Source organism: Arthrobacter sp. NA-172, from assembly GCF_043952055.1.
GTDB lineage: Bacteria > Actinomycetota > Actinomycetes > Actinomycetales > Micrococcaceae > Arthrobacter.
In genome coordinates, this window is sequence record NZ_JBINOT010000003.1 from 1136853 (window position 1) to 1191923 (window position 55071).

The following is a 55071-nucleotide window of genomic DNA, read 5'->3' on the forward strand; positions in this document are numbered from 1 at the left end:
TGGAGGCTGAGGCTCAGCCGGGATGATTACCGGAGGCTGCGGCGGGTATGACTGGGCGGGATAGTTCTGCGGCGGATACGGTTGCCCGGGGGAGTGCTGGTCGCTGTACTGGCTCGGGTCGTAGGGCCTCGGATCGTAGCGTCCGGGCGGGTATTGGCCTGGGTTGTATGGGCCTGGCGGGTTTCCCGGGTAGTTCCCGTCATCGCCGTTTTTGATCTGGCGCTGGCGCGATCGGTTGTACATGCGGATACCCATGGGAATCAGCCAGGAGCAGACGATGATCCAGAAGATCAGATTGTTCATGGTGCGGGCCTCCCTGTCTCCTTCAGCTTAGTCCCGCTCCCTGAGAGAGGCGGGTCCGTCAGCCCCGCGGCAGGATGGTGTCTGCCGGACCGAAGACGGGACCCGGCGTCGGGCGTTTTGGCAAGATTCCGTCGCCAGAGGATTGGTGCCGGACCCGGCGGATGACCCACGGGACAAAATATGCCCGTGCCCAGACAAGGTCGCTGGACCGTGCTTGGCGCCAACTGCGCTGCGGTAGTGGCTTGGGGAAGAGCGGCTCGAGGCTATGCGGAACGTTGAGTGAATCGAGGACCATCGCGGCGATGGTGTGATGGCCAAGCGGCGAAAAATGAAGGCGGTCTTCGTCCCACATCTGGGAGTTGGAAAGCTGGCGTAAGGACCACATATCCGCCACCACGGCATCGTGACGGGCGGCCACGGTGCGCAGGTTCTCGTTGTAGATGGCTACTTTCCCGCGGATCCGGCCGAGTACCGATGACGAGGTATCCGGGCCATTGAACAGGACAACGGTGGCGCCTTCGGAACTCAAGGTCTGGACGGCGGAATCGAGTTTCTCGGCAAGCACATCGGGATCGCCACCGGGACGGATGAGGTCGTTGCCGCCTGCGGAGATGCTCACGAGATCCGGCTTGAGGTCCATGCACGGACCAAGCTGCTCGTCCAGGATTTGCTGCAGCAGGCGGCCCCGGATGGCCAGGTTGGCGTAGGCGAAATCCCGGTGCCCGCGGCTCAATTCCTCCGCCACGCGGTCTGCCCAGCCGCGATGGCCGCCGGGGCTGTTGGGCTCGGGGTCCCCGATGCCTTCCGTAAACGAATCACCCAATGCGACGTAGCGGGTCCAAGGATGTATCGGTCCATCCGAACTTGGCTGCTCTGCGGAACCAGCGTCAATCACGTTCATGTCCTGCCTCTTGGTGCAAGCTACGCGCCCGTACCTTGTTACCCGTGGGTAACTGTAAGAATAGTCCCATGAGTCAAGCTTCCTCCGTTCCTGCTCCCGGCTTTCCCGACCACGTCGTGTTGTGGTCCCACGAAGAAGAGGAACGGGCTGGAAAGCCCTTGCTGGTGCTATTGCACGGTTACGGGTCCAACGAGCAAGACCTTTTCAGCCTTGCCGGCCTGCTGCCCGCGGAATTCGCTGTCGCCTCGCTCCGTGCGCCGATCGCCACGGGGCCAGGCTTCACGTGGTTCCCGCTCACGGCGTCCATCGACTACTCGCTCGACGCCGTCAAGGCCGCGGCGGAGTATGTGTTCTCCTGGTTGGATTCGCTCAAGGCCAACCACAGCTCGGTGACGCTCCTCGGCTTCTCCATGGGCATGGCCATGGCCACATCGTTGCTCCGCCAGCGGCCGGCGGACTTTGACGCCGTCGTCGGGCTCTCAGGCTTCGCGGTCGACGCCGATGCCGATCCGAGCTTCCGGGACGCCGAACTGGACGGTTCCGTGCCGTTCTTCTGGGGGCGGGACCAGCAGGATCCTGTCATTACCCCGGACAAGATCGAATTCACCATGGAGTGGGTACGAAAGCATACGGACCTCACCAAGGTGCTCTATACGGGGATGTGGCACGGCATCAACCAGCAGGAAATCGGCCACGTGGGCGAATTCCTGGAACACAAGGTCCTCAAGTCCGTCTGAAGCCAACGCGGGGTCACTTACGGCCCATTAAGTGCCTCAGAATGGGCCGTAAGTGACCCCGCGTTGGCTAGGAATCCTGGGTGACCCGCACGGTCTGTCCGTTGACGGTCACGGTGTCGCCTACATGGAGTTGACGGCCGCGTCGATCGTCGATCTCACCGTTGACTTTGACCAGGCCGTTCTTGATGAGTTCCGTGGCTTCCACGCCGTCCTCCACCAGATTGGCGAGCTTCAGGAGCTGGCCAAGACGGATCATGTCGTCGCGGATGGGGACCTCTTCGAATTCCGGGTTGCTCATACAAGCAATGATGCCTGAAGTAAGGTGGTGAAAATGCCGCAGTCGTCCCGCCCCGTGCCTGGAAATCCCTCCCGTACTCCGTTGCCCTTGCTCACCGGACTGTTGCTTGCCGTGGCCACTGGACTCGTGATTCCGCTTCAGGGCCGGATCAACGGTGCGCTGGGGGCCACGCTCGACGACGGCATCGCGGCCGCCGTCGTGAGCTTCACCACCGGGCTGGTACTGATCGCCGCGATCGGCCTGGCGCTGCCGAAAGGCCGGGCTGCTTTGCGACGGATTGTGCCCGCCCTCAAGGAGCGGAGCTTCCCGCGGTTCTATGTCCTGGCCGGTGGCATCGGCGCCCTTTTCGTGTTTGCCCAATCGTTCACCGTTGGCCTTCTGGGGGTGGCGCTGTTCACGGTCGCCGCGGTGACCGGGCAGACGCTCAGCGGGCTGCTGGTGGACCGGCTCGGGATCGGGCCCGGCGGCAAACGCTCCATCACAGGATTGCGGATCCTCGGCAGTGTCCTGACGATTGCCGCCGTCGTATGGGCCGTCTCTCCGCGCCTGGGTGCCGCAGCCGACGTCGGATCCTTGCTTCTCCCGATCCTGCTTCCTGTCGTGGCGGGCTGCTTGATGAGTTTCCAGCAAGCCATGAACGGAACCGCCACGGTGCACTATGGCAGCCCCATTGCCGCTACGCTGGTGAATTTCGTGGCAGGCACGGTCATCCTTTGGATCGCCTGGCTCATCAAACTGCTGCTGGCTGGCCCCGGCCACGGCCTGCCCAGCGAATGGTGGTACTCCCTGGGCGGCCCCATGGGTTGCGTCTTCATTGGCCTGGCTGCCTTGCTGGTCCGGAGCCTCGGTGTGCTGGTGACCGGTCTGGGGATGATTGCCGGGCAGTTGCTCGGTTCGCTCGCCCTGGACCTGGTGCTGCCCGGGCCCGGAACGGTCATCGCCGTGCCCACGGTCCTTGGCACCTTGTTGACGCTGTCCGCCATTATCGTGGCCACCTTGCCTTGGCCGAAGGGTGCTCTCGCGTCGCGTCGTTCCCAAGGCAAGCAGGGCAGCACCGGAGGCAGGACCGTCAAAGGCCGGTAGGCTAGGACACGCAGCTTCCTGCACAGCGTTTCCCCTGATGACTTTTCCCCTGCTGACTTTTCCCTCAGCAGCACAACCGCGGACCGCACCCAGCGGCCCTGTAGACATTGGAGTACCCATGGCAGCAAAATCCGTCCTCGATCAGGTCATTTCCCTCTCCAAGCGGAGGGGCTTCGTGTTCCAGGCCGGTGAAATCTACGGGGGCTCGCGCTCTGCGTGGGATTACGGCCCCTGGGTGCCGAGTTGAAGGAAAACATCAAGCGCCAGTGGTGGCAGAGCGTGGTCCGCGGCCGCGAGGACGTGGTTGGCCTGGACTCCTCCGTGATCCTGCCCCGCCAGGTGGATGGGAAGCTTCGGGACACGTCGAGGTTTTCTCGGACCCGCTGGTCGAGTGCCTTTCCTGCCACAAGCGCTACCGCGCCGACCACCTCCTGGAAGAATTCGAGGAGAAGAAGGGCCGTCCCGCTGAGAACGGCCTCAAGGACATCGCCTGTGCCAACTGCGGCACCCGTGGTGAATGGACCGAGCCGCAGGAATTTTCCGGCCTGCTCAAGACCTTCCTCGGCCCCGTTGCCAGTGAAGAAGGCCTCCACTACCTCCGCCCGGAAACCGCTCAGGGCATCTTCGTCAACTTCGGCAACGTGCTGACTACCTCGCGCAAGAAGCCGCCGTTCGGCATCGGCCAGATCGGCAAGTCCTTCCGCAACGAGATCACCCCGGGCAACTTCATCTTCCGGACCCGCGAGTTCGAGCAGATGGAAATGGAGTTCTTCGTCGAGCCGGGCACGGATGAAGAGTGGCACCAGTACTGGATGAAGGAACGCATGTCCTGGTACACGGACCTGGGCATCAAGGAAGAGAACCTGCGCTTCTTCGAGCACCCGTTGGACAAGCTCAGCCACTACTCCAAGGGCACCACGGACATCGAATACCGCTTCGGTTTCCAGGGTTCCGAGTGGGGCGAGCTCGAAGGCATCGCCAACCGCACCGACTTTGACTTGTCCACCCACGCCAAGGCATCGGGTACGGACCTGAGTTACTTCAACCAGGCCACCAACGAGCGCTACACCCCCTACGTGATTGAGCCCGCGGCCGGCCTGACCCGCTCCTTCATGGCGTTCCTGATCGACGCGTACACCGAGGACGAGGCGCCCAACGCCAAGGGCGGCGTCGACGTCCGCACTGTCTTGAAGCTGGACCCGCGCCTGGCCCCGGTCAAGGCGGCTGTGCTGCCTCTGAGCCGCAACGAGGACCTGTCCCCGAAGGCAAAGGCCCTGGGCGCCCAGTTGCGGAAGAACTGGAACATCGATTTCGACGACGCCGGTGCCATTGGCCGCCGCTACCGTCGCCAGGACGAGATCGGCACGCCGTTCTGCATCACCGTGGACTTCGACACCCTCGACGACCACGCCGTCACCATCCGTGAGCGCGACTCCATGAGCCAGGAACGCGTCTCCCTCGACAAGGTTGAGGGCTACCTCGCCGCGCGCCTGATCGGCGCCTAGGGATGTCCATCGAGTACCGCGAATGGCGTGAGGGCGATGATCTCGCGCTTCCTGGAAATGTGGGGCGGGCCGGAGACCCTGCCGGCCCAGCAGTTCCGCTCTGCGCTGGCGCCGTCGAGCAACGGCGGTCAGGGCCAGCCCTGGCGTCGGTGCATTGTGGCGGAAGACGTCGTTGACGGCATCGGTATCCCGGTTGCTGCGGGCGTAGTCCACGAGGCGTCCTTGCACGCTGAACGGCTCTGGGCCTACATCGAGGTTGCCAAGGATCACCGCCGGAGCGGGATTGGGGCCACGCTCCTGACCATGCTGCGGAACGAAGCCGGCCAGTCGCCGTCGGGCGTCAACAAGCTGCGCAGCAAGGTGGAGCCCGGCACGCCGGGTGCCGCTTTCGCCGAGTGGGCAGGACTTGCTCCGATCCAGCGCTCGCAGCTCGTAGTGGTGGATCCCGAGCCGCTGAGGCTCCCGGTGTTCGGCGATGGTTCCGAGGAAGCTGCGTCCGAGCAACTGGAGGACCTTGCCACGGGATCCGTGGAACTGAGCGACGTCGTCGGCCGGTATTACACGGCCGTGCACCACTGGGACACCCCGGGCGAACTGGGCATCCCCGCGGTGCAGCGGTTGTTCCTCGACGATCTGACCGGCGCGCACGGTGCGCTGGTGCTGCGTGCGCCGAAGGCCAGCGCTTTCGGCTCGGGCGTTCCCGCTACACGCAAGGGCAAGCTGCAGGCCTTCGCCATCAGCTATGCCCAAGGCAGCTCCGAGGAGCCTTCGGAAGTGTTCCTGGGCCACGAACCGCGTTTGACGGATGACGAGGCCCGCGAGGCCGTTCGGGATCTGCTCGCGCTCATTGCCTACCAACACCCGGTGCTCCTTGAAGTGGATGATTCCATGACGGCCGTGCGCGCCGTCGTCGATCCGTTGCTTCAGGTAGGCAAGGCGAAGCTCAGGGGCGCGGACACTCTGGTAGTCAGCGACTAACGTAGAACTCTTGACGACGCCGCGGCCTGGGTGTAGGCCTAACGACGTAAGCCCCGGCCGTTGGACTGGTGGGGCAGCGGCGGGTGGAGAATCCGGTCTCATTAAGAGAATCGGCGGTAGCCCCATGAATGGAACAGCGCTCGACGGACTGCGCGAGCAACTCCGCGGGCAACTCGTCACTCCAAATGACCCTGACTACGATTCCGCCCGCGCCGTCTATAACGGGATGATCGACAAACATCCGGCAGGCGTGGTCCGTGTGGCCCAGGTGGCGGACGTCATCGCTAGCGTGAACTTTGCCCGCGACAATTCCCTTCCCTTGGCCATACGCGGCGGCGGCCACAGCGCCCTGGCTTCGGGCCCTGGGACGACGCCCTCGTCATAGATTTCGTCAACCGCACCGGAGTCCGGGTTGACCCCGAAGCGAGGACGGCCCGCGCCGAGGCTGGAACAACGTGGGCGGACTTCAACCACGCCACCCACGCATTCGGGTTGGCGACGACCGGCGGCATTGTGGGATCCACCGGCATCGCCGGCCTGACCCTTGGGGGCGGGATCGGCTACCTTAGCCGCAAGTACGGCCTGTCCTGTGACAATTTGATCTCCGCTGACGTGGTGACGGCAGACGGCAAGTTCCTGACTGCCAGCGAAACCCAAAACGAGGATCTTTTCTGGGCGTTGCGGGGAGGCGGAGGCAATTTCGGGGTGGTGACGTCGCTGGAATTCAAGCTGCACCCAGTCGACATGGTCCACGTGGCGATCATCATCTACGGCATGGAGCATGCTGACACCGTGGCGAAGTTCTACCGCGACTACATGGACACTGCCCCCGAGGAATTCGGTGCCTTCGTGGGCTTCCACCAGGGGCCACCCGTACCGTTCCTGCCGGAGGAATGGCACGGCAAACCAGTCTGCGTGGTCATCGGCATGTGGACCGGTGATCCTTCCGAAGGACCAGCCCGCTGGCAGCCGTTCCTGGATGTTGCACCCGTGGCGGGTTCGCTGGTGGGGCCCTTGCCGTACCCGGCACTCAACTCGGCATTCGACCCGCTGCTTCCGAAAGGGATGCAGGCCTACTGGAAAGCGGATTTCCTTTCCGAACTCAACGATGGCGCAATTGCGGCCCATCTTGAGTACGGCAGCAAAGTGCCCAGCGTGCAGACGTCTGTCCATGTCTATCCGATCGACGGTGCTGTGCAGCGCGTGGGGCAGACGGACACTGCATTCGTCAACCGCGGGGTCAAATTCTCTCCAGTGATCGCGTGCATGTGGAACGACCCCGCAGACAACGAAGCGAATATCGACTGGGTCCGCAGTTATGCCGCGGCATTGCGCCCGCATTCCTCGCCGGGAGGCTATATCGGCTTCATGGACGGTGACGACCAGGGCAGGATCAGTGAGAACTACGGGGTCAACTACGGGAGGCTGCAAACCATCAAGAGCAAGTACGATCCCGGGAACCTCTTCCACGTGAACCAAAACATCAAACCCGCCTGAACGCCGGTACGGGCCGTGGTCTGCACGCCGCCGCGCCGATCGCACGCGGCCGCGCTACCCCACGTAGGGTTGTAGGCATGAGGTTTTGCAGCTGATGGGTCACGGTCACTCACACGGTCACACGGAGCACTCCGAGCCAAGCCCGCGGGCGCTTGCCGCGCGCAAGCGGGCCAACTGGATCCTGGTGGCGGTGTTGGCACCGATCGCTGTGCTCACGATCATCGCCATGCTCGTCTTGTGGCCTTCCGGGAGCAAGGATGGCATAAAGTTCGCGAGCCCCTACGCAGCGGCTCCGGGAGTCACTTTCGATACCGGCAAGATCCAAGCCGTCACCAGGAAAGCTGCACGCAGGGGACCCAGGCTCCCGGCACGAACCAAAGCAGCGGCACGCAGCAGGGTTCCCAGTGCACCTTCGCGTCCACGCAGCCGGACAACGGCGGTAGTCCCGTCAAAGTGGTCATCAACCCGGACGTCGCCAAATCCCACGGCGTCAAGGTGGGGGACAGCATCCGCTACCTGAACCTCTCCGGAGTGCAGGGTGCCGCGGCAGGCAACGGCTCGCCGTCGTACGTTTTCCTCGACTTTGTGCGCACCGTTCCCATGGCCCTTCTGGCGATCCTGTACGCGGTGGTGGTCATCGCTGTGGCCCGCTGGCGCGGCTTCAGGGCCCTGCTTGGCCTTGCCGGCGCCTATGTGGTGCTGGTCAGCTTCATGCTGCCGGGACTTGTGGAGGGCAAGCCGCCGCTGCTCGTGGCCTTGGTGGGCTCGACGGCGATCATGATGGGGGTGCTCTACTTCGCCCATGGATTCTCGGCAAGGACCTCCACTGCGTTGCTGGGCACCATCTTCGGGCTCAGTATCACCGCGCTCCTGGCGGCCTGGGCCACGGACGCGGCCAACCTGACCGGGATCGCAAGCAGCGAGGGCGCCACGCTGGTGAATATGTCGGACAAGATCTCCCTCTCCGGGATCATCCTCTGCGGGCTCATCATCTCCGGGCTCGGCGTCCTGAACGATGTCACCATTACCCAGTCCGCGGCCGTGTGGGAACTTTACGAACTCGCGCCGGACACGAATGCCCGCACGCTGTTCACCTCAGCCATGAGGATCGGCCGCGACCACATCGCCTCCACGGTTTACACCATCGCCTTCGCCTACGCCGGGGCCGCATTGCCCATCCTGATCATTGTCATGCTCTATGACCGCCCGCTGGTTGATGCCCTGACCAGCGCGGAGTTGTCCGAGGAGGTCATCCGCACGCTGGTGGGCTCCATCGGCTTGGTACTCGCCATTCCGGTGACCACGTTGATCGCCGTGCTGGTGGTCAAGGCGACGGGGTCCCGGCGGCTCGCAGCCAGCGCCGCAGAATCAAGGCCAGCCGACGACGACGGCCACCTTCGCGAGCTTGAATCGTCGCCTGAGTCGCTGGACGCCTTCGGGTCGTTGGACACCGGTGAGCTTGCCGCCGTCGTGATGACCAGGAGGGCACGCAGGGAAGCTGAGCGCCGGTAGTCACGGAGGCGCATGACATTTGTCATCCCGCATTGGTGACACCCGCCCCAAGCACTGGACCTGAATCAAGGCTTAGATGGGTAGTGGAGCAAACCAACGCCAAGGAGCGAGCATGACAACAACCAGTGTGCCGGCGGTCCACGCCGCCGGACTGCACAAGAGTTTCGGGAAGGTGCACGCCGTCCGCGGCCTGGACTTGACCGTGCAGCCGGGGGAGGTGGTGGCGTTCCTCGGGCCCAACGGCGCCGGCAAGACCACCACAATCGACATGATCCTCGGATTGAGCGCCCCGACCAGGGAAGCGTTTCCATTTTCGGCCGCACTCCCCGCGGAGCGATCGCCCGCGGCCAGGTGGCAGCCGTCATGCAGACGGGCGGCTTACTGCGGGACATTAGCGTCCGCGAGACCGTGCAGCTCAACGCCGCCATGTTCGATTCCTCCCGCCCTGTGGACGAAGTCCTGGCCCGGGCCGGGTAGCCTGGAGATCGCCGACCGCAAAGTGGAGAAGTGCTCCGGCGGCCAGCAGCAGCGCCTCCGCTTCGCCATGGCGCTCGTCTCCGACCCCGGGCTGCTCATCGCTGGACGAGCCCACCACCGGTATGGACGTCGCCGGACGCCGGGACTTCTGGAGCGCCATCCGGGCCGATGCCATGCGCGGACGGACCGTCATCTTCGCCACCCACTACCTCGAAGAGGCAGACGCCTACGCTGACCGGATTGTCGCTCGTCCGCCAGGGCAGCATCGTCGCCGACGGCACGGCAGCCCAAATCAAGAACCTTGCTTCCGGCCGTACCGTCAAGGCCTCGCTTCCGGCGACTGAGCGCGGGCTGCTGGCCGGGATGCCGCCCGCCGAAAGCGTCGAGTACGACGGCGGCCGCCTCACCGTCCGCACGGGCGACTCGGACGCCGTCGTCCGATACCTGCTGAACAACACCGGAGCCCACGACGTCGAGGTGGCGGCCAACAACCTCGAGGAAGCGTTCGTGGCCCTCACCGGAGACGATGCCGTGCCGGAATCCGCGAGCATCACTCTTGAAGGAGACCTCGTATGAGCACGGCAACAGTCGTCCAGGACCGGAAGCCGTCCACCGGCGGGGTCAACCGCACGTTCCTCTGGATCGAGATCAAGCGGATGCTCCGGAACCGCCGGACCATCATGTTCACGGTGTTCATGCCGGCCATCTTCTTTTTCATTTTCGGCTTGTCCAACAAGGACAAGCTCCTGCCGAATGGACACACGTACGGCCAGTACATCCTCATCAGCCTCACGGTCTATGCCGCGATGACTGCTGCTACCGGGGCCGGCAGCCAAGTCGCGGTGGAACGTGCGCAGGGCTGGAGCCGGCAGCTTCGCCTTACGCCCCTCCTGCCAGGTGCGTATATCGCGGTGAAAGCCATGGCAGCGTTGACGCTGTCCCTCGTTGCGGTCGTGGCCCAGTTCGTCATCGGTGCCTTGGCAGGCGTCACGATGGACGCCCAGACCTGGCTGACAGCCGGGTTGGTGGCTTGGCTGGGTTCCCTGGTCTTCGCTGCCCTCGGCTTGTTCGTCGGATACCTGATGCCGAGCCAGAACGTCATGCAGATCCTCGGCCCGGCACTCGCCATCCTTGCCATGCTCGGTGGATTGTTCATGCCGATCGAGATCATGGGTGAGACCTTCGGGAACATCGCCAAGTTCACGCCTGCGTACGGGATCGGGCAATTGGCCCGGAGTCCCATCACCGGCGAGTTCGACTGGGCGTGGATCGTCAATGTGCTCACCTGGCTCGCGATCTTCGTGGCCGGGGCCGCTATGGCGTTCCGCCGCGATACCAAACGTGTCTGAACAGCCCCCTAGGGTAGGCACCATGACGAGCAACGCAGGCGGAGCCTCCTTCCGGGATGTGCTCACTGGCAGCGTGTTCCGCAGTCCCATGTTCCGCGGTCCCGTGTTCCGCGGTCCTGTGGCCACGGGGCTGGTTCATCGGTGCGGGGCTCTCCATCCTGCTCTGGGCCTGGCCGACGTGGAACATCGTGTGGTCCGTGGACGAGCCGCTGGCCTGGAAAGTGGCGGCGTCGGCGTCCCTGATCGTGTTTTTCGCCGCGTACGTCTTCCTTCCCCAGATCAGCTGGCGGCTGGGCGTCAAGGCCGGCATCGTATCCGTCTGCATCCTGCTCGCGCTGAACGGGCTGATGATCCTCATCATCGGACGGGACGCCTTGTGGCCCTGGACGTTCCTCGCCTGCGCCATCGCCATGACGTCCCTTCCGCCGCGCACGGACTTCTTCCTCATCGTCGCCTTGTCCGTGGCCTCCTTCTCCACCCAGTTGGTGACGGGCAACGGGGAGCAGGCCTTGCTCCAGGCCGGGATCATCTTGTCCCTCGGCCTCATGATGTCCGCCTTCGCGCGGCTGATCCGGCAGACCGCAAGGCTCCGGGAAGCGCAAACTGAACTGGCCGACGCGGCCGTCGCCGCCGAGCGCAGCCGCGTCGCCCGGGACATGCATGACATCCTGGGGCACTCCCTGACGGTCATCGCCGTGAAAGCCGAGCTGGCCGGCAGGCTGCTGGACACCGTCCCCGGCGACTACCCTGCCCGGGACCGGGCCGCTGCCGAGATCGCCGCAGTCCAGGACTTGGCCCGCGGAGCGCTCGCCGACGTCCGGGCCACGGTGGCGGGCTACCGCGGCGTCAACGTCCTGGCCGAGCTTGCAGTGGCCCGGACGGCCCTGGAATCGGCCGGAATCGACGCCGAATTGCCGGGAACCGTCGAGCAGGTTCCGGCGCGGCACCGGGAGCTCTTCGGTTGGGTACTGCGCGAAGGCATCACCAATGTGGTGCGGCACTCCGGTGCGGCGCACTGCCGCGTCCGGCTGAGCGCGTCGAGCGTTTTGGTGGAGGACGACGGCGTCGGGCCGGCATCCGGGGGCGGCTCCGGGAACGGGCTGGCCGGGATCCGTGAACGGGTGGGGGCCGCCGGCGGAACGGTCAGTATCGGACCGAGTGACCTGGGAGGGTTCAGATTGGCGGTTGAAGTATGAGCATTCGATTGGTGATCGCAGACGATCAGGCGCTGGTGCGAGGAGCGCTGGCAGCATTGCTGGGGCTGGAGCCGGACATCGAGGTGGTCGCGGAACTGGCCGACGGGACCGGGGTGGCGGCCGCCGTCGTCGAGCATTCCGCCGACGTGGCGATGCTCGACGTCGAGATGCCCGGCCTGGCACGGGATCAGCGCGGCTGCCGCAGTGCGGAAGGCGGCTCCGTCATGCCGGGTCCTCATGGTCACTACCTTCGGGCGCCCCGGCTATCTCAAGCGCGCCATGCAGGCGGGTGCTTCCGGGTTCGTCGTCAAGGACACCCCCGCGCGGCAACTCGCCGAAGCCGTCCGGAAGGTCCACCAGGGCCTCCGCGTGGTGGACCCTGTGCTCGCCGCAGAATCATTGACCGCGGGAGACAGCCCGTTGACCGAACGGGAGGGCGACGTGCTTAAAGCGGCGTCCGACGGCGGAACGGTCGCCGATATCGCGAAGTTGGCGTTGCTTTCCGAAGGGACCGTGCGGAATTACCTGTCCGCGGCCATGGCGAAGACCGGCGGCCGGACGCGTGCCGAGGCCGTGCGGATCGCCGAAGACAACGGGTGGTTGCTCTAAGCCCGGCCGGCACGTCGATTTGCCGTTTTGAGTCAATTTGCCTCGCTTTGAGACAATGGACGGGTGACTGTAGTAGCAACGCCCCCTTCTCCCAAGCTCGAGCTGCCCCCGCTGCAGCTTGGCCGGATCACCGTGGACACCCCCGTGATCCTGGCCCCGATGGCTGGAATCACCAACTCGGCTTTCCGTCGGCTGTGCCGTGAGTACGGCGGCGGTCTGTATGTCGCCGAGATGGTGACCTCCCGTGCCTTGGTGGAGCGCACCCCGGAATCGCTGCGCATCATTTCGCACGACGACGACGAAAAGGTCCGGTCCGTGCAGCTGTACGGCGTTGATCCGGTCACCGTGGGCCAGGCCGTGCGCATGCTCGTCGAAGAGGACCGCGCAGACCACATCGACCTCAACTTCGGCTGCCCCGTGCCGAAGGTGACCCGTCGCGGCGGCGGTTCTGCCCTGCCTTGGAAGATCGACCTCTTCACCTCCATCGTCCAGACCGCGGTCAAGGAAGCCTCCAAGGGCGATATTCCTTTGACCATCAAGATGCGCAAGGGCATCGACGAGGACCACCTCACGTACCTCGACGCCGGCCGGATCGCGCGCGATTCCGGTGTTGCCGCCGTCGCGCTCCACGGCCGTACAGCCGCGCAGTTCTACTCAGGCCAGGCCGACTGGTCCGCCATCGCCCGCTTGCGTGAGGCCCTTCCGGACATTCCCGTCCTGGGCAACGGTGACATCTGGTCAGCCGAGGACGCAGTCCGCATGGTGCGCGAAACCGGGATCGACGGCGTCGTGGTGGGCCGTGGCTGCCAGTGCCGCCCGTGGCTCTTCGGCGACCTCCAGGGCAGCGTTTGAGGGCAGCGATCAGCGCCACCGTCCAGGCTTGCGCGAGGTGGCCGACGGCGTCTACCGCCACGCCGAGCTCATGATCGAGACTTTTGGCAACGACGAATACAAGGCGCTGCGCGAAATCCGCAAGCACATGGCGTGGTACTTCAAGGGCTACGTCGTAGGTGGGGAACTGCGCGCGAAACTGGCCACGGTGCCGACTCTTGAGGTCCTGCGCGAGCTGCTCAACGAGCTTGATATGGACCTGCCTTATCCGGGCATCGACTCCGAGGGTCCGCGCGGCCGTGCAGGTTCGCCCAAGAAGCCGGCGTTGCCCAAGGATTGGCTGCTCAGCCGGCAAATGGATGCGGATCAGACCCGGGACATCGCCGCTGCAGAACTGGACGTTTCAGGCGGCTAGCCTCCGTACGTGGAAGACTGGCTGCAGGAACACCAATGAATGGGTTTCGGCGGACGGCAAGCGGAGGAGGCAGATATCTATGGGAACTGAAGCAATGTCTGCAGCACGCCCTGCCGAAAATGCGGTGAGCATTCCAGGCTACGCGGAGGCCGATTCGGCGCGTTGGGTCCAGGAGCGTCGGAAGAATACGTACCGTTCGGACTTCGAACGCGACCGGGCGAGGGTGCTGCATTCTTCGGCCCTCCGGCGGCTCGGGGCGAAAACCCAAGTGGTGGCCCCGGATACAGACGACTTCGTCCGCACCCGTCTCACGCACAGCCTTGAGGTGGCCCAAGTAGGCCGCGAACTGGGCCGCGCGCTGGGTTGCGATCCTGACGTTGTGGACACGGCGTGTTTGAGCCACGATCTTGGACACCCGCCCTTCGGCCACAACGGAGAGTCCGCCCTCAACGAGGTAGCCCATGCAATCGGCGGCTTCGAAGGCAACGCCCAGACCCTGCGGCTCCTGACCCGTCTTGAGCCCAAAGTTCTCACGGTCGACGGACAGCCTGCGGGTCTGAACCTGACCCGCGCCAGCCTTGACGCCGCCGCCAAATACCCGTGGTCCGCCGTCGATGCCCCTGTGATCCACGGGCAGCGGAGCAGCAAGTTCGGCGCCTATGAAGACGATCTGCCGGTGTTTACCTGGCTGCGTGACGGGGCGCCCGGCAGCCGCTCCTGCATCGAAGCCCAAGTGATGGACCTGGCCGATGACATTTCTTACTCAGTGCACGACGTGGAGGATGCGATCGTGGCCGGCCATTTTCAGCTGAAGTGGCTGGACAATCCGGATCACCGCGCCCGCGTGGTGGGGTACACCAAGCAGTGGTACCTGCCCCATAGCGATCCCGCCGAAATCGACGCCGCCTTGGCCCGCCTCGAAGCCACGAACGTGTGGGTTCGCGAGGCCGATGGCAGCCGGAAGTCCATGGCTGCGCTGAAGGATATGACCAGCCAGTTGATCGGCCGTTTTTGCCAGAGCGCCTTGGAGACCACGCGGGACCGCTTCGGCCCGGACCACCTCACGCGATACAGCGCAGCGCTCATGGTGCCGGAGGAAACCGTCACGGAGATTGCCGCCATGAAGGGCCTTGCCACCACGTTCGTGATCTCCACGGACCATCGCCAGCCCGTCTATGAGCGCCAGCGCGAAGTCCTGCACGCGCTGGTTGGTGTCCTCAACGCCAGCGGAGACAGGCATCTGGAACCGATGTTCGCCGCGGACTGGCGGGACGCCCCCGACGACGCCGCACGGCTTCGCGTCGTCATCGACCAGGTAGCGTCCCTCACGGACGCATCGGCACTCGCAATGTACGAGCGCCTCGTGGGCAGTTTGCCATCGCTCTGGTAGCCACTCGGCTGCCCGGGGCCGGTCCCGCTGAGCGACTAGGATGGTGACGTGGCTGGCCTGATCAAACGTGAAGATATCGATGAAGTACGCCAGCGCACCGATATCAAAGAGGTGGTGGACGGCTACGTCACCCTCAAAGGTGCAGGCCTGGGCACTTTCAAGGGCCTCTGTCCCTTCCACGACGAGCGCTCGCCGTCGTTCACGGTCCGCCCGCAAGTAGGCAGGTACCACTGTTTCGGCTGCGGTGAAGACGGCGACGCCATCTCCTTCGTCCAGAAAATGGACCACAGCTCCTTCCACGAAGCCGTGGAGAAACTCGCCGCAAGGATCGGCTACGAGCTGCGCTACGAAGACGGCGGCACCGGCCCCAACCGCGAAGAGGTCGGCAAACGCCAACGGCTGCTGGATGCCCACAAGATCGCCGACGAGTTCTTCCGCGCCCAACTGCTCACTGCGGGTGCCGCAGAGGGTCGCAACTTCCTCCATGGCCGCGGTTTCGACAGGACTGCTGCCGAAACGTTCGGCGTCGGCTACGCGCCCCAGGGCTGGGATTCGCTCCTGAAACACCTTCGAGGGCGCGGTTTCACGGACGCTGAATTGAAGCTCACCGGCATGTTTTCCGAAGGCAATAGGGGAATCTACGACCGCTTCCGCGGCAGGCTCATCTGGCCCATCCGTGACATTGCGGGTGACACCATCGGCTTCGGTGCCCGCAAGCTGTACGAGGACGACCAAGGCCCCAAGTACCTGAACACCCCGGAGACTATCCTCTACAAGAAATCGCAGGTCCTCTACGGCATCGACCTCGCCAAGCGGAACATCGCCAAGGACCGTCAGCTGGTGGTGGTGGAAGGCTACACGGACGTCATGGCCTGCCACCTGGCCGGCGTCGGTACCGCCGTGGCCACCTGCGGTACAGCCTTCGGCACGGATCACATCAAGATCGCCCGCCGTCTGCTGTCCGACGACGGCACCGGGGGAGAGGTCATCTTCACCTTCGACGGAGACGCCGCCGGGCAGAAAGCGGCCTTGCGCGCCTTTGAGGAGGACCAGCGTTTCGTTGCCCAGACTTACGTGGCCGTGGAACCCACCGGAGCCGATCCCTGTGATCTGCGCCAACTCAAGGGCGATGCCGCTGTACGCGACTTGATCGGCACCCGCAGGCCATTGTTCGAATTCGCGATCCGAGCCTCCCTCAAGCGCCACAACCTGGACACGGTGGAGGGCCGCGTCGCCGCATTGCGGGAGTCGGCCCCGGTGGTGGCACAGATCCGCGATTCCGGCATCCGCCCGGCATATGTCCGCGAGCTGGCAGGTTGGCTCGGCATGCCCATTGAGGAAGTCAGCCGGGCAGTGGGATCGGCCGCCAAACGCGCTGCGGCCTCCGCAACGGGGCCCGCAGGATCTCCGGGGGCGGGACACGGCACAGAGCCGGGCCGCTCCGGACAGCCGGCGGCAGCACCGCCGTCGGACGCTGGCATCGCCTTCATGCGCCCCGATCCGCGGGATCCCGTCGCTGCCATGGAACGGCAGGCACTCGAAGTGGTGATTCAGAACGCGACCGTCCTCGGCGGCGGAGCGTGGGAACGTTTTGAGGCGTCGCACTTCACGACGCCGGCCTACGCCGCCGTGCACACCGCCGTCCGGGCCACTGGTCTCGCCCATGCGGAGGATCCGGTTGCTTGGGTGGAGGGGATCCGGCAAGAGGTGCCGGAACCGCTCCGGGGGCTGGTCTCCGAACTTGCCGTCGTACCCCTCCCGGCCAGCACCCCCGAAGCGCTCCAGCGGTACTGCCGCGACATCTTGGCCCGGCTGTTCGAACTTCAGATCACCAGGGTCAAGGCGGACAAGATGGGCCAATTGCAGCGACTGGATGCTTCAGCCCAGCCGGAGGAATTCCAGCGCCTCAACCGGGAGCTCATGGAGTTGGAAATGCAGCGCCGTTCCCTCCGCATGGACAGCTAGCGGCCATCCACGGCGTCGATTTCGTTTCCCGCCGGGCCTTTGTTAGGCTTGTACACGCTTCATTCCTCCGTAGCTCAATTGGCAGAGCATTCGACTGTTAATCGAAGGGTTACTGGTTCAAGTCCAGTCGGAGGAGCTTCACAAAAAATCCCCGTCCTCAGTGTGAGGGCGGGGATTTTTTGGCGTCTGATCCATTCAGCCGTTGGTGAGGGTGACGTCGTCGAGGTACATCCAGGTGTCATCTGCCGGGCTGGAGCCGTCGAGGTGGACGTTGAACCAGAGGGTGATGGTCTGGCCCTTGTAGGCCGAGAGATCGGCGCTGAGTTGGGTCCAGGTGCCGTTGTCGTTGCAGAGTTTGAGCAGGCTGCCCAGGACCGTGCCGCTGGTGGAGCGGACTTGGGCTTCCATCCAGTCGTACTGGCATGCAGTGCCGCTGCAGGGGTCCTCCGCGGAGTGTGGTTGGTACCAGAAGGAGAGTGTGGTGGTTCCGGTGGCGGGGACGGTGATGGTCTGGGACAGGCTGCTGTCACCCAGAGGCTCGGCCCCCGAGGCCAGGCCCAGCAGGGCGGAGCCGGTGCCGGTGTGGGCAACGTTGGAGGCCACGGGTGCCTTGACGCCGCCGGTGATCCAAGACGTGAGCCCGGATTCGAAGCCGCCGTTGGTGATGGTCGAGGTCGTTGATCCGGTCGGGGTGACCGGTGCCGATGCCGCCGACGCCGGGGAGGTGCCGATGGCGTTGGTGGCCGTGACAGTGAAGGTGTAGGCGGTGCCGTTAGTCAGTCCGGTGATGTTCGCCGTCGTGGCGGGCGGGTTCCCGGTGACGGTGACCGAGGCCAGGGTCGTGGTTCCTGCGTGCGGGGTGACGGCGTAGGAGGTGATCGCGGAGCCGCCGTTTGCCGGCGCCGTCCAGGACACCGTCGCTGAGGCGTTGCCCGCCGTCGCGGTGACACCTGTCGGGGCCGCGGGCGCCGTCGCGGTTGCTGCGGGCGTGACCGGGACAGACGCTGCGGACGCCGGTGAGGTGCCGATGGCGTTGGTGGCCGTGACCGTGAAGGTGTAGGCCGTGCCGTTGCTCAGCCCCGTGATGTTCGCCGTCGTGGCGGGCGGGTTCCCCGTGACGGTGACCGGGGCCAGGGTCGTGGTTCCTGCGTGCGGGGTGACGGCGTAGGAGGTGATCGCGGATCCGCCGTTGGCCGGGGCGGTCCAGGACACGGTGGCCGAGGCGTTGCCCGCCGTCGCGGTGACACCTGTTGGTGCGGAAGGGGCCGTCGCGGTCGTTTGGCTGTTGGCCAAGGCGACATCGTCGAGGTACATCCAGGTGTCGTCTGCCGGGCTGGAGCCATCCAGGTGGACGTTGAACCAGAGTGCGATGGTCTGGCCTTTGTAGGCGGACAGATCGGCGCTGAGCTGGGTCCAGGTGCCGGAGTTGCTGCTGAGTTTGAACAGGCTGGCGAGGGTGGTGCCGCTCGTGCTGCGGACTTGTGCTTCCATCCAGTCGTATCGGCAGGTGGTGCCGCTGCAGGTGTCGTCCGCGGTGTGTGGCTGGTACCAGAAGGACAGGGTGGAGGTCCCGGTTGCTGGGACGGTGATGGTTTGGGACAGGCTGCTGTCGCCGAGGGGTTCATTGCCGGAGGCCAGGCCCAGGAGTGCTGATCCGGTGCCGGTGTGGGCGGTGGTGGAGGCGACCGGTGCCCTGACGCCCCCGGTAGTCCACGCCGTCAGACCGGATTCGAAGCCGCCGTTGGTGAAACCGGGAACCGGCGCTGTTGGAGTGACGGGAGGTGACGCTGCGGACGGCGGCGAGGTGCCGACGGCGTTGGTGGCCGTTACCGTGAACGTGTAAGCCGTGCCGTTGCTCAATCCGGTGACGGTCGCCGTCGTCGAGGGCGGATTTCCGGAAACCGTCACCGGAGCCAAAGCTGTACCACCAGACGAAGGCGTCACGGTGTAGGAGGTGATCGCGGAACCACCGTTCGCAGGCGCCGTCCAGGACACCACAGCGGACGCATTCCCCGCCGTCGCCGTCACGCCGGTAGGAGCGGAAGGCGCCGTGGGCGCCGTCGGCGTGACGGGAGCCGAAGACGTAGACGCCGTGGATGTCCCGACGGCGTTGGTGGCCGTTACCGTGAACGTGTAAGCGGTGCCGTTGCTGAGACCAGTCACGGTGGTGTTGGTGGCGGGGGGTGCGCCGGTGACGGTAACCGGGGTCAGGGTGGTCGCTCCGGCGTGCGGCGTCACCGCGTATGAGGTGATTGCGGACCCGCCGTTGTTAGGGGCCGTCCAGGACACGGTTGCCTGGGCGTTGCCCGCCGTTGCCGCGACGCCTGTCGGTGGGGAAGGCGCCGTCGCCGCGGCTGTTACCGTCACCCCATGGGTGACGCTCCCTGTCAAGCCTGAGTTATCCGTGACGGTCAGCTTGACTTGGTAAGTTCCCGTTGCGCCATAAGAGTGCGACGGCTTCACGCCGGTGCCGGCGGGGGACCCGTCGCCGAAGTCCCAGCTGTAGGAGGAAACGGTTCCGTTCGGATCTGACGATGCTGAACCGTCAAACGTCGCTGACAGGCCCGACGTCGTGGACGTGAAGGCGGCGACGGGTGGCTGCTGGGTGGGCGCGTTGCCGAGGGCTTGGGCGACCGTTTGAACGGAGGTTGTCCCGTTGGCCGTTCTAGCCGCCAGCCAGGTGATGAAGGTGCTGTAGAGATTGGGATCGATGGTCAACGTGGGGTCTGTCCCGACGGCGATGTGGTGGAAGGTGAATTGGACCCAACCCCCTCCCGGTTCCGCGTTGGTCACCAGGTCCTCTAGGTTCTGCAGGGTCCAGGTGCTGTCGACTTCATCGGGCGCTGCCGTGTTGTAGGGGTTGGCCGGCGGCAGGGTCTCTGCGAAGGGGCAACCCGAACAACTTGCTGGCGAACGGATGTCACCCAGGCTGCGGGCGCTGGCGAACCCGCAATTCTTGACGATTTGCTGGACCGCAGAGTTTTGTGCGGCGAAGGGGTAGGCAAAATTGGTGGTGTTGAACCCCCAGCTCGCGAGCGTGGTCCGTCCGCCGCAAACTTCGGAGCTTGCTGCCGAGGAGGACAGGGTAGTGAGGTCCGGGTGGGTGATGGTGTGCCCCGCGATTTCGTTGCCGTCCGCCGCGATGCTGTTCAGGTTGGCCCGCGTAAGCCAGCTCGGAGAATCGATCCAGCTGGTCGTAATGAAGAATGTCCCGTGCAAGCCGTGCGATTTCAGTACCTGTTCGGCCGCGAGCTGATCGGCATTGCCGTCGTCGAACGTCAGGCTGATGATTGTCTTCGGGAGCGCCGCGTGAGCCGGTGTTGCGACGTAGGCGAGCGAATAGCCAATCAACAAGAGGGCGGACGCGGCCGTAACCCAGCGGAACCACGCGCCAGGAGCGCCCGGTTCCTTCATGCTCCACGGTGAGTTCCGCGCGTTCCGCCTTTGGTGCCGCCACGAAAATACGCTCAGGAGCCGCATGGGGTCCCCCTTCGTCTGAACAGAATGGGTTAGGTGCCCAGTCCGGATCGTAAGGGGCGGACAATCTGCGGCTTAAGAGTGCGTGGTACCTGTTTTTGGACCGTATCGTGCCGTAATTACATGGGCTTCCTCACCGACGGAGCTAGCCGGAGAAGATGGCCCTCCCGGCCGGGAGGGCCATCTTCTGTTTGCTCAATGAGGGCTACGCGGCGACCGTTGCTTGGGGGACTGTCGCCTCTTTGTTGCGACGCAGAACGGCTCCCAACGCGACACAGCAGCCCGCGGAAACCACCAATGGAATCGCAAACAGGTAGAAAATGGTGACTGGTGGCATCCCGGCGTCGATCAGGTATCCCACCATGATCGGGGCGATGATCGAGATCAAGCGTCCAACTCCGATCATCCAGCCGAAGCCGGATGCGCGGGCCTTCGCAGAATAGAGTGGCGGCACGATCGTGTAGTAGCCGGCCACGCCCGAGTTGGTGAGCATGCCGAGAAGCACGGCCATACCCAGCGCGACGCCGATGGTGCCGAAGGAGCTGGCGAAGGCAAGGTAGGCGACCGCGGAGAGCAACAGGCAGATGGTGTTCAACCTACGGCTCTTTACCCATGTGGAGACGATGCCGAATCCGATGGACCCGACGATGCCGCCGGTACTGACGAGGACACCTGCGGTGACGCCGATCTGGTTGTCTCCCGTGGCGGACGCCAAGATCTTGGGTATCCAGGTGTTGGCGAAGTAGAAAGCGGCGATCAGGAAGGCATAGCCCAGCCACATCAGCAGGGTCTGTGCGAGCATCTTGCGGCCGAACACCTCCTTGAAGACGCTATCCGTTGTCCGGCCCGGGGGCGCTTCCGGCAGTTCCGTCAGTGGTGCGCGGCCCATTCGGGCCAAGATCCGGTTCATGTGGGGAAGTGAAGACGCCTGGCGTTTCTCCGCGAGGTATTCCAAGGATTCAGGCAAGGTCAACCAGCTGACGATAAGCATGGCAACACTGATTGCCGCGCCGAAAGTGAATGCGGCGCGCCACCCGTACCCGGCAATGAGGGCGCCCGCGACGATGCCGCCGACGGTGCCGCCAATGGGATAACCGGCGGTGTAGATTCCCATGGCCAGACCGCGGCGTTTGTCCGATGAATACTCGGAGACGATAACGCTGAGGTTGGCGATCATTCCGCCGATCCCCAAGCCCGTAAACACACGGCATGCGATCAGCTGGCCGACGTCCATGGTCATAATCGACAGGATCATGCCCAACGAGATGATTGCCAGGCACAGCAACGTCAGCCGGCGCCGGCCGATCCTGTCCGCCAGGGGCGTAAGAAAGACGGAGCCGATCGCCATCCCGAACAAGCCCGCGCTGAACAGATAACCCAATTGGACGGGCGGGACGTGCCACTCGGCGGAGAGCGCCGGCGCGGCGAAGGACATGACCAACACGTCGAAGCCGTCAATCATGATCAGGACCAGGCAGACCGCCACGGCCGTGACTTGGAACCGACTCATCGGTGAGTTTCGGATCTCGCTCTTGATATCCATACGGTACCTTTCGAAGGGAACGCAGCGAATTAACTATATGGATAGATAGTTTGTGAGGTGGAGCACCATCTGTCAATGGTTGGTTTTGCCGGGCCCCTCGTGATTGATCAAGACGCGTCGTCGAAAGAGTCGATGAGCTTTATGCCGTTTCGTGCCCAATCGATCTCCGCCTGGGCCTTTGCTACCAAGCCTTCATAGGTGAAGATCTTGTACGCCGTAATGCGCCTATGGTCGCGCTTGGGCATCGCCGCGAGCCGTTTGTTCAACATGGCATTGGTGCCGGTCTGCAGCTCGTGGATCTTCTCCTCCCACTGCCCGCGACACGTAGTGAAGTAGGCGATGTGCGCCAGCATCTGGGCTCGCGCCGCTGTGGGATCAGCCCATTCCAGGTACGCAGCCTTCAGGTGGGCCGGGTCGCGTTCGCGGGAGTACTCCAGCGGGCTGTTCATCCACTCCCGGAATGCGGACGTTCCGTCGTCGGTGATCCGGTACTGCGTCTTCTTGCCGCGCTGACCCCAGGGAATCTCTTCTCCCGCAAGAAGCCCGTCTTTCTCCATGCGACGCAGTTCGGGGTAGATCTGCGAATCGGGCGCGTGCCAGACGTAGCCCACCGAGGAGCCGAATTGCTTGGAGAGTTCGTAGCCGGTCATCGGTTCCACTGAAAGCAGCGCCAATAGTGCATATCGAAGGCTCACGGCCATCCCTCTTTCTTCGTTTGCTCTTGCCAAGTCACTATATCGATAGCTAATCTGTGATCCAACGCACTAACTATGGCCATAGCTATCTGGAAGGGACGAATCGTGACTGAAGTCCAGACACAAAGCTCCACCACCAACAAGGTCCTCGGGTACCCGCTCAACGTTTGGTACGTCGCGGCCTGGGATAAGGAAGTGACACGCAAGCCAGTATCGCGCAGGGTGGCGGGGCGCCCGCTGGCGCTTTATCGCACGGAGGACGGCAACGCCGTCGCCCTCGCTGATGCTTGCTGGCACCGGCTTGCTCCCTTGTCCATGGGAAAGACCCTTGGCAAGGACCAGATCCAATGCCCCTACCATGGGATCGTCTACAACTCCGCGGGGCGCTGCGTCTCCATGCCGGCGCAGGAGACCATCAACCCGAGCGCTACTGTGCCGTCCTTCCCTGTGGTGGAGCGGCATCGCTATGTCTGGGTGTGGCTTGGCGACCCTACGAAGGCCGACCCGGAACTCGTGCCGGACATGCATCAGCTGGACTCGGAGGAGTGGGCCGGCGACGGCGAAACCATCCACGCCCCCTGCAATTTCCAGCTCGTTCTGGACAACCTCATGGACCTGACCCACGAGGAATTCATCCATTCCTCGTCGATCGGCCAGGAAGAGCTCAGCGAGTCCGACTTCACAGTGACGCACGACGACGGTACAGTCACGGTTGCCCGCTGGATGTTCAACATCGACGCGCCGCCGTTCTGGCTCAAAAACATGCGGGACAAGTTCCCCGGGTTCGAAGGGAAAGTGGACCGCTGGCAGATCATCACCTTCCGCTCGCCGTCGGTCATTAACATCGACGTAGGAGTCGCCAAAGCGGGAACCGGCGCTTTCGAAGGTGATCGCAGCCAGGGCGTCAACGGCTTCGTGATGAACGCGATTACCCCCGAAAGTGACAAGTCCTGCCACTATTTTTGGGCCTTCATGCGGAATTATCGCCTGGACAGCCAACTCATTACTACCCAGCTGCGCGAGAGCGTGCACGGTGTTTTCGGGGAGGACGAGGCCATGCTTGCCGCGCAGCAGGCCGCCATCGATGCCAACCCGGACTACGAGTTCTACAACCTGAACATCGACGCCGGCGGCATGTGGGTGCGGCGCCTGATCGAGCGTCAACTCGAGTCCGAGGGCCGCTTGGTTCCGGTTGCGCAGTAATGGCAGCGACAAATATCGAGGTTTGGCAGCTCGGAACAGTTATAGAGGTGCAAACGATCGCGACAGACATCCAGCGGGTCGTGGTGGAGCCTTCGTTGCCAAGGAAGGCCGAACCGGGTTCGCATATCGACGTGATGGTGACGATTGACGGGAACAAAGACAGGCGCTCCTACTCGATCGTGGAATCGAACGCCGACGGCACCCGGCTGGTCATCAGCGTGCTGAAAGCCCCGCTGACACGGGGTGGCTCCCTCTTCATCCATGGCCTGCAGCCGGGGGACCGGATGGAGATCACCCAGCCACTGCAGAACTTCCCGCTCCGGATTGGCGCGAAACGGTATATCCTCCTCGCCGGAGGCATCGGCATAACGGCCATGATCAACATGGCCAGGGTCTTGCGGAACCTGCGCGCGGACTACACCCTCGTTTACGCGGGGCGCAGCCGTGGCGCCATGGCCTACCTCGACGAGCTGCAGGAGCTCCATGACGCGAACATGTTGGTCCACATCGACGACGAAGGAACGCCCCTTGACGTGGGTAACCTCGTCGACGGCGCCACCGAAGATACGGAACTGTATATGTGCGGTCCAATCCGGCTCATGGACGCCGTCCGGCGTGCCTGGACGGAACGTGAGCTCAGCTACCCGAATCTTCGCTACGAGACGTTCGGCAACAGCGGTTGGTATGACCCGGAGGAATTCATCGTCAAAGTCCCGAGGTTGGGGCTGGAAGTTCCAGTGGGGCGGGGGCGCTCCATGCTTGAGGCCCTCGAGGACGCTGGTGCCGACATGATGTTCGACTGCCGCAAAGGCGAGTGCGGGCTCTGCGAGGTCAAGATCCTCTCGCTAGAGGGCGCCCTCGACCATCGCGACGTGTTCTACAGCACCCGGCAGAAGAACGCTACGGAGAAAATGGCGTGCTGCGTCTCCCGGGCCGTTACTTCGAAGACCGGGCTGGCGGCCGAAGCCTCAGTTACCGGTCCCGCGGTGGTGACGATCGAGGTTCCTTGACGACCGCCGCGTTTCCTCAGCCCCTAGCCGAACGGCGGGTAATCGCCCCGCGAAACCAGCCCGCCGCCGTCGAGCTCCCTCATCATTGGCCCATGGCCAGGCAGGATGATCTCGGCGCCAAGCTGCTTGAGGACTTCCACGCTGGCCGGGACCTGGGCGGCGTGTTGATGGAAGACGGCTGGCAGAAGCTGCGGTCCGGTGACAGGACTGATGGCGTGGCCGGTGACGAGCGCGTCTCCTGTGATGAGGACCTTGGCTGAAGGGATGAAGAAGGACACGTGCCCGCTTGTGTGGCCGCCCGTGGAAACGATTTGGGGACCACCGGGAAGCGTGTTCAAAATGTCCTGCGTCATTTCCGCCACCTGCGGGACGGCGACGTCGGTCAAGCCGCCGGATCGGATGGCATGTACGGCCCACGCCCCGACTCGCGGGCTCAGGATGCGCCAGCCGAGATCCTTGACGCTGACCTGTTCGAGGACCTCCCTGCGGATGTTTGGGAGCTCCGAGTGAAAGCCAAATACCGGGATGCCCATTGCGGAAATTCTCGCGGCATTGCCGATGTGATCGGAGTGTCCGTGGGTCAAGAGAACTGCCGCTGCATTATCAATAGCCAGCCCCAGGAAATTGATGCTTGATTGAAGCAACGGCCAGTTCCCCGGATAACCCGTGTCAATAAGGGTGAATTCCTTGTCCTGCTTCAGGATGCTCCAGTTGACGGCGGGGCCCTGGACGAAAAAGACGTCTTCGGCAACTTCGGTCACGTTGTCCACGGGGGACCAGTTCTTCGGCATGCTTCCTTCCGTTGGCGGTACCGGACCATCGTATCGATGGAAAGGAACAGGACGTATCTGCGGAGTCCGGTGGGGTTTGATGCGGGAGCAGTTCACCGGATAATCGTCCCTATGACTCTTGCTTCGCTCGCTGCCTTCGCAGGTTTGTGCCTCATCCTGTCGTTGACGCCTGGTCCGGACACGTTCCTTGTCCTGCGTATCGCGTTGAACCGACCCAGTGCCGGCATTGCGGCTGCGGCCGGCTCGGCGGTGGCTGCGATCGCATGGGCGGCGCTTGTCGGCGTCGGGCTGGCGGCCATTCTGGAGCAGTCCGCCGAAATCTTCCGCTGGCTGAAGATCGCGGGAGGGCTTTATCTGCTCTATCTTGGCATTTCGTCGTTCCTGAAAACCCGTAAAGGCGCAAAAGAGGGCGTGGCGGGCGGCGGCGATGGAGGGGCGCTCCGTTACAGCAGGCTTGCAGGGCTAGGGGCCGGGGCGCTGTCCACACTGCTCAACCCCAAAGTCGGCCTGTTCTACTTGGCGATCGTTCCGCAGTTCATCCCGCAGGGCGGCGACACCATGGGCACTGCGATGATCGCTGGGGTCGGTCGAAGCAGTCATAGCGTTTGCCTACCTAGCCGTCGTCGCCCTCATCGCCTATAAGGCGATGGGGTGGCTGCGCCGCCCCAAGGTGAACACCGGCGTCGAGCGGGTCAGCAGCGGCATCATTGCCGCCCTTGGTGCCGGCGTCGTCGCTTCCGGAGTGAGCAATTAACGGCGGTCGGGGCTGATTTCACTTGCGACAAAACCTTTGCTAAAGTCATAACCGCTTCATTCCTCCGTAGCTCAATTGGCAGAGCATTCGACTGTTAATCGAAGGGTTACTGGTTCAAGTCCAGTCGGAGGAGCGGGAAGGCCCCGTACCGGTTTTGATCGGTGCGGGGCCTGTTTTTTTGCTTCAAACGAAGTCCATCTCCACTTGCAGAAACCTGGCCGCCTCGGCCACGGCGTCCCGAAATGCCTCCTCCTCGGTGGGCGGCGTCCTCGGTTCGCGCGGGTGCCATTCATGGGCCGCGGAGTGGACCCGGGTGAATCCGCCGCCAGGGGGTGCATAGAAGATGCCGAAACGCTGGACAGGCCATTCGGGAGAGGTCTCAGGAGCCACAAGCAGGGCCGCGCCATTTGTCGGATTGAACCATTGCGCAATCGGACGGCGGCGGTCTTCCGTGAAGAGTCCAGCCGCGTAGAGGGCCGCAGATTGTGGGCTTGTTACGGTGCACAGACGGTCCCACCACAGCGGCAGGATGCCATCATCCTTGCGCTGCCATGGGGCTGGTATGGGCTGCAGTTCCTGCCAACGGGGCACATCTCAACTTTATCGCCGGGGCATGGGCAGCAACAGGCCTCGACTCAACGGACGGACTGCTTAGTCCCGCTTCCACGGCCCGGGGTTGATCCGGTAGAGCATTGCGGAGCCGACGACGGCGCCAAGCAGGGCCCCGAACAAGGGGTTTCCGGCTCCGCGGCCCAACATGAAGCCGACGACGGCGCCGAGCACCGCCCCGAGGAAGAGGCCCCGGCCGTTGCGGTGCGGTTTGCGAGTCATGGTTCGAGCCTACTTGCCCGCGGGAAATCGGGGGCCGGTTGCATCAGTGGATGGATGGCACGGAGCGTGGCCGGACGACGAGCCACAAAGCTGCCACGGCGCATGCGAGGCATACCGCCTGGACGGCGCCCATAGGCACAGCGGACCCGACGCCCAGCCAGCCAACCACCGGGGGAATGATGCCGGCCATCAGGAAGTTCGACGCGCCGAGCAGGGAGGCTGCGGTTCCGGCCTGCGCCCCATGGTTGGCCAGGGCGATCACTTGAACGCAAGGAAACATGAACCCGGTGGCAAGGATGTAGAACCAGAGGGGGACCATGACCCCCCACAGGCCGAAGTGCAAGAGATCGAATACCACGATCAACACGGCCATCAGCAGCATCCAGGCTGTGGCGAACGCCATGATCCATTGGGGCGGCACGCGCTTGATAACCCTGGCACTGATCTGGACCCCTGCAACGATTCCGAGGGAGTTGACGCCGAACAGCAGGCCATATTCCTGCGGGGAGAAGTCATAGACCTGTTGGAACAGGAAAGTCGACGCCGACAGGTATGCAAACAGTCCGCCGAAATTGAACCCGCCCACGAGCAACATCCCGACGAAGATCCGGTCCGCGAAAACGGCCCTGTAGCGCTGGCTCGCCGTCGACGTCGTTTGCCGCCGAAGTTCTGCAGGATACGTTTCCCGGATAAGGAATATCGCCGCGATGATCACCAGGATTCCGTAACTCGACAGGAAGTAGAAGATCCCGGGCCACGGCATCACCAAGAGCAGTTGCGAACCGATGATCGGGGCAAGAATAGGCGCAAGGCCATTAACCAGCGACATCCGGGAGAACATCCGCACCATCGCGTAGCCAGCGAAGAGGTCCCGGACCATCGCCATGGCCACCACGCCGCCACCGGCCGCACCAACCCCCATCAGAACGCGAAAGAGTGCAAGGGTGCTGATGTCAGTGGACAGTGCGGCGCCGAGCGAGGAGCCGATGTGCAGGGCAGTTGCCAGAATCAAGGGCATGCGACGACCGAATTTGTCGCTGAATGGCCCCACCACCAATTGCCCGAGCGAAAAGCCCACGGTTGTTCCGGTCAGTGTGAGTTGGATCGCAGCAGCTGACACGTCGAAATGGCGCTCCAAAGCAGGGAACGCCGGCAGATAGAGATCTACGGTAAAGGGACCCAAGGCGGTCAGTGCGCCAAGAAGCAGGATGTAAAGGAGTTTTTCGCGTCGGCTCAGGGAATCGCCCGGTACAGGGGGAGTGCTCACGATTATCAATCCTAAGTGTCACAGATCATATTTATCAGGGGATCTTAGGGCGCGCCGCGGAACGCCTCGGAAGTTGAGGCTGAAGCTGAATGGTAGTTTTGTGGACAGGTGCGCGTGGTCGGTTGCATTCGGCCCCGCACCAAACCGGGTAGGAGCAAGAAGGAAGCAGTGAGGCGGAACCGATGAGTGGACGTCACAGCGGCCGGGCCGGCCAACGCCCGGGCATTTCGGCATTGCCGAATACCCTCAAACTTGCGGCCAGGCTTGCGCCGCGGCAGATCAACGACGAAATCAGCATGGCCAGGCTCGAACTCAAGGGCAAGGGAAAGCACCTCGGGGTCGCGGGTGCCTTTGCCGGCGTCGTGCTGGTCTTTTTCTCTTTGCTTGTCATCGCCCTGGTCGTGGCTGCCATCATGGGCTTGGCTACGGTCATGCCTGCGTGGCTCGCTGCACTCATTGTTTCGGCGGCGTTCCTGGTGATCATCCTCATCGGAGCCTTGATCGCCTTCCGCGCGTTCAAGAGCGCCATGCCATTTGTGCCGGAGAAGACCATGCGCGGGATCAAATACGATCTCGGCATCATCAAAGCAGGGACGGCGTTCGACGCCAGCGTCCTGGACCCGTCGTCGGAGGCGTACAAGGTTGCAGAGGCAGCGAAGGCCGCCGCAGCCGAAAAGGCCAAGGCAGAGAAAGCCGCCAAGGCAGAAGCACACAAAGCCGAGCACCCCCCTGCGCCCGGCGAGGCCGAGCTGCTTCGCCGTCTGGAGCAGCGCCGCGAACACCTCGCCGACGTTCGCGATCAGCTCGGTGTAGAGCTGGACGCCAAGACCCAAGGAAAGGCCCTGCTGAACGCGGCCGGGCACAAACTCGACGACGGACGCCAGTTTGCTGCTGACAAGCTCGCCGATCTGAGTGAAAAGGTTCCGGCCGGGCTGCCGGAGCGGCTCGCCACTCGCTGGAAAGAGTTGTTGCTCTTTGCCGCGTCAGCCACGGTGGCTGCGGTGGGGCTACGGAAGCTGTTCAAGAAGTAACCGCGACGGCAAGCAAACACATCAGCCGCGGACTACGGAAAGGGGGCAGATGAAGTTCATCGGTGCAGGGGCCCGCCCGGGCCAGCCCCAGATCGATCACGATCTCATCGTCACGGTCCCCAATTTCCTCACCGTACTGCGTTTCATGGGCGTTCCGCTGTTCGTTTGGCTCGTGTTGTGGGAGCGGGAGTACGGCTTCGCTGTATTGGTCCTTGCCGTCATGGGCGGCACGGACTGGGTAGATGGTTATGTCGCGCGGCGCTTCAACCAGGCCACCAAGCTTGGCCGCATTATGGATCCCTTGGCGGACCGGCTGGCGCTGATCGCGGTCGCGGTCACCCTCGCCATCGCCGGGGTGGTCGACTGGTGGTACCTCGCCGCCCTGGTGGTGCCCGACGTCGTTCTCGCAACAGCCTCGCTGTTCTATTTCCATAGCCACCCTGACCTCCCCGTGAGCAGGATCGGCAAGATCCGCACGGCCTTCCTGCTGTTGGGGACGCCCCTTCTGGTTCTGTCCAAGCTCGCGATCCCCTTCACGGGTGTCTACTTCGTGATCGCCTGGATCTGCCTCGGGTTGGGCCTGATGGGCCATTGGGTCGCGGCCTACAACTACTTCTGGGCCATTCTTCGCAAAGGCAAAGAACTCAAAGCCAACGACGGCGGTCGTCACTGATGGTCTGGTTTGCAGTTCTCCTTGCGGTGCTTGGCGCCTTTTGCCTTGCCATTGGTGCACAGCGCCAGGGCAGCGCGGTCAAAGCCGATACCGGTGGCCTCGCCCTGAGTTCCCAGGGCTTCCTGAGGCTCCTCAGGAATCCGCGATGGATGTTTGGCCTGCTGCTGCTGGCCTTGGGCATGGGTATGAACGCCATCGCCCTTGTGTCGGCGCCATTGACGGTGGTCCAGCCGATCGGTGCCATTGCCTTGGTGATCACCACGGTGGTCAACGCCAAGGACCAAGGCCTAAACATCAATCGCGGCACGGTGGTGGCGATATCTGCTTGTGTGACCGGCTCGGCGTTGTTCGTCTTGCTGGCGGTCAACGTAACCCAGGAAAATCACCACGTCAGCGGTTCGGACGAAATAACCATCGTGCTCCTGCTGGCACTCGCTGTCGGGCTTTTCGGGACGTTGGCTGTCATGTTCCGGCATCGCTTGGGCGCCTTTGTGTACATCCTGGGTGCCGGGGTGTTGTTCGGCTTCGTCGCGGTCCTGACTCGCATCATCGGCAGGCACCTGCTGGATCCCAACGGGCACTTTCTGCTCAACGTGCAGTGGTACACCGTGGTGGCCATCGCCGCTGCCGGCGGGCTCGGTTCGTGGTTCGTGCAGAGTGCCTACTCCGGTGGGCCGCCGGATTTGGTGATCGCGGGTCTGACCGTGGTCGACCCCATCGTCGGGATCGCCATCGGGATCGCCATTTTGGGTGAGCTTCGCCCCGATGTCCACGCCGTGCTCGCAATCGGCATGGCTGTGGCCGCTTCCCTTGCTATCGTGGGGGTTATTGCCCTGAGCCGGCACCATCCTGAGGTCACCAAGCGAAAACGTGACGCGAAGGCGGCAGCAAGCCGGAAGGCCTAGGGCAAAGTTCGACAACCGTGCCCCGCACACCCGCGGCAGGCAACCGGCGAAGACACCGCAGGGCCAGGCGTTTTGCGATGTTCGCACCGTGACCATCAGGAGTTCTCCACGTGACCGTTCCCGAAACCAACAAACCCCTCACCATCCTGATTGCGGCGGAGACCTACCGCCCGCAGGTCAACGGTGCTGCTCAGTTCGGGTACCGGCTTGCCAAAGGAATGAAAGCGCGGGGGCACAACGTCCATGTGCTGGCCTGCCGGGCGGACAACGGCAAGAGCTTCACGGAGGCGTTCGCGGACGAAGGCACCGTGCACCGCCTGAAGTCCCACGGCGTCTTTACGCACGAGTACTTTCGCATTTGCTACCCGTGGGAAATCAAAAACGACATTCGACTGCTCTTCGACAAGGTGCAGCCCGACGTCGTTCACATCCAAAGCCATTACATGATCGGCGAACACGTTCTCTACGAGGCCAAGAAGCGCGGCATCCGGATCATAGCCACCAACCACTTCATGCCCGAAAACCTGAACCCGTTCCTGCCGTTCCCGCAGTGGTTCAAGGACATCATCGGGCGCGTCTCGTGGAAGGACATGGGCAAGGTCATGGGCCTGGCCGACGTCGTCACCACGCCCACGCCGCTTGCTGCGAAGGCCATGCACCAGCACGCTTTCCTTCGCAAGGTCCTGCCGCTGTCCAACGGAATTGACGCGGCCGCTTACGAACCGCTGCCCGGCGAAGAGATCGAGCGAAACGCGAACCCCACTGTCCTCTTCGTTGGCCGCCTTGCCGAAGAAAAGCACGTGAACGTGTTGATCGACGCGATCTCCAAGACGCCCGCCGAACTCAAGGTGCACTTGGAGATCGTGGGCGGCGGCGAGGTCAAGGCTGCGCTTGAGGCCCAAGCCAAACGGCTGGGCCTGGGGGAGCGGGTCAAGTTCCTGGGTCTGGCGAGCGACGCGGACCTGAGGAAGGCGTACATTCGCGCTGACCTGTTCTGCATGCCGGGAACTGCCGAACTGCAGTCGCTCGTGACACTTGAGGCGATGTCGGCGTCGACGCCGGTACTTCTCGCCAATGCGATGGCGCTCCCGCACCTCGTCCGCGAAGGCGAGAACGGACACCTGTTCACCCCCGGCGACAGCGATGAACTGGCAGCCCGGATCACCGAACTTTTGCGTTTGCCGTCAGACGAACTCGAAGCCATGGGCAAGGCAAGCCGCGCGATGGTGGAACCGCACAGCATTCAGGGCACCCTGCAGACATTTGAGGACCTCTATCGGGGTGCATCTTACGAAGACAAGGTGGTCTAGGAGCCTTCTGACTTACCGTTTGGCTTTGGCGGCCGAATTGTTTTGCTAGAGTGTTTTGGCCGGGCAGGACGCTGGAATCAGCGGCCTCCGGCCGACTCGGGGCTATAGCTCAGCTGGTTAGAGCGCGGGACTCATAATCCTAAGGTCCTCGGTTCAAGTCCGAGTAGCCCTACAAGAAAAGTGCCCCTGATCTGCGGAAACGCGGTGAAGGGGCACTTTCATTTTGGATTGCCGAAGGGCTATTTGGCCTGCAGTTCCGGCTAAGCCTGGACCACATGGCGCTGATTGTCGCCGTCTCTGGTACCACCCATGGGCAAAGCGGTCTGGAGGCGTGCTGTCCTTTGTGCCGTGTTGGCCGGGCAGCACGCCTCCGTGTGGGTCCGTGTGGATCAGGTGGGCTGGATCCTGTCCTTGGCTGCTGTGGTGCTGTCTGTTACGTCGGAGACGGCGGTCTGGGATTCTTCCTTGACGTTTCCGACTGCTTCAGTGGCGGCGGTCTTCACGTTGGCGAGCGCTTCCTGGGCCGGTTCCTGGAGATCCTGGGCGATGTCCTGGGCGGCCGCGGCGAGTTCGGTGGTCAAGGGTTCGGCGGCTTCCTTCAGGGCCGCGGCTGCTTCCTTTTCCTTCTCGCTGGCCGGGATCAGGGAGGCCACCAGGAGCCCGGCCCCGAAGGCTATGAGCCCGGCTGCCAGCGGGGTGCCTTGGGCTTTGCGGGCGAGGCGGTGGGGCGCGTCGCCGATCGCCTCACCGGCGTCGTCGATCGCTGACCGTGCGCCGTCCGCGAGGTCATCGGCGGTGCCCATGACGGTCTCCTTCATGCCGAACACGGCGTCTTTGACTTTCTCGGTTTGGCGTCGGACTACGTGGGAGGGCGTGACCTTGTCCGCCACTGCGTCAACGTTGGTGCCGAGGCGCCGGCGGGTTTCTTCGATCTCGGAACGGATATCGTCCGGATTTTCACTCATCGTTGCTCCTCGCGTGGTTTGAGTGTTTCTGGGATTTCCTGGATTGTTGCCGCCGTCTGGGGCAGGCCTTTGACGGTTTTGAGTTCCTTGCGGCCTCTGGATGCCAGGACAGCGGCCACGATCGCCCAGAGAACAGCCACGACGACGGCGGACCAGCCCAGGCCCATCAGCTCGCCCAGGGCGTACCACAGGGCGAGGGAGAGGAAGAGCAGGACGAAGTGCCCGGCAACGCCGGCTCCTGCCAGCATTCCGGCGCCCTTGCCTGCCTGCGCCGCGGACTGCCTCAGTTCAGCTTTGGCCAGCTCCACTTCCTGGCGCATCAGCACGGAAATGTCCCGCGTGACCTCGCCCAGAAGGTCTCCCAGCGATGTCGAGTCCGCTTTGGCGTGTGCGGGGGTCGGCGGGATGGGGCTCTCGGTCATCGCGACTCACCACGGGCGGGGTCCACGCCGGGCCAGCGCCCGGCGTCGGCTGCATCATTTCCTGGCAGGGGAGCAGCAGAACCGAGGCGATGCGAACGGTCACGGGTGAACGGATCCTCCGCTATCGCGCCCTCAGGCCAGGGATCGGCTTCGGGCTCGGTGACCGGTGCGGACTGAGGCAGGGTGCCGGGGTTCGGGTATCCGGCCGTCGTGGTGGTGGGGCCGGGGAGCTGGACCGGGGGTGGGGGCACCGTCATCCCTGGCCCGGGGACGAAAGTTTGAGCGTCGTGGCCGGGTTGGATCGGGGCATGCCCGGTGGCTGTTCCCTGGGGGAGCTGTCAGTGCCGGCGCTCAGTCCGCGGCTCAGGCGGCCGGCCAGGACCCCTGCTCCGGCGGCCAGGAGGAGAAACGTCCCGGGACGCTGCCGGGCGAAGGTCTTCACTTCCTCCAGCGAGGGAGCCCGGATCCCGGTCCTCCAGCCACGTCGCCACGGATGAGGACCGTTCGGCGGCTTGCCGCACCAGATCCGTTGCGACGCCGGGCTGCTCCGAAGCGGTGGCCATGGAATCCAGCTCTTCCGAGATGGATCGAAGGCCTGCGGCGACTTTTTGCTGCTGCTTGCCGGCCTGGTCCGTGAGGTCCAGCCTGGCTTGGTCCAGCAGATCCCTTGCGTTCGAACGCACTTCAGTCGCGACGTTCGCGACTTCGGATTTCGCGGTTTCGACGACGTTCTTCGCGGAGTCCCCGGCCTGCGCGGCCACGTTCCCTGCTTCGTCTTTGATCGTTTCCGCGGTCGGCATGCCGCTGTCCTGCTGTGGCGCGGGGGGAACGTGCGTGTCCGCTGGTTGCTCGGTGGCCGGCGGGGGCGTGTAGTTCCCGTCCCATTGGTTCCCTGTCATCTTCGCTCTCTTTCCAAGAAGGTCGGCTGCGGATCAAGAACCAGAAATACTGGCAGTTAAGATGGTAAGCATGCTTACCATGTAAGCGAAACCCCCTTCGCGAATGCTGTCGGAGAAGTCCGCGAAGTGCGCGGGGGAATCGTCTCCGGGTCGCCCCGCGGCGGGGCGTTTTGTACTCAAGGCAGGCGAACTTGCAGCGGCGACTATCCCGCGGCGTTGTCCGTTGGCGCGCTCTGGGCCGTACCGCTTCCGGGTTCCTCGCCATCGTTCCGGCGTGCAAGTTTTCCAATGGAGCTGGCGTCCAGTCGATGGAGGAGGGCTCTTGGTCCCGAGTAGACTTCGACGGCTCCTGCCTCGAAAAGTTCGGCCGCGCTGATTCCGCCGCATGTGAGGCCGATGGTTTCGATACCGAGCCGGGCCGCAGCCTTGACATCCCAGACAGAGTCACCGACAAATGTCACATCTGCTGCCTCTAAGTCCAGCTTTTCAAGTGCGGCCAGAAGAATGTCGGGGGAGGGCTTGCTCTCGGTGGCGTCGGCTGAACTCGTCGCACAGTCGATCCAGGGTTCGGCATCGAGAATGCTCCGGAGCACCCGAAGATCCCGCTCGTGTGCCGAGGAGGCCAATGCCACGGCCAATCCGGATTCCGCACACGCTTGCAGGAGGGTCCTTGCCGATTCGAAGGGCCGGATAGCCGGCCAAAAGGTCGAGAATATTGCGCCGTGAGCGTGCTCGACGGCGTCGCGGATATCACTATCGGATGCGGGGAGTAGCCGCTCGAGGAGCTTGTCTCCACCCATGCCAATATGACGGTGGATTGAGGCCATGGGCACTTCCAGTCCCTGTTGTCTGAAGGCCTGCCACCACGCCATTGTGTGGAAATAGGTGGAATCAACCAGGGTTCCGTCCACATCGAACAGGACTCCGGCGTCTTTAGCGCTTTTCGTTTGGTCCTTCATGAGTGGCAACCTTCCTTTGGCTGCTCCCGGCCTCGGCCTCGCTGCGATTCCGGGCAGCGCATCCGTGGGCAGATGGTCCGTGACCATCCGGCCCCTAGAGCGCAGCAGAATGTGGTAAGTATACTTACTGAAATGAACGCCCGACGTCATTCCATCGGGTCCATCCGAAGAATTCCGGCGGATCCCTGGCATTCAGCCAGGGATTGTCTGGTGAACCGCTCTGGAAGGAACAGGCAATGGACATAACCGATGTGATTCTCAACGATCATCACGAGCAGCGCCGTATGTTTGCGCTCCTGGACGAGATGCACGATGTATCGGCTTCTGACCTCGATGCGGTCTGGTCTCGGCTACGCATCCTCCTTGAGGTCCATGCGAGGGCTGAAGAGCTGTTGTTCTACCCGGAGTTGCTTTCGTTGGGCGAGGGAGCCGGCGGCAAGGACTCGCCGGAGGACGAAACGAGCGACGCGATTCATGATCACAACGAGATCCGGGACGCGATCACAGCCGTAGCCACCCACGAAACCGGCTCTGCGGAGTGGTGGCGCGCAGTGGCGCAGGTGAATGAAGTGAATGGTGACCACATGGCGGAGGAAGAACGCGAGGGACTGAGCGATTTTCGCCGCCATGCCAGCTTGGACCTCCGGCACGCGATCGGTTTGGCCTTCTGCGCCTTCGAAGCGCGCCATGCGGGAGGGATCACTGGCCACGACCTGGATCCGGAATCCTACGTCCGACGGCATCGATAGCACGGTCAAGCGCATCCCCGGGAACCTCCTGGCACTAGGGTGTCCGCGTTTAGTCGCTGCTGTTGAGGATGTAGTCCACCGCTGCCGGGCCTGTCATGGCCAGGCCTTGAAAGACGTTCTTCTTGCCCTTCGCGTTCTTTTCCGTGCGAAGGCCCGCGATCCGGAGGGCTGTACGGAAGGCATTGTCGGGGAGGGGGACTTTGCGGTTCAGGGAGCACCAGCTGACGTAGAGCCCGTAGAACACGTCGGCGTCGAGTCCTGAATCGTTCGTGTCATCGTTGATGACGCAGTCCTGGAGAAACTGGCTGATCTGTGGAGGGGACATGGTTTGCTCCGGGTCTTTGATTTTGTAGTCCGGTATTGTCTCCGGGCCCGGACTATGGCAGGAGTTTTCCGACTGGTCCGGGCACGGTTTCAGGGCTGGGTTCCGCAGATGAATTCCTTTGCGGGTGCGACGGCTTTTCGGAAGGCGTCGCACCCGGTACGGGAGGCTGCGCCGCCGGTCAGGCGTTGATCTCCTGGCGTTTTCTGGTGGTTTCGATTTCGATGCGGCGCGGTTTTGCTTTCTCCGCCACCGGGATGCGCAGGGTCAGGACGCCGGCGTCGTAGCTTGCCTTGACACCCTGAGTGTCCAGCGCGTCGCCGAGGATGAGCTGGCGGCTGAAGACGCCGCGGGGGCGTTCGGAGGCAATCATTTCCGTGCCCCGGCCGACGGGGTCCGGGCGTTCGGCTTTGACGGTCAGCACGTTGCGTTCGACGTCGATCTCCACCGAGTCGACGGCGACTCCGGGGAGGTCGAAGGCGACCACGAAGTCCTCGGCTTCCCGCCAGGCGTCCATCGGCATGGCCGCAGGCCGGGCCGTGGTGCCGAGTACCTGCTCGGCGAGCCGGTCGAATTCACGGAAGGGGTCCGTTCGCATCAGCATGGCGTGTCACTCCTCGCGGATTGCAGTTTTTCGGTTGCCAACCCAGCCGATCTATGGTGGCTGGTATATATTTTTTATAGCATCGCGAAATGGGTCGGGGCAAGCCCGATTTTGGGAGGATTTTTTGGAGTACCCGATGGGAGAGGCCGAGGACCGCGGGAGGGGTGTGTACGCGATTTCGGTCGCGGCCGAGCTGGTGGGGACGGGCCAGCAGAACCTTCGTCTCTATGAGCGCAAGGGCTTGCTGGAACCGGGCAGGACCGAAGGCGGGACCCGCCAGTACAGTGAGGACGACCTCGTGACATTGCGGCGGATCGGTCAGCTCCTGGACGTGGGCTTGAACCTCGCCGGCATCCGGATGGTCCTTGTCCTGGAGGCCGACAACCGGCGACTCGAGGCGGAACTCAGGTCCGCGAACGCTACGCGGGATACCGCCCGGTAGAGTGAACGGCGCCAAGGGGACCCGCGAGGAACGTTGGAAGGGACTCGTCGGTAGCAAGTGTCGAGTCGTCATTTCAGGCCATTAAAAAGGCAAACGCCCGGATGGAAAGGCTGGCAACTGTGAATGACCCCATACCGTTCCTAACCTCGTTTGAGCGATTGCGCAACGGACTCGTGTGCGCACTGGCCTGGCACCCGTCCCTGGGGAGATTCAGGTACCAGCCGGTGCGTCGTTGTCCTGGTTGTCGGTGCCACGTAGCGGGTGGTAGCTCAGTTGTGCCGGTCCGAGTAGTTCCGGACGCAGCGACTGCACGCGCGCATGGCAGCTTTGCAGCTTTGCCAGGTTGTTTGGCGTGGAGGGCAAGAGGAAACGGGCCTCGGCGCCGTGGGTGAGCTCCACGACGGCCCCGGGCGGAAGTTCCTCTGCGTAGATTTGCCCTAGCTCGGCCAAGAGGGCCCAGCCCGGCCTGTAGCCGGCATCCGCGGAGGGAAAGACGATCTCTCCCTGCAGATAATCGCAGGAAGGGCAAGCCTCGTTCATCACGGCGTGTTGGAGCATTGCCTGAAAGTGACCGGCCGTTGCCAGGCCGGTGACCGGGTCAACGCAGGAGAGGGGTGTGCAGGTTTCGTTGGCCTCGACCCAGCCGGCTGCAAGACTCTGCAATGATTCGCAGTCAACCGCGTAGCCAAGGCAGGAGAATAGGGCCTGGTAATCCGCGATGCTCTCGGCGATGCCGACTCCCTGCTGAGCCCTGGCCGCACCCAGCAGCGTCGCGGATTCATTCAACGGCATGCTGCAGGTAAGCGCGGCCACCACCAGTGCTGTCTCGGGAGCCTGCCAGTCCCCGGGAAACCGCCACCCGTCCAACGCGCTTTGTCGCCTCCACGCGGACAATATGGTCCATGCCGCACCCTCATCAGGGCCTTCGGAGCCTAGCCCAACCGTCATGCCCCTTGCTTGCCTTCCCGCGGTTAAGTTTTCAACATGGGTCGGTGATCCCAGAAACCTCGACACGCATATTCCACAGCCGACCCCGCGCAGCCCGGCTTGCCTTCGATAGCGCCTTCAGCTCGCCCTTGGTTCACACGTTTTCATAAGCATACTGTCTAATTGGCTACGGCATCGCACTGGAAACCCTGTTCCGCGCAGAGTAGATTGGGGCCAGCCGCCTACCTGGGGCTCTTCGAGAACGCAATTTGGGAGGTAATGGTAATGAGCGCGTTGCTGTGGATCCTGGCCGTTATCGCGATCGTTTTGTTCATCGTCGGCGGCACGGTGAAGGCTGTCGGCTTCCTGCTGTGGATCGCTCCGATCCTGCTTGTGGTCGCTGTGATCATGTTCTTCGTCAACCGTGGACGAAGCGTCTAACGCAAAAGATGAATGCTGCCGTCCTGACGAATCTGGCGGACAACCTGGTGTACCTATGTTGCCGATGCCGGTTTTGGGGCCGAGTAGGCTCGGCACTATGACTATCAACGCTTCGTCCGACCGTATCCGACGACCGGGCGGCTGGCTGCCCGAGCGACAAGACGACCTAGAAGATTGGATTGCCGGTCACCGGGAAAGGGTGGAGGCCCGGGGCGAGGATGTTCCTCTGCATCCCGTGATCGTGGAGTTCAAGGAACTGATTGCCAGCGATCCCGTTGTCCGCCTCTATATGACGGAGATGATCGAGCAGGTCCCTAAATCGAAGCCCTATCGCAAACGGCACCTCACGAGCGTTGACCAGATGCTCCGGCTGATCAACGAGGTTCTGACGACTGCCCCGGAGTTCAGCGAAGGGGGGATGGTTACCACCCCGTTGACGGCGATCCTCGATTGGACCATGGGAACTGAGGCCGGGTTCGCGGCCCATCGCGATCCTCGGATCGTCGCTATGTTCCGCAAGATACTCAATGCGTGGTGCGAGTTCCTGAGCAGCGAGGACTCGCTGTATGTGCTGAACGACTCGCCGTCCGGCTGGATGTCGGAGAAAGCGCGGCAAGTTGTCGGGATGGACGACTATGAACATGATCCCCTCGCCGAGCATTGGGGCTTCACGTCGTGGAATGATTTCTTCACCCGCCGGCTCACCTCGACCTCCAGACCCGTCGCTGCACCCGAAGACGACAAGGTCATCGTCAGCGCCTGCGAGTCGACCCCATACAAAATAAGTTCCGACGTCCAACGCCAGAGCCGGTTCTGGGTCAAGAACCAGCCCTACTCACTCGAGGATCTGCTCGCCCGGGACGAGTCGGTGGATCACTTTGTCGGCGGAACGGTGTACCAGGCGTTCCTAAGCGCGCTGAACTATCACCGGTGGCACGCTCCCGTCGCCGGAACCATCGTGCGGGCGTATCTCAAGGACGGTACATACTTCTCCGAGGCAGACTCCGAGGGGGCCGACGCCGTCGAGGCGACCCTCTCGCAGTCCTATCTGGCCCACGTCGCGGCACGCGCGATCATCCTGATCCAGGCCGACGACCCAGTCATCGGTCTCATGGCGGTGGTTCCCGTGGGCATGGTCGAGGTTTCGTCCTGCGTCATCGATCCGGAGATCGTCCCGGGCCACCATGTGAACAAGGGCGACGAACTGGGGTACTTCCAGTTCGGCGGCTCGACGGAGTGCCTCGTCTTCCGGCCCGGTGTTATCGACCAGTTCGCTCTCACCGCCATCCCCCAACCGCAGGATCCGAGCGCACCTCTCGTGCGGGTGCGGTCGAAGCTTGCTACCGCCAGGTAGGGGGAGAACGCATGATTTCAACGGTTCCCGGCGATGGAGAGGATAATCCGGACAATCGGCAACACCGGCCGCCCTCCGTCAGCGGATCAGAAGGAGCACCATGACCAAACGCAGCGAACCTTCCAAAGGCAAAGACCACCCCGAGCCGACCGCGAAGTGGCTGGACGAGCCACAACAACACGACTACCCGGCCGCCGCCTCCTACCTCTCCCTCATCGCCGGACCCAAAGCCGTGAGCCGGGCGATCAAGGCCCTGGAGCAGGCGGACACTGTGTCTTTCAAGGCCAAGGACATTCTGCGTGCAGCCGGACTGCCGCTGCTGCCTGCGGATGACCCGGACGTTGCCAAGGAATTGGGCCGGGTCAGGGCCGGTAAGGCACTCTCGCCGTGCCTGATCATCCGAGGCAGCAAGAAAGCCGGGACGACTGCTCGGATTGCAGACGGCTACCATCGGGTCTGCGCGTCCTATCATCTGAGCGAAGACACGGTCGTTTCCGCGCGTATCGCCGGATTCTAGGTCGGACAGATGCCGACACGCGGCGCGGCAGGACGGTCCGGACGGCGAAGGCACCCGGGCCTCTCCCTCCAGGACCATCGCATGATCCGGGCCTTCAACCAACCCGGCAACGGATCACGGCGCCTCATCGGTGAGTTCCTCGGGACCTACCTTCTGGTGTTGGCCGCGGCCGGCGCCGACGTGGTAAACACCGCCACCCACGGCGGGCTCGGGCACACAGCCATGGTGATGACGCCTGCGCTGACGATCATCGCCGTCGTTCTCTTCATAGGCCCCATTTCCGGGGCCCATCTGAACCCCGTTGTGACCCTGGCGTTCGCGCTGCGCCAGGACTTCCCCTGGCGAAGAGTTCCCGGCTATATCCTCATTCAGGCTGCCGGGGCGGTGCTCGCGTCCGCCACGCTCCTGGCCGTGTTTGGACATTACGGCAAGGACGGGATGACCGTTCCAGGCCCGGAATTCAACGACTTTCAGGCATTCACCCTGGAAGTCCTCCTGACTGCGGGACTCGTCAGCACCGTTCTCGCCGTCGCCTCCGGGGCGCAGAACGTGGGCGCCTTGTCGGCATTCGGAATCGCCGCTTACATCGTCATGGCCGGCCTGTGGGGAGGCCCGGTCAGCGGAGCGTCCATGAACCCGATCAGGTCATTCGGTCCTGAACTGATCACTGGAGATTTCAGCCGATTCTGGATCTACGCCACCGGTCCGGTCGCTGGCGCCCTCCTCGCAGTGCCCATAGCGCGTGTCCTGCGGGGCCGGGGCGGCCAGCGCCGCCGCCGAAAAAGCTGCCCAGGGTTCCCTGCCCGGCTGAGCCAGGAACGGCGGAGCTACTACTGCCGTTCCTGGCACCGGGGGCGCCAGACGGCCACCCCGGTACTTTAGAGGATGCGTTCGGCGATACGGTCGGCCACGCGCAAAGCGTTGGCGATGATGGTCAGGGTTGGGTTCACCGCGCCGATGGAAGGCATGAAACTGCCATCGACGACGTAGAGGTTGTCAAGATCGTAGGCTTTGCAGTCCAGATCCAGTGCTGCAGCCGTGGGATCGGTTCCGAACCGGACGGTTCCTGCCTGGTGGGCAGTGGCTGCGATGTCCATGTCCTTGTGGGGGTAGATGCTGCGTGCGAAAGACGTCGAACGCGCATCGAGTCTGTTCAGAACGCCGTCGAAGGCTTTCCGAAGTCGTTTGACGCCCTCGGTATTGTTATCGGGCTGAAGTGCCAGCTGAACGGACCCGTCGGCGCGCAGCGTCACCCGGCTCTCGGGCAAGGGAAGGTCTTCCCCTGCCAACCAGAAGTCGAGCGCGTGCGATGCGACGGCCCCGAAGGCGGCCGACGGTCCGAGTCCGAACGGCTTGGGCGCTTCGGCTTTGATCTGCCAGTCATCGGATTTTCCCAGCATCTGGACATTTCCCATCGGATATTCCCATTCCGCGCTGGGACCGTAGAAGTCGTTCAGGGCCAGTGTTTTCTGGAACACGGTGGGGTTGGGGTCTTTGGATACGGCCATCAAACCGACGTTGTTATGCCGCATGTAGTGCCGGCCGACGACGTCGGAGCTGTTCGCCAGCCCGCGGGGGTGCCGCTCGTTGGCTGACTGAAGCAGTAGCACCGATGAGAGGATCGATCCGGCGGAGAGGACCACGATGTCTCCGACGAAGGTTCGAGCGCTTCCGTCCTCCATGGTTGCGTGGACCCCGGTGACTGTGCGGCCGGTCTCATCGGTTGTGAGGCGCTGGACGGTGGCCCGGGTGATCAGGGTCAGGTTTGGGTGCGCGGCCAGCGCGGGGCTCACGGCCGCCGTTTCCGCATCGGACTTGGCGCCCAGGAGGCAAGGGAAGCCGTCAACCCGGTCGCAGCGGATGCACGCGGAGCCGACCGCGGCAGTGCCGTCCGGATTCTGGTCCAGATTGATGCCCAGAGGCAGGTGGAAAGGGTGGAGTCCGAGTCTTTCGAGCCCATCGGAGAGTTCCTGAATCCGTGGTTCGTGTTTCACTGGCGGGTGCGCGTAGTCACGGCTGGATGGCCCGGCGAAGGGGTCCTCGCCGTGCAGCCCGTGGACCATGAACTGGTGTTCGGCCTGGACATAGTAGGGTTCAAGATCTGCATAGCTGATCGGCCATGCCGGCGAGATACCGCCGTGGTGGAGGATTTGTCCGAAGTCTGCCGGGGTAAGCCTGAAAAGCGCAGCACCGTAGACCTTCGAGTTGCCGCCTACGTAATAGTGCAGCCCGGGATGGAACGGTTTACCGGTCCGGTCGTAGAAGGTTTCGGCTGCTGTGTAGCGGCCCTTGGCGAACACCTCTCGGGAGTCCCAGTTGGCCCGCTCGCGTTTGAGGTAGTCCCCTCGTTCCAGAAGCAAGATCCGCTTGCCTGTCCCGGCCAGCCAGCCGGCCAGGGTGCCGCCACCGGGACCGCTGCCGATGACAACGACGTCGTACGCGTCCCCCGCGTCGGTGGAGTACGCGTTCACAGGCCGACGCTTCCCTGCATGATGCCGCCGTCGACGAAGACCGAGGTTGAGGTCAGGTAGGCGGAGGTATCGGAGGCGAGCACAACGGCCATGTTTGCGATTTCTTCCGGTTTGGCCATGCGTCCGAGGGGAATGGCGGCATCCAGGGACTTCAGCTTCCCGGGATCGGCCATGGTGGAGGCGTTGATGGGTGTTTCCACCGCGCCGGGGCACAGGTTGAGGACACGGATACCGTGCTGGCCAAGTTCAACACCGGCGGTGCGCGTGAGCATCCTCATCCCGCCCTTGGCGACACAGTAGGCGGTGTTGCCCGGCATCGGCCAGTCCTCGTGGACGGAGGAGATGTTCAGGATCACCCCGCCCGTGCCCTGGGCGATGAACTGCTTGGCTGCCAGTTGGGTGCCGAAGAAGGCACTCTTGAGGTTGATATCGAGTACTTTCTGATATTGCTCCTCGGAGGTCTCCAGCACGGAGGTGCGGGTTTCGATACCTGCGTTGTTGACCAGGACGTCCAGCCCGCCGAAGGTCTCGACGGCCTTCTGAACGAGTGCCTGCAGACCCGCGACCGTGCTGATGTCCGCATCCAGTCCAACGGCTTTCCCTCCGGCTGCCTCGATCCGGGCAATCAGGGATGACGTTTCCTCCGGGTGCGCCACATAGTCAATGACAATGTTGGCACCCGCGGCAGCGGCCGCGAGCACGATCGCCTCGCCGATTCCGCTGTTGCCGCCGGTCACGATGACTGTCTTGTCCTTCAGCATGGCTGTGTTCCGTCCTGTGAGTCCTCCGGCCGTCACCGGCGGATTTGCTTGATCCCGGACCAGTGCGGGACGCCCCGTGTGGGCGATGTTGGGCCCATCGTACCGAGCCCAGCTGGGCGCTCAGCCGAGCTAGCTGGCGAGTTGATGATAAGGCTGCTTACTATTAGCAGCAGGAAAACTGATTAGTCGAGGCGATGCGGAGGAAGACATGAGCATGCACCGCCCGGGCACATTCACGTCGAGCAAAGGAGTGCGGCTTGGGAGGGATCCGCTGCCGGAAGAGGTCGAGCGACTGTTGTCGCAGGTGGAAGAGCGGCTAGGCGACGTTCCCGCGCTGCTGGCACTGGCTGAGATGACCGGCCGAACGGCCCCGGCTCCCGGCGGGGGAGAGACGATCAGGCTGTGGGAGATTCTGGCCTCGCTGGCGGCCGTGGATGTTGCTGCAGCGCGCGTCTTCGAACCACACCTGGACGCTGGCGCAATTCTGATGCAAGCGGGGCAACAGGCCCTTTTCAAGGGAACCTGGGGCGTATTCGCCGCGGAAGGGCCGGGCCATGTTCTTGAGGTGCGGGGCACAGGGCAATCCGCGCTGGCAGGGGCTGCTGTGCCGCTGTCCGGCTCGAAGCCGTGGTGCTCCTTGGCGGGCTATCTCGACCGTGCGATCGTCACCGCGAAGACACAGGCGGGCAGCCGCCAGGCCTTCGCCGTCGATTTGCGCTCCCCGGGGGTGGAGGTCGAGGAACCGCGCTGGATTAGCCACGGTCTACGCGAAATTCCCAGTGGTACGGTGCATTTCACTGACGTCCCTGCTGTTCCCGTCGGCGAGCCGGGCTGGTATTTTGAACGCCCCGGTTTTGCCTGGGAGGCATCGGTGTCGCGGCTTGCTGGCTGGGCGGCGCCGTCGGCCTGCTCCGCACGTTCAAGGAAGCCCTGGCGAGGCGGGAACCTGACCAGATCGCGCTTTCCGGCCTTGGCGAATCGGACCGATTGCTCGCTTCCGGATTTGAGTTGCTCCGCGGCGCGGCGGCCGGGATCGACGGCGGCACACTGGGCGATCACGAAGACAGCAAGGGCGCGTGGGCGCACGCTTTGCGAGTAAGGGGAAACGTGGCTGCCATCGTGGAGCGAATCCAGGAAACCGTCGGCGAGAACCTGGGCCCGGGCCCGCTTGCCCGGGATGAGCGGCATGCCAAGCGGGTATCCGATCTTCGCCTCTACGTCCGGCAACATCACGGCCAGCGCGACGACGCCCAACTCGGCTCCTTGGTCTTGAAGGGCGCAAGCACATGGTGACTTTTGCACATGCCGATGCAGGCACGGCCGAGGACGAGTGGCTGAAGGCCGGGGTGGACTTGCTGCCCGAGCTCCCGCTGGACGACGCCGAACTGGCCGGGCGGACCGTCGTCGTGCTCGCTGCCCATCCCGACGACGAGACGCTCGGTGCCGGTGGCCTCATCACCCGGCTGGTGGACTTGGGTGCCGCTGTCAGTGTGGTGCTGTGCAGCGCGGGCGAGGCCTCGCACCCGCACTCGCCGACCACTACACCGAGCGAGTTGGCAGCGCGGAGGCTACGGGAATTCGAGGACGCGATGGCGGCGCTCGGGGTGGGCGGCCGTTGGATGTTCCTGCGTCTCCCCGACGGTCAGCTTGGACGCCACCGCTCAGCAATCCGCGATGCCCTGCGGGCTGCGGTCGGGAATGCTGCCGGCGGAAGCCAACCCTCGAATGTTGTGCTGGTGGCTCCGCTGCGAAATGACGGCCACACCGATCATGACGTCGCTGGTTCCGTTGCCGCCGAGCTGGCCGAAGCAAGCGGTTACGGGCTCCTCGAATACCCCATCTGGTACTGGCTTTGGGCAAACGCAGCTGACGAGCGATGGCGTCGCTGGGTGCGGTCGGAAATGACGGCGCGCGGCCGGGAGGCAAAGTTCGCGGCATTGCAGGCCCACCGCTCACAGATGGAACCGCTCTCAGGGCAGCCTGGTGACGAGGCCCTTCTGCAGGAGCGCTTCGTCGATCATTTCCGGCGGACGTGGGAGACCTTTGCTTGGACTCCTCCTTCAGGTAGCCACACAGCAGCCGACGCGGAGCGGGTTTTCGACGTCGTGCACCTTGCATCAAGCGACCCGTGGGATTATGCGAGCAGTTGGTACGAGAAGCGAAAACGCGCCTTGACCATGGCGGCGCTACCCGATCAGCGCTACGCCCGGGGCCTCGAACTGGGCTGTTCCACTGGAGTGCTGAGCGCGGAACTCGCCCAGCGCTGCGAGCAACTCCTCTGCGTGGATGCCAGCGGCAAGGCCCTCGAGTGGGCGGACGCGCGGCTGGCCGACAATCCCGGTGCCACGACGGCGCACATGACGGTGCCCGCCCAGTGGCCCGATGGCCGGTTCGACCTCGTTGTCATCTCCGAGGTGGGCTACTATTTGAGCCCCGCCGAGTTGGACGCCGTGCTCGACAAATCGGTGGATTCACTCTTGCCGGGCGGGACATTGGTGATGTGCCATTGGCGCCGGCCGATTTCGGGCTGGTCGCTGGATGGGGACAGCGTCCATGCGGCCGCGCGGGCGCGCCTGCGGTGGCCCTCCTCCGCCGTCTACCGGGAGAAGGACTTCATTCTTGAGACGTTCATCGCGGCCGCGCCCGGAAGCGCCGATGCCCGCGCTTAGCCTTGAGGGCAGCAACCGCCCCCGCGCTGAAATTCCGCCCGCACACGGTGGACCGCTTGAGGGCGGCATCGCCCATGTCGCAGTCGTGGTCCCGGCCCGTAACGAGGCCGAGCGCATCGCCCCGGCGATCCGCTCCATTTGCCGCGCCGCCAACCAGTTGCGCGCGATGCGGCCCGGCATGGACATCCGCGTAGTAGTGGTGTTGGACGCGTGCGACGACGGCACGGCAGAAGCCGCCGTCGACGCCGCCGGTCCCGCCGAATGCCTCAGCCTCATCGACGTTCGGCTGCACAGTGCCGGGGCAAGCAGGGCGGCCGGCATCCGCGCCGCCCTTGCCGCCACAACCGCCGCCCCTGAGCAGATTTGGCTGGCCAATACCGATGCCGACTCCGTGGTTCCACCGCATTGGCTTTGCGGCCAAGTGGAACTCGCCGAGTCCGGGGCGGACGCGGTACTGGGCACCGTTGAACCGGACCCCAGCGAGCTGGACAGGAGCCTGCTCAACGCTTGGGCACGCAGGCATCGCTTCGCCGAGGACCACCCTCACGTGTTCGGGGCGAACTTCGGCGTCCGTGCCTCGCACTACCTCCGCGTTGGTGGGTTTGAGCCCGTGCGCATCCACGAGGACCGGATCCTGGCCGAACGCCTCCGGCGTGCCGGCAGCGCCGTTGTCGCCACGGACACCCTGAGGGTCATCACCTCCAGCCGTCTACAAGGCCGGGCACCCCACGGCTTCGCCAGTTACCTCCGTGGCTTGGGCGACGCTTTGGCCATGCACCCGGACGCAGCAGAAGCGGCCAGCGCCCCGCGCTGGATATTTGAGCCCGATTAGCGCTCGACGGCGCGGAGCTGTTAATCGAACGGGTTCATGTCCGAATAGCCCTAAAAAAGGAGCCCCTGGCTCGCGGAAGCGCGAACCAGGGGTCCTTCTTTGTGGCTTACTCGCTGGCGTGCTCGCCGTCCTGCGAATCCTGCTTGTCCCCGGCACCGCCGGTGAACATCAATCCCTTGGGCTGAATGGCAGCCAGTTCCTTGATCGGAGCCAAGGCGCCGCTGTTCAGATCCAGGTTTGCCAAGAATGTCCGGCCCGCATCCGGTACCACCGTGGAGATGGCCTGGCCGGCCTTGAACGGACCGGTGACGGAGAAGACCTTGTTGTCCTTCGGGTCCGTGACCAGGTAGGGTCTGGTTCGAGTGGGACGCGAAGACGGTGTCATCCAGCGGCTGGGCGACAGACAGTACCTGGAGAGACTGCTTGCTGTTGCCAGGGTTGGAAGCGAAGATCAGCTGCTTGTCCGCCTGGGCGTCAAGCATGAAGGAGTTCTTGAACCGCGGGGCCGCGGACGGAAGCTGGGTGTTGGAATCCGGATCCGTGAGGGCCAGGGTGGTCTTCTTCCCTGCCTGGGGGCCATTGGCCGCCGTCGCGGTTGCGGTGTCGCCGAAGAGCCCGGTCAGCTTCGCGGTGCTGCCTTCCAGTACCACGGAATACGCCGCGGGACCCGAGTTGTCTGCCGGAGCAGATGCGCTGACGAGGATCTTCCCGTCAATCACTGAAACTGCGTCGGTTCCACCGCCGTGGGTAAGGCCCGAGTACGTGTACGTGGTCAGCGGCTTTGCCGCGTCCGGGACAAGGGTGGAGAAGCTGGAGTTACCGTCCTCGTTCTCTGTGAGGAGCAGGCGGTGGTGTTCCGGGTCTGCCGTGAGGCCGTCAACCTTGCCGGTGACCTGCCAGGATTTTCCGGGCTTTCCGTCGAGGCTGAATTGCTGGATGGTGCTGGCGGTGGCTCCCGTAGCGGAAGCCTCGCCCAGCGGGCCTACGCCATTCTGGAAGGAGACGTACACAAAGTCGCCCATCCGGGTGATGTCGTCCGGGGCTGACTCGGTACCGACAGGGGAGAAGGCCTTCACGGTGTATCCGCCCGGCGCGGGCTGTCCCGCCCCTTCGTCCGCAGCGGAGGCGGGGAGCGCAACGGAGACGATGGAGGAAGCAGCAACGGCGGCGCCCACCATAATCATCGACGTGCGCTTGACCTTGTTCGGTGTAACAGTCATGGAATCGTCCTTAGTTTGGGGAAACGATGTCACAGCCAACCTAGGGAATGGGGCTGGGAGCAACCCGGGCAAACAGCCAACACACGGCGGCGCAGAGGTTAACGGCAGTTGTTAGCGGCCGGAGGCCAAGGTTGCCGCGATGCTGCAAGCCACCGGCACGGTATGCCTGGGCTGCTTGTGCGAACTACGTCGATTGAGGTAAGTTACCGACCAGTAACTTACGCAAAGGAGCGCCATGTCCAAGGCAGCAATCGACCCCGGAAACCTCCCGTACGCCGACGGTGATTTCTATGGCTTTGAACAATTGCTGACGGGCAAAGAGCAGGACAGGCTCGCCGAGATCCGGACCTTCCTGTCCCGTGAGGTCAAGCCCATCGCGGTCGATTGCTGGAACCGCGGAGAGTTCCCCATGGACCTGATTCCCAAGCTGGCAGAGATCGACTTGGTCAGCCCGGTCAGGCGGCAGGGTTATTCCAATGTGTTCGCCGGCCTGGTCCATGCAGAGGCAACCCGGGCGGATGCTTCAATTGCGACGTTCATGGGCGTGCACGATGGCTTGTTCACTGGTTCCATCGAGGCTCTGGCGTCCCGGGAACAGCAGGATGCCCTGGCTGCCGGACATCTATGCACTCAAGAAAATCGGCGCTTTTGGCCTGACAGAGCCCTTGGGTGGTTCCGACGTGGCGGGCGGCACCCGGACTACCGCGCGGCGCGACGGCGACAACTGGATCCTCAACGGGGCGAAACGCTGGATCGGCAACGCCACCTTCTCCGACTGGGTGGTGGTCTTCGCCCGGGATCTTGCCGACAACCAGGTCAAGGGTTTCATGGTGGATACAAAGCTTCCGGGCTTCAGCGCAAGCAAGATCGAGAACAAAATTTCCCTGCGGACAGTCCAAAATGCCGACATCACCCTGGACAATGTGGTGGTTCCGGGCTTCTTCAAACTAGCCAATGCAAACAGCTTCAGGGACACCAACAAAGTCCTGAAAGTCACGCGGCTTTCGGTTGCCTGGCAGGCCGTAGGGCAGCAGCTTGCGGCCTTCGACGTTGCCCGCCGCTACGCAGTGGAACGTCAGCAGTTCGGGCGGCCCCTGGCGTCCTTCCAATTGGTGCAGCAACAGCTGGTGCAGATTCTCGGCAATACCGTCAGCTCCATGGGCATGATGGTCCGGCTCGCGCAGCTCGAGGATGCCGGAGTGGCCAAGGATGAGCAATCCGCCCTGGCGAAAGCCTTCACCACGGCCCGCATGCGCGAAAGTGTTGCCCTTGGCCGGAGCATCCTCGGTGGCAACGGCATTGTCACGGACTATGAGATGGCCAAGATCTTCGCCGACGCGGAGGCGATCTATTCGTACGAAGGGACCCACGAAATCAACACCCTTGTCACAGGCAGGGCCATCACGGGGATTTCCGCAATAGTCTAGGCATCCCTCCTGGCGAGCCCATCGGCAGCAGCACGGAGGGCCGGAGACCGGTCACGAAAGCAAGTGGGTTGACGTAGTCCTCACCGCGCCGCAGGCCCCAGTGGACGCACGCTGATGCCAAGCAATGACCCGCCTCGACCGCGCCGATCGCCTGGCCCTTGGTGACCGCGGTGCCCACCTCTAGTTCGCTGTTTACGGGTTCAAAGCTGCTCCGGAGCCCGCCGCCGTGATCGATGACGATGACGGGCCTGTCCACCACGACGCCCACAAAGCTCACCGTGCCGTCGGCGGGAGCGGTGACCGGGACGCCGTCGTCGGCGGCTTGTAAATCCACGCCTCGGTGCCCGCTCAGCCACGGTTTATCCGGTGGATCGAAAACGCGCACGACGGCGGGCCTGGGCGCGAGTGGCCAGACCCAATCCGGGCGGGGGCTGGGTGCAGCGGCGGCGGGCGCTGCGCCCAGAGCCAGCGCCAAAAGACAATAGGTCAGAAGTTTTGCCGTCCTCATGGAACAAGCCTCGACCGGCCGCGTATATCCCGAAAGATTCAGGATCGCGTATGTGGATAACCGGGCGGAAAAACCGGCGGGGCGCGGGCCCTCGAACACCTGCAATTGCGGTCAGGGGGCTGGGGTCGCTGTAGTACACTTGGTGGAGCAGTTTGCTGTGCCCTCAAGCTTGTTCAGAAGCGCGTCCCATTCAGTTGCGCGGGGGTTCCAGACTGACTACGCGTATCCAACCCTCCAACCGTGAGTCCTTGTGGATTCAATGCTGAGGAGGATTGTGCCTCTTGCGGTCCGGCGAGTCATTGGCCGGATGAGAAGTGCAATGGATGCCAGGAGCCAGGCCCGTTCGGGTCCGGCTAACTAACCGTCAACTATTGGCAGGGTAAGAGCGGCCCGTGTGGCTCTCTCATGAATGACCTGCCGGAAGGAGCGTCGGCATGCCCGTCGTAACTATGCGCCAGCTGCTTGACAGCGGCGTCCACTTTGGACACCAGACCCGTCGTTGGAACCCGAAGATGAAGCGCTTCATCTTCACGGAGCGCAACGGCATCTACATCATTGACCTTCAGCAGTCGCTGTCCTACATCGACCGCGCTTTCGAGTTCGTCAAGGCAACTGTCGCCCACGGCGGCACCGTCCTGTTCGTCGGCACCAAGAAGCAGGCTCAGGAAGCAATTGCTGAGCAGGCTACCCGCGTTGGCCAGCCGTACGTCAACCAGCGTTGGTTGGGCGGCATGCTCACCAACTTCCAGACCGTCGCCAAGCGTATCCAGCGCATGAAGGAACTCGAAGAAATCAACTTCGAGGACGTTGCAGGCTCGGGTTACACCAAGAAGGAGCTCCTGCTCCTCAGGCGTGAACTCACCAAGCTGGAAACCAACCTCGGTGGTATCCGCAACCTGACCAAGGCTCCTTCCGTTCTGTGGGTTGTTGACACGAAGAAGGAACACCTGGCTGTTGACGAAGCCAAGAAGCTGAACATCCCGGTTGTTGCCATCCTGGACACCAACTGCGATCCTGACGAAGTTGATTTCCCGATCCCGGGCAACGACGACGCCATCCGCTCCGTCAACCTGCTGACCCGCGTGGTTGCCGACGCTGTTGCTGAGGGCCTCATCGCCCGCAACCAGCGCGCAACCGGTGCTGCAGAGGCTCCGGAGGAGCCGCTGGCTGAGTGGGAGCGCGAGCTCCTCGAAGGCAGCAAGACCGAAGCCCCGGCTGCGGAAGCTGTTGAAGCCCCGGCTGCGGATGCTGTTGAAGCACCGGCTGCCGAAACCACTGAAGCTGCTGCCGGCGAAGCCGAAGCAGACAAGTAAATCCGGACCTTCCCTGCACCGGATATCGGTGCGGGGAGCTACTGACAGGATGGTGGCCCACTCGGTGGGCTGCCGTCCTGTCAGTCCGTAAACACATAAAACTCTAGACAGAGGGGTTCACATGGCGAACTACACTGCTGCTGACATCAAGGCCCTGCGCGAGCGCACCGGCGCCGGCATGATGGACGTCAAGAAGGCTCTCGACGAAGCCAACGGCGACGCCGAGAAGGCCATCGAGATCATCCGTATCAAGGGCCTCAAGGGCGCTACCAAGCGCGAAGGCCGCTCCACCGCTGAAGGCCTGGTTGCTGCCAAGGTCACCGGCGGCGTTGGCGTAATGATCGAGGTCAACTGCGAGACCGACTTCGTCGCCAAGGCTGACAAGTTCATCCAGCTGGCCGACAAGGTTCTGGCCGTCGCCGTCGAGTCCGGCGCTGCCGACCTCGAGACCCTGCTGGCCACCGACGTCGACGGCAAGCCCCTTTCCGAGGTTGTCATCGAAGAAGGCGCCGTTCTGGGCGAAAAGGTTGTTGTCCGCCGGATCTCCCGCATCGAGGGTGGAACGGTTGACGCTTACCTGCACAAGACCTCCAAGGACCTCCCGGCCCAGGTCGGCGTTCTGTTCGCTGTCGAGGGTGAAGGCGACGCCGCTGCTACCGCAGCCCACGACGTTGCCGTCCACGTTGCAGCCATGGCTCCGAACTACCTGAGCCGCGAAGACGTCCCGGCCGATCTGGTCGAGTCCGAGCGCCGCATCGCTGAAGAGACCGCCAAGGCTGAAGGCAAGCCGGAAGCCGCTCTCACCAAGATCGTGGAAGGCCGCGTGACGGGCTTCTACAAGGGTGAAGTTCTCCTGGACCAGGCATTCGCGAAGGACTCCAAGAAGACCGTTGCCCAGGTCCTCGAAGAGGCCGGCGTCAAGGCAACTGCAGTCGCTCGTTTCCGCGTCGGAAACTAGTTAGACATACAAAAGGGGTGGTCACTTCGGTGGCCGCCCCTTTTGCATGCAACCGCAGGTCCGCACCGAGCGTATCTACGGCAGTCGGCTTTCTGCCCGGCCCCCAGCAAGATAATCTAGCCAGAGTCCACAAACGGGAAGGCACCATGGAAACCGAGAACACTGCAATCCATCCGGAGAAGACCCGTCGTCGTGTACTGCTGAAGCTGTCCGGCGAGGTCATCGGCGGCGGAAAGCTCGGTGTAGACCCGGAAACCGTCCGCGCTATTGCCAAGCAGATCGCCGCTGCCGTTTCCGAGGTCGAGGTGGCGATCGTCGTCGGCGGCGGCAACTTCTTCCGCGGCGCCGAACTGTCCCAGAGCGGCATGGACCGCTCCCGCGCCGACTACATGGGCATGCTTGGGACTGTGATGAACTGCCTGGCGCTGCAGGACTTCCTGGAGCAGGCAGGCGTCGAGACCCGCGTTCAGAGCGCCATCACCATGGGCCAGGTGGCTGAGGCGTATATCCCGCGCCGCGCCATCCGCCACATGGAGAAGGGCCGCGTGGTCATCTTCGGTGCAGGCGCAGGCCTGCCGTATTTCTCCACCGACACTGTTGCCGCCCAGCGGGCGCTCGAAGTACACGCCGACGTCGTCCTCATGGCGAAGAGCGGTGTGGACGGTGTGTACACCGCGGATCCCAAGAAGGATCCCACGGCTGAGAAGCTGGAAAGGCTCAGCTACGACGAGGCCCTGCGCCGTGACATCCGCGTTATGGACCAGACCGCCATGACCATGTGCAAGGACAACGATTTGTCCATGGTGGTCTTCGGCATGGAAGGCGAAGGGAACGTCACCCGGGCCATCCTCGGCGAAAAACTGGGCACCTTGGTCACTCCCTAGCAAGGGCTAGGATATTTCTAGGACTCTTCCGCCCTCAGGGGCGGAAATTTACTGCGCATTGCGGCCCGTGGACCGGGGCGCGACTATTTCTGAGGAGAAACCGTGATCGAAGAAACCTTGCTCGAAGCCGGGGAAAAGATGGACAAGGCGGTCGAGGTAGCCAAAGAGGACTTCGCGACGATTCGTACGGGCCGTGCCAACCCCGGGCTGTACAACAAGGTGATCGTGGAATACTACGGCACCCCCACCCCGCTGCAGCAGCTGGCTTCCTTCGCTATTCCGGACGCCAGGACCATCCTCATCACGCCCTACGACAAGACCGCGCTGCGCGACATCGAACGGGCGTTGAGCGATTCCGAGGTCGGCGCCAATCCGTCCAACGACGGCAACGTCATCCGGATCACCATCCCGGACCTCACCCAGGAACGCCGCAAGGAGTACGTCAAGATTGTCAAGGGCAAGGGTGAGGACGCAAAGGTCACCATCCGAAGCATCCGGCGCAAGGCCAAGGACTCCCTTGACAAGCTCGTTAAGGACGGCGAAGCCGGCGAAGACGAGGGTGCCCGTGGCGAAAAAGAACTCGATGCCATCACCAAGGCCCACGTTGACGGCATCGACGAGCTCCTCAAGCGCAAGGAAGCCGAGCTGCTCGAGGTCTAATGAGCGAGGCTGAGCCGGCGCCCGCGCAGGGAATTCCCACACGCGCCAGGCGCCAACGAGGCAACCCGACGCCGAAGGCCGGCCGGAATCTTCCGGCCGCCATCGGCGTCGGGCTTGCCATGCTCTTTGCGGTTCTCGGCGGATTGCTGTTCTTGCCGCTGGGGTTCGTCCTCCTGACCACCGCCTTCGCGGTTCTCGGCGTGTGGGAGATTTTCCGGGCCCTTGAAAGCC

General features: G+C 63.6%; 52 protein-coding genes, 3 tRNA genes and 8 pseudogenes (2 of these 63 running past the window's edge). 40 read left to right on the forward strand and 23 right to left on the reverse strand.

The features are described 5' to 3' along the window. Window positions 1–303 carry the 5' portion of a hypothetical protein gene (locus tag ACF0H6_RS19395; RefSeq protein WP_395251084.1) on the reverse strand. It extends 174 nt beyond the left edge of the window, so only the first 303 of its 477 coding nucleotides appear in the window; the start codon lies at window positions 301–303; its stop codon lies beyond the left edge, outside the window. A 58-nt stretch (window positions 304–361) separates the two neighbouring features. Continuing rightward, window positions 362–1204: an SGNH/GDSL hydrolase family protein gene (locus ACF0H6_RS19400; protein WP_395251085.1), complete on the reverse strand. Its 843-nt coding sequence runs from the start codon at window positions 1202–1204 to the stop codon at window positions 362–364. A gap of 68 nt (window positions 1205–1272) precedes the next feature. On the opposite strand from ACF0H6_RS19400, the gene ACF0H6_RS19405 reads away from it, so the two are divergent. Continuing rightward, the gene (locus ACF0H6_RS19405) at window positions 1273–1941 is read left to right on the forward strand and encodes an alpha/beta hydrolase (RefSeq protein ID WP_395251086.1); all 669 of its coding nucleotides are present in this window, start codon (window positions 1273–1275) and stop codon (window positions 1939–1941) included. Between the two features lie 67 nt (window positions 1942–2008). Here ACF0H6_RS19405 and ACF0H6_RS19410 read toward each other — a convergent pair whose 3' ends face one another. Then, a complete protein-coding gene (locus ACF0H6_RS19410) occupies window positions 2009–2239 on the reverse strand; it encodes an RNA-binding S4 domain-containing protein (protein WP_395251087.1) in 231 nt (76 codons plus the stop codon). A 33-nt stretch (window positions 2240–2272) separates the two neighbouring features. On the opposite strand from ACF0H6_RS19410, the gene ACF0H6_RS19415 reads away from it, so the two are divergent. The 5 genes and pseudogenes from ACF0H6_RS19415 (at window position 2273) to ACF0H6_RS19435 (ending at window position 7302) form a co-directional block, all read left to right on the forward strand. Beyond that, on the forward strand, window positions 2273–3322 hold the full coding sequence (locus ACF0H6_RS19415) for a DMT family transporter (RefSeq protein WP_395251088.1): 1050 nt from the start codon (window positions 2273–2275) through the stop codon (window positions 3320–3322). Window positions 3323–3440: 118 nt separating this feature from the next. Next, window positions 3441–4827, forward strand: a pseudogene (locus tag ACF0H6_RS19420) (glycine--tRNA ligase). A gap of 2 nt (window positions 4828–4829) precedes the next feature. Continuing rightward, window positions 4830–5805, forward strand: a pseudogene (locus ACF0H6_RS19425) (GNAT family N-acetyltransferase). A gap of 124 nt (window positions 5806–5929) precedes the next feature. Then, window positions 5930–6190, forward strand: a complete 261-nt coding sequence (locus ACF0H6_RS19430; protein ID WP_395251089.1) for an FAD-binding protein — start codon at window positions 5930–5932, stop codon at window positions 6188–6190. Then, window positions 6187–7302, forward strand: coding sequence for an FAD-binding oxidoreductase (locus tag ACF0H6_RS19435; protein ID WP_395251366.1), 1116 nt, complete (start codon window positions 6187–6189; stop codon window positions 7300–7302). Before ACF0H6_RS19430 ends, ACF0H6_RS19435 begins: the two co-directional genes overlap by 4 nt. Window positions 7303–7419: 117 nt before the next feature. Here ACF0H6_RS19435 and ACF0H6_RS19440 read toward each other — a convergent pair whose 3' ends face one another. Beyond that, the gene (locus ACF0H6_RS19440) at window positions 7420–7566 is read right to left on the reverse strand and encodes a hypothetical protein (RefSeq protein ID WP_395251384.1); all 147 of its coding nucleotides are present in this window, start codon (window positions 7564–7566) and stop codon (window positions 7420–7422) included. Between ACF0H6_RS19440 and ACF0H6_RS19445 the strand changes: the two are divergent. The 9 genes and pseudogenes from ACF0H6_RS19445 to ACF0H6_RS19485 all read left to right on the forward strand — a co-directional run bounded on the left by ACF0H6_RS19445 (window position 7529) and on the right by ACF0H6_RS19485 (window position 17182). Then, a pseudogene (locus ACF0H6_RS19445) lies at window positions 7529–8814 on the forward strand (YibE/F family protein). The gene ACF0H6_RS19440 and the pseudogene ACF0H6_RS19445 overlap by 38 nt on opposite strands. A gap of 112 nt (window positions 8815–8926) precedes the next feature. Continuing rightward, a pseudogene (locus ACF0H6_RS19450) lies at window positions 8927–9867 on the forward strand (ABC transporter ATP-binding protein). Continuing rightward, window positions 9864–10640, forward strand: a complete 777-nt coding sequence (locus ACF0H6_RS19455) for an ABC transporter permease (protein WP_395251090.1) — start codon at window positions 9864–9866, stop codon at window positions 10638–10640. The pseudogene ACF0H6_RS19450 and the gene ACF0H6_RS19455 overlap by 4 nt, the downstream one beginning before the upstream one ends. A 56-nt stretch (window positions 10641–10696) precedes the next feature. After that, window positions 10697–11836 carry a sensor histidine kinase gene (locus ACF0H6_RS19460; protein ID WP_395251091.1) on the forward strand — a complete coding sequence of 380 codons (1140 nt, stop codon included), beginning with the start codon at window positions 10697–10699 and terminating at the stop codon, window positions 11834–11836. Continuing rightward, window positions 11833–12445 (forward strand): annotated as a pseudogene (locus tag ACF0H6_RS19465) (response regulator). Before ACF0H6_RS19460 ends, ACF0H6_RS19465 begins: the two are co-directional and overlap by 4 nt. A 63-nt stretch (window positions 12446–12508) precedes the next feature. Then, a pseudogene (gene dusB / locus ACF0H6_RS19470) lies at window positions 12509–13691 on the forward strand (tRNA dihydrouridine synthase DusB). 79 nt (window positions 13692–13770) lie between these two features. Beyond that, window positions 13771–15081, forward strand: coding sequence for a deoxyguanosinetriphosphate triphosphohydrolase (locus ACF0H6_RS19475; RefSeq protein ID WP_395251092.1), 1311 nt, complete (start codon window positions 13771–13773; stop codon window positions 15079–15081). Between the two features lie 48 nt (window positions 15082–15129). Continuing rightward, a complete protein-coding gene (gene dnaG / locus ACF0H6_RS19480) occupies window positions 15130–17046 on the forward strand; it encodes a DNA primase (protein WP_395251093.1) in 1917 nt (638 codons plus the stop codon). A gap of 63 nt (window positions 17047–17109) precedes the next feature. Continuing rightward, window positions 17110–17182, forward strand: a tRNA-Asn gene (locus ACF0H6_RS19485). A 59-nt stretch (window positions 17183–17241) separates the two neighbouring features. Here ACF0H6_RS19485 and ACF0H6_RS19490 read toward each other — a convergent pair. The 3 genes from ACF0H6_RS19490 to ACF0H6_RS19500 form a co-directional block, all read right to left on the reverse strand. Continuing rightward, window positions 17242–20460 carry a fibronectin type III domain-containing protein gene (locus ACF0H6_RS19490; protein ID WP_395251094.1) on the reverse strand — a complete coding sequence of 1073 codons (3219 nt, stop codon included), beginning with the start codon at window positions 20458–20460 and terminating at the stop codon, window positions 17242–17244. Between the two features lie 268 nt (window positions 20461–20728). Further along, a complete protein-coding gene (locus ACF0H6_RS19495; RefSeq protein WP_395251095.1) occupies window positions 20729–22066 on the reverse strand; it encodes an MFS transporter in 1338 nt (445 codons plus the stop codon). Between the two features lie 107 nt (window positions 22067–22173). Beyond that, the gene (locus ACF0H6_RS19500; protein WP_395251096.1) at window positions 22174–22761 is read right to left on the reverse strand and encodes a PadR family transcriptional regulator; all 588 of its coding nucleotides are present in this window, start codon (window positions 22759–22761) and stop codon (window positions 22174–22176) included. Window positions 22762–22866: 105 nt separating this feature from the next. On the opposite strand from ACF0H6_RS19500, the gene ACF0H6_RS19505 reads away from it, so the two are divergent. After that, window positions 22867–23964: an aromatic ring-hydroxylating dioxygenase subunit alpha gene (locus tag ACF0H6_RS19505; RefSeq protein ID WP_395251097.1), complete on the forward strand. Its 1098-nt coding sequence runs from the start codon at window positions 22867–22869 to the stop codon at window positions 23962–23964. Beyond that, on the forward strand, window positions 23964–24974 hold the full coding sequence (locus tag ACF0H6_RS19510; RefSeq protein ID WP_395251098.1) for a PDR/VanB family oxidoreductase: 1011 nt from the start codon (window positions 23964–23966) through the stop codon (window positions 24972–24974). The genes ACF0H6_RS19505 and ACF0H6_RS19510 overlap by 1 nt, the downstream gene beginning before the upstream one ends. 23 nt (window positions 24975–24997) lie before the next feature. Here the strand turns inward: ACF0H6_RS19510 and ACF0H6_RS19515 are convergent, their stop codons facing one another. Then, window positions 24998–25765, reverse strand: a complete 768-nt coding sequence (locus ACF0H6_RS19515) for an MBL fold metallo-hydrolase (RefSeq protein WP_395251099.1) — start codon at window positions 25763–25765, stop codon at window positions 24998–25000. Window positions 25766–25876: 111 nt separating this feature from the next. On the opposite strand from ACF0H6_RS19515, the gene ACF0H6_RS19520 reads away from it, so the two are divergent. Continuing rightward, complete coding sequence (locus tag ACF0H6_RS19520) at window positions 25877–26407, forward strand: LysE family translocator (RefSeq protein WP_395251100.1); 531 nt, start codon at window positions 25877–25879, stop codon at window positions 26405–26407. Between the two features lie 172 nt (window positions 26408–26579). Further along, window positions 26580–26652, forward strand: a tRNA-Asn gene (locus ACF0H6_RS19525). 50 nt (window positions 26653–26702) lie between these two features. Here ACF0H6_RS19525 and ACF0H6_RS19530 read toward each other — a convergent pair. Genes ACF0H6_RS19530 through ACF0H6_RS19540 form a run of 3 tightly spaced genes read right to left on the reverse strand, consistent with a single transcriptional unit; the run spans window position 26703 to window position 28623 of the window. Beyond that, entirely contained in the window at window positions 26703–27110 is a 408-nt protein-coding gene (locus ACF0H6_RS19530; RefSeq protein WP_395251101.1) for a hypothetical protein, read from the reverse strand. A 60-nt stretch (window positions 27111–27170) separates the two neighbouring features. Further along, window positions 27171–27350, reverse strand: coding sequence for a glycine zipper domain-containing protein (locus ACF0H6_RS19535; protein ID WP_395251102.1), 180 nt, complete (start codon window positions 27348–27350; stop codon window positions 27171–27173). A 43-nt stretch (window positions 27351–27393) separates the two neighbouring features. Continuing rightward, complete coding sequence (locus ACF0H6_RS19540; RefSeq protein ID WP_395251367.1) at window positions 27394–28623, reverse strand: multidrug effflux MFS transporter; 1230 nt, start codon at window positions 28621–28623, stop codon at window positions 27394–27396. A 176-nt stretch (window positions 28624–28799) separates the two neighbouring features. Here ACF0H6_RS19540 and ACF0H6_RS19545 point away from each other — a divergent pair, with 176 nt between their 5' ends. From ACF0H6_RS19545 to ACF0H6_RS19565, 5 genes are all read left to right on the forward strand, one after another. Continuing rightward, a complete protein-coding gene (locus ACF0H6_RS19545) occupies window positions 28800–29648 on the forward strand; it encodes a phage holin family protein (protein ID WP_395251103.1) in 849 nt (282 codons plus the stop codon). Between the two features lie 49 nt (window positions 29649–29697). Next, window positions 29698–30321 (forward strand): CDP-alcohol phosphatidyltransferase family protein, encoded by a 624-nt coding sequence (locus tag ACF0H6_RS19550; RefSeq protein ID WP_395251104.1) that lies wholly within the window; start codon window positions 29698–29700, stop codon window positions 30319–30321. After that, window positions 30321–31226: a DMT family transporter gene (locus tag ACF0H6_RS19555; protein WP_395251105.1), complete on the forward strand. Its 906-nt coding sequence runs from the start codon at window positions 30321–30323 to the stop codon at window positions 31224–31226. The genes ACF0H6_RS19550 and ACF0H6_RS19555 overlap by 1 nt, the downstream gene beginning before the upstream one ends. 110 nt (window positions 31227–31336) lie before the next feature. Further along, the gene (locus tag ACF0H6_RS19560) at window positions 31337–32536 is read left to right on the forward strand and encodes a glycosyltransferase (RefSeq protein WP_395251106.1); all 1200 of its coding nucleotides are present in this window, start codon (window positions 31337–31339) and stop codon (window positions 32534–32536) included. Window positions 32537–32634: 98 nt separating this feature from the next. Beyond that, a tRNA-Ile gene (locus ACF0H6_RS19565) sits at window positions 32635–32708 on the forward strand. 217 nt (window positions 32709–32925) lie between these two features. Here ACF0H6_RS19565 and ACF0H6_RS19570 read toward each other — a convergent pair. The 5 genes from ACF0H6_RS19570 to ACF0H6_RS19590 all read right to left on the reverse strand — a co-directional run bounded on the left by ACF0H6_RS19570 (window position 32926) and on the right by ACF0H6_RS19590 (window position 35781). Next, window positions 32926–33501 (reverse strand): DUF3618 domain-containing protein, encoded by a 576-nt coding sequence (locus ACF0H6_RS19570; protein ID WP_395251107.1) that lies wholly within the window; start codon window positions 33499–33501, stop codon window positions 32926–32928. Beyond that, complete coding sequence (locus ACF0H6_RS19575) at window positions 33498–33923, reverse strand: phage holin family protein (protein ID WP_395248046.1); 426 nt, start codon at window positions 33921–33923, stop codon at window positions 33498–33500. The genes ACF0H6_RS19570 and ACF0H6_RS19575 overlap by 4 nt, the downstream gene beginning before the upstream one ends. Then, window positions 33920–34174 (reverse strand): hypothetical protein, encoded by a 255-nt coding sequence (locus tag ACF0H6_RS19580; protein ID WP_395251108.1) that lies wholly within the window; start codon window positions 34172–34174, stop codon window positions 33920–33922. Before ACF0H6_RS19580 ends, ACF0H6_RS19575 begins: the two co-directional genes overlap by 4 nt. A gap of 87 nt (window positions 34175–34261) precedes the next feature. Beyond that, complete coding sequence (locus ACF0H6_RS19585) at window positions 34262–34822, reverse strand: hypothetical protein (protein ID WP_395251109.1); 561 nt, start codon at window positions 34820–34822, stop codon at window positions 34262–34264. A gap of 203 nt (window positions 34823–35025) precedes the next feature. Then, window positions 35026–35781 carry an HAD family hydrolase gene (locus tag ACF0H6_RS19590; protein ID WP_395251110.1) on the reverse strand — a complete coding sequence of 252 codons (756 nt, stop codon included), beginning with the start codon at window positions 35779–35781 and terminating at the stop codon, window positions 35026–35028. Between the two features lie 236 nt (window positions 35782–36017). Here ACF0H6_RS19590 and ACF0H6_RS19595 point away from each other — a divergent pair, with 236 nt between their 5' ends. After that, entirely contained in the window at window positions 36018–36530 is a 513-nt protein-coding gene (locus ACF0H6_RS19595) for a hemerythrin domain-containing protein (RefSeq protein ID WP_395251111.1), read from the forward strand. Between the two features lie 49 nt (window positions 36531–36579). Here ACF0H6_RS19595 and ACF0H6_RS19600 read toward each other — a convergent pair whose 3' ends face one another. After that, window positions 36580–36855: a hypothetical protein gene (locus ACF0H6_RS19600; RefSeq protein WP_395251112.1), complete on the reverse strand. Its 276-nt coding sequence runs from the start codon at window positions 36853–36855 to the stop codon at window positions 36580–36582. Window positions 36856–37033: 178 nt separating this feature from the next. Further along, window positions 37034–37456 (reverse strand): Hsp20/alpha crystallin family protein, encoded by a 423-nt coding sequence (locus ACF0H6_RS19605; protein ID WP_395251113.1) that lies wholly within the window; start codon window positions 37454–37456, stop codon window positions 37034–37036. A 136-nt stretch (window positions 37457–37592) separates the two neighbouring features. Here ACF0H6_RS19605 and ACF0H6_RS19610 point away from each other — a divergent pair, with 136 nt between their 5' ends. Then, window positions 37593–37898 carry a MerR family transcriptional regulator gene (locus tag ACF0H6_RS19610; protein ID WP_395251114.1) on the forward strand — a complete coding sequence of 102 codons (306 nt, stop codon included), beginning with the start codon at window positions 37593–37595 and terminating at the stop codon, window positions 37896–37898. A 210-nt stretch (window positions 37899–38108) separates the two neighbouring features. On the opposite strand, the gene ACF0H6_RS19615 is transcribed toward ACF0H6_RS19610, so the two are convergent. After that, on the reverse strand, window positions 38109–38846 hold the full coding sequence (locus ACF0H6_RS19615) for a hypothetical protein (protein ID WP_395251115.1): 738 nt from the start codon (window positions 38844–38846) through the stop codon (window positions 38109–38111). Window positions 38847–39110: 264 nt separating this feature from the next. On the opposite strand from ACF0H6_RS19615, the gene ACF0H6_RS19620 reads away from it, so the two are divergent. From ACF0H6_RS19620 to ACF0H6_RS19635, 4 genes are all read left to right on the forward strand, one after another. Then, window positions 39111–39266: a hypothetical protein gene (locus ACF0H6_RS19620; RefSeq protein WP_395251116.1), complete on the forward strand. Its 156-nt coding sequence runs from the start codon at window positions 39111–39113 to the stop codon at window positions 39264–39266. A 97-nt stretch (window positions 39267–39363) separates the two neighbouring features. After that, a complete protein-coding gene (locus ACF0H6_RS19625; RefSeq protein WP_395251117.1) occupies window positions 39364–40620 on the forward strand; it encodes a phosphatidylserine decarboxylase family protein in 1257 nt (418 codons plus the stop codon). A gap of 100 nt (window positions 40621–40720) precedes the next feature. After that, window positions 40721–41137: a hypothetical protein gene (locus ACF0H6_RS19630; protein WP_395251118.1), complete on the forward strand. Its 417-nt coding sequence runs from the start codon at window positions 40721–40723 to the stop codon at window positions 41135–41137. Between the two features lie 9 nt (window positions 41138–41146). Then, complete coding sequence (locus tag ACF0H6_RS19635) at window positions 41147–42019, forward strand: MIP/aquaporin family protein (protein ID WP_395251119.1); 873 nt, start codon at window positions 41147–41149, stop codon at window positions 42017–42019. On the opposite strand, the gene ACF0H6_RS19640 is transcribed toward ACF0H6_RS19635, so the two are convergent. Beyond that, on the reverse strand, window positions 42016–43608 hold the full coding sequence (locus ACF0H6_RS19640) for a GMC oxidoreductase (RefSeq protein ID WP_395251120.1): 1593 nt from the start codon (window positions 43606–43608) through the stop codon (window positions 42016–42018). The genes ACF0H6_RS19635 and ACF0H6_RS19640 overlap by 4 nt on opposite strands. Beyond that, the gene (locus ACF0H6_RS19645; RefSeq protein ID WP_395251121.1) at window positions 43605–44369 is read right to left on the reverse strand and encodes a glucose 1-dehydrogenase; all 765 of its coding nucleotides are present in this window, start codon (window positions 44367–44369) and stop codon (window positions 43605–43607) included. The genes ACF0H6_RS19640 and ACF0H6_RS19645 overlap by 4 nt, the downstream gene beginning before the upstream one ends. A gap of 487 nt (window positions 44370–44856) precedes the next feature. On the opposite strand from ACF0H6_RS19645, the gene ACF0H6_RS19650 reads away from it, so the two are divergent. Genes ACF0H6_RS19650 through ACF0H6_RS19665 form a run of 4 tightly spaced genes read left to right on the forward strand, consistent with a single transcriptional unit; the run spans window position 44857 to window position 47870 of the window. Further along, the gene (locus tag ACF0H6_RS19650; protein ID WP_395251368.1) at window positions 44857–45468 is read left to right on the forward strand and encodes an acyl-CoA dehydrogenase family protein; all 612 of its coding nucleotides are present in this window, start codon (window positions 44857–44859) and stop codon (window positions 45466–45468) included. 8 nt (window positions 45469–45476) lie between these two features. Next, on the forward strand, window positions 45477–45662 hold the full coding sequence (locus ACF0H6_RS19655; RefSeq protein WP_395251122.1) for a hypothetical protein: 186 nt from the start codon (window positions 45477–45479) through the stop codon (window positions 45660–45662). Continuing rightward, window positions 45656–47038, forward strand: a complete 1383-nt coding sequence (locus ACF0H6_RS19660; RefSeq protein WP_395251123.1) for a PIG-L family deacetylase — start codon at window positions 45656–45658, stop codon at window positions 47036–47038. The genes ACF0H6_RS19655 and ACF0H6_RS19660 overlap by 7 nt, the downstream gene beginning before the upstream one ends. Beyond that, a complete protein-coding gene (locus tag ACF0H6_RS19665) occupies window positions 47025–47870 on the forward strand; it encodes a glycosyltransferase (protein ID WP_395251124.1) in 846 nt (281 codons plus the stop codon). The genes ACF0H6_RS19660 and ACF0H6_RS19665 overlap by 14 nt, the downstream gene beginning before the upstream one ends. A 50-nt stretch (window positions 47871–47920) precedes the next feature. Here ACF0H6_RS19665 and ACF0H6_RS19670 read toward each other — a convergent pair whose 3' ends face one another. Next, window positions 47921–49090, reverse strand: a complete 1170-nt coding sequence (locus ACF0H6_RS19670; protein WP_395251125.1) for a hypothetical protein — start codon at window positions 49088–49090, stop codon at window positions 47921–47923. A 235-nt stretch (window positions 49091–49325) separates the two neighbouring features. Here ACF0H6_RS19670 and ACF0H6_RS19675 point away from each other — a divergent pair. After that, window positions 49326–50517 (forward strand): annotated as a pseudogene (locus ACF0H6_RS19675) (acyl-CoA dehydrogenase family protein). Here the strand turns inward: ACF0H6_RS19675 and ACF0H6_RS19680 are convergent. Next, a complete protein-coding gene (locus tag ACF0H6_RS19680) occupies window positions 50492–51025 on the reverse strand; it encodes a M23 family metallopeptidase (RefSeq protein ID WP_395251126.1) in 534 nt (177 codons plus the stop codon). The pseudogene ACF0H6_RS19675 and the gene ACF0H6_RS19680 sit on opposite strands and share 26 nt — an antisense overlap. Window positions 51026–51459: 434 nt before the next feature. Here ACF0H6_RS19680 and rpsB point away from each other — a divergent pair, with 434 nt between their 5' ends. From rpsB to ACF0H6_RS19705, 5 genes and pseudogenes are all read left to right on the forward strand, one after another. Further along, window positions 51460–52338 (forward strand): 30S ribosomal protein S2, encoded by an 879-nt coding sequence (gene rpsB / locus ACF0H6_RS19685; RefSeq protein ID WP_395251127.1) that lies wholly within the window; start codon window positions 51460–51462, stop codon window positions 52336–52338. Window positions 52339–52459: 121 nt separating this feature from the next. Beyond that, a complete protein-coding gene (gene tsf, locus ACF0H6_RS19690) occupies window positions 52460–53296 on the forward strand; it encodes a translation elongation factor Ts (protein ID WP_395251128.1) in 837 nt (278 codons plus the stop codon). Between the two features lie 146 nt (window positions 53297–53442). Further along, window positions 53443–54180 carry a UMP kinase gene (pyrH, locus tag ACF0H6_RS19695; protein WP_269994512.1) on the forward strand — a complete coding sequence of 246 codons (738 nt, stop codon included), beginning with the start codon at window positions 53443–53445 and terminating at the stop codon, window positions 54178–54180. A 102-nt stretch (window positions 54181–54282) separates the two neighbouring features. Then, entirely contained in the window at window positions 54283–54840 is a 558-nt protein-coding gene (frr, locus tag ACF0H6_RS19700) for a ribosome recycling factor (RefSeq protein ID WP_395251129.1), read from the forward strand. Beyond that, window positions 54840–55071: pseudogene (locus ACF0H6_RS19705) on the forward strand (phosphatidate cytidylyltransferase) (it continues 693 nt past the right edge of the window). Before frr ends, ACF0H6_RS19705 begins: the two are co-directional and overlap by 1 nt.

What these genes read in the sequence shown, in the direction of transcription:
- ACF0H6_RS19400 (WP_395251085.1), bottom strand. Translation starts at nt 1,204, where the DNA reads ATGAACGTGATTGACGCTGGTTCCGCAGAGCAGCCAAGTTCGGATGGA.
- ACF0H6_RS19405 (WP_395251086.1), top strand. Translation starts at nt 1,273, where the DNA reads ATGAGTCAAGCTTCCTCCGTTCCTGCTCCCGGCTTTCCCGACCACGTC.
- ACF0H6_RS19410 (WP_395251087.1), bottom strand. Translation starts at nt 2,239, where the DNA reads ATGAGCAACCCGGAATTCGAAGAGGTCCCCATCCGCGACGACATGATC.
- ACF0H6_RS19415 (WP_395251088.1), top strand. Translation starts at nt 2,273, where the DNA reads ATGCCGCAGTCGTCCCGCCCCGTGCCTGGAAATCCCTCCCGTACTCCG.
- ACF0H6_RS19430 (WP_395251089.1), top strand. Translation starts at nt 5,930, where the DNA reads ATGAATGGAACAGCGCTCGACGGACTGCGCGAGCAACTCCGCGGGCAA.
- ACF0H6_RS19440 (WP_395251384.1), bottom strand. Translation starts at nt 7,566, where the DNA reads ATGCCATCCTTGCTCCCGGAAGGCCACAAGACGAGCATGGCGATGATC.
- ACF0H6_RS19455 (WP_395251090.1), top strand. Translation starts at nt 9,864, where the DNA reads ATGAGCACGGCAACAGTCGTCCAGGACCGGAAGCCGTCCACCGGCGGG.
- ACF0H6_RS19460 (WP_395251091.1), top strand. Translation starts at nt 10,697, where the DNA reads ATGTGCTCACTGGCAGCGTGTTCCGCAGTCCCATGTTCCGCGGTCCCG.
- ACF0H6_RS19475 (WP_395251092.1), top strand. Translation starts at nt 13,771, where the DNA reads ATGGGAACTGAAGCAATGTCTGCAGCACGCCCTGCCGAAAATGCGGTG.
- ACF0H6_RS19490 (WP_395251094.1), bottom strand. Translation starts at nt 20,460, where the DNA reads ATGAAGGAACCGGGCGCTCCTGGCGCGTGGTTCCGCTGGGTTACGGCC.
- ACF0H6_RS19495 (WP_395251095.1), bottom strand. Translation starts at nt 22,066, where the DNA reads ATGGATATCAAGAGCGAGATCCGAAACTCACCGATGAGTCGGTTCCAA.
- ACF0H6_RS19510 (WP_395251098.1), top strand. Translation starts at nt 23,964, where the DNA reads ATGGCAGCGACAAATATCGAGGTTTGGCAGCTCGGAACAGTTATAGAG.
- ACF0H6_RS19515 (WP_395251099.1), bottom strand. Translation starts at nt 25,765, where the DNA reads ATGCCGAAGAACTGGTCCCCCGTGGACAACGTGACCGAAGTTGCCGAA.
- ACF0H6_RS19520 (WP_395251100.1), top strand. Translation starts at nt 25,877, where the DNA reads ATGACTCTTGCTTCGCTCGCTGCCTTCGCAGGTTTGTGCCTCATCCTG.
- ACF0H6_RS19535 (WP_395251102.1), bottom strand. Translation starts at nt 27,350, where the DNA reads ATGACTCGCAAACCGCACCGCAACGGCCGGGGCCTCTTCCTCGGGGCG.
- ACF0H6_RS19545 (WP_395251103.1), top strand. Translation starts at nt 28,800, where the DNA reads ATGAGTGGACGTCACAGCGGCCGGGCCGGCCAACGCCCGGGCATTTCG.
- ACF0H6_RS19550 (WP_395251104.1), top strand. Translation starts at nt 29,698, where the DNA reads ATGAAGTTCATCGGTGCAGGGGCCCGCCCGGGCCAGCCCCAGATCGAT.
- ACF0H6_RS19555 (WP_395251105.1), top strand. Translation starts at nt 30,321, where the DNA reads ATGGTCTGGTTTGCAGTTCTCCTTGCGGTGCTTGGCGCCTTTTGCCTT.
- ACF0H6_RS19570 (WP_395251107.1), bottom strand. Translation starts at nt 33,501, where the DNA reads ATGAGTGAAAATCCGGACGATATCCGTTCCGAGATCGAAGAAACCCGC.
- ACF0H6_RS19575 (WP_395248046.1), bottom strand. Translation starts at nt 33,923, where the DNA reads ATGACCGAGAGCCCCATCCCGCCGACCCCCGCACACGCCAAAGCGGAC.
- ACF0H6_RS19585 (WP_395251109.1), bottom strand. Translation starts at nt 34,822, where the DNA reads ATGACAGGGAACCAATGGGACGGGAACTACACGCCCCCGCCGGCCACC.
- ACF0H6_RS19590 (WP_395251110.1), bottom strand. Translation starts at nt 35,781, where the DNA reads ATGAAGGACCAAACGAAAAGCGCTAAAGACGCCGGAGTCCTGTTCGAT.
- ACF0H6_RS19595 (WP_395251111.1), top strand. Translation starts at nt 36,018, where the DNA reads ATGGACATAACCGATGTGATTCTCAACGATCATCACGAGCAGCGCCGT.
- ACF0H6_RS19600 (WP_395251112.1), bottom strand. Translation starts at nt 36,855, where the DNA reads ATGTCCCCTCCACAGATCAGCCAGTTTCTCCAGGACTGCGTCATCAAC.
- ACF0H6_RS19605 (WP_395251113.1), bottom strand. Translation starts at nt 37,456, where the DNA reads ATGCTGATGCGAACGGACCCCTTCCGTGAATTCGACCGGCTCGCCGAG.
- ACF0H6_RS19610 (WP_395251114.1), top strand. Translation starts at nt 37,593, where the DNA reads ATGGGAGAGGCCGAGGACCGCGGGAGGGGTGTGTACGCGATTTCGGTC.
- ACF0H6_RS19615 (WP_395251115.1), bottom strand. Translation starts at nt 38,846, where the DNA reads ATGACGGTTGGGCTAGGCTCCGAAGGCCCTGATGAGGGTGCGGCATGG.
- ACF0H6_RS19620 (WP_395251116.1), top strand. Translation starts at nt 39,111, where the DNA reads ATGAGCGCGTTGCTGTGGATCCTGGCCGTTATCGCGATCGTTTTGTTC.
- ACF0H6_RS19625 (WP_395251117.1), top strand. Translation starts at nt 39,364, where the DNA reads ATGACTATCAACGCTTCGTCCGACCGTATCCGACGACCGGGCGGCTGG.
- ACF0H6_RS19630 (WP_395251118.1), top strand. Translation starts at nt 40,721, where the DNA reads ATGACCAAACGCAGCGAACCTTCCAAAGGCAAAGACCACCCCGAGCCG.
- ACF0H6_RS19635 (WP_395251119.1), top strand. Translation starts at nt 41,147, where the DNA reads ATGCCGACACGCGGCGCGGCAGGACGGTCCGGACGGCGAAGGCACCCG.
- ACF0H6_RS19645 (WP_395251121.1), bottom strand. Translation starts at nt 44,369, where the DNA reads ATGCTGAAGGACAAGACAGTCATCGTGACCGGCGGCAACAGCGGAATC.
- ACF0H6_RS19650 (WP_395251368.1), top strand. Translation starts at nt 44,857, where the DNA reads ATGCAAGCGGGGCAACAGGCCCTTTTCAAGGGAACCTGGGGCGTATTC.
- ACF0H6_RS19660 (WP_395251123.1), top strand. Translation starts at nt 45,656, where the DNA reads ATGGTGACTTTTGCACATGCCGATGCAGGCACGGCCGAGGACGAGTGG.
- ACF0H6_RS19665 (WP_395251124.1), top strand. Translation starts at nt 47,025, where the DNA reads ATGCCCGCGCTTAGCCTTGAGGGCAGCAACCGCCCCCGCGCTGAAATT.
- ACF0H6_RS19670 (WP_395251125.1), bottom strand. Translation starts at nt 49,090, where the DNA reads ATGACTGTTACACCGAACAAGGTCAAGCGCACGTCGATGATTATGGTG.
- ACF0H6_RS19680 (WP_395251126.1), bottom strand. Translation starts at nt 51,025, where the DNA reads ATGAGGACGGCAAAACTTCTGACCTATTGTCTTTTGGCGCTGGCTCTG.
- rpsB (WP_395251127.1), top strand. Translation starts at nt 51,460, where the DNA reads ATGCCCGTCGTAACTATGCGCCAGCTGCTTGACAGCGGCGTCCACTTT.
- tsf (WP_395251128.1), top strand. Translation starts at nt 52,460, where the DNA reads ATGGCGAACTACACTGCTGCTGACATCAAGGCCCTGCGCGAGCGCACC.
- pyrH (WP_269994512.1), top strand. Translation starts at nt 53,443, where the DNA reads ATGGAAACCGAGAACACTGCAATCCATCCGGAGAAGACCCGTCGTCGT.